57 protein-coding genes and 1 tRNA gene (2 of these 58 only partly in view) are annotated in these 55,908 nt (G+C 56.5%); 22 read left to right on the plus strand and 36 right to left on the minus strand.

What is annotated here, in order from left to right:
• The 10 genes from phoB to AC2FIO_RS02840 all read right to left on the minus strand — a co-directional run.
• Window positions 1-503: the 5' portion of a phosphate regulon transcriptional regulator PhoB gene (phoB, locus tag AC2FIO_RS02795; protein ID WP_109311502.1), read on the minus strand. Its footprint begins 187 nt before the window's first position; 503 of the gene's 690 nt are visible here — the first part of the coding sequence; it begins with the start codon at window positions 501-503; its stop codon lies beyond the left edge, outside the window.
• 12 nt (window positions 504-515) lie between these two features.
• The gene (gene phoU, locus AC2FIO_RS02800; protein WP_058271623.1) at window positions 516-1,217 is read right to left on the minus strand and encodes a phosphate signaling complex protein PhoU; all 702 of its coding nucleotides are present in this window, start codon (window positions 1,215-1,217) and stop codon (window positions 516-518) included.
• A 16-nt stretch (window positions 1,218-1,233) separates the two neighbouring features.
• A complete protein-coding gene (pstB, locus tag AC2FIO_RS02805; RefSeq protein WP_108859073.1) occupies window positions 1,234-2,031 on the minus strand; it encodes a phosphate ABC transporter ATP-binding protein PstB in 798 nt (265 codons plus the stop codon).
• A gap of 12 nt (window positions 2,032-2,043) precedes the next feature.
• A complete protein-coding gene (gene pstA / locus AC2FIO_RS02810) occupies window positions 2,044-3,405 on the minus strand; it encodes a phosphate ABC transporter permease PstA (protein WP_496695492.1) in 1,362 nt (453 codons plus the stop codon).
• Window positions 3,402-4,874, minus strand: coding sequence for a phosphate ABC transporter permease subunit PstC (gene pstC, locus AC2FIO_RS02815; RefSeq protein WP_496695494.1), 1,473 nt, complete (start codon window positions 4,872-4,874; stop codon window positions 3,402-3,404). The genes pstA and pstC overlap by 4 nt, the downstream gene beginning before the upstream one ends.
• 82 nt (window positions 4,875-4,956) lie before the next feature.
• A complete protein-coding gene (locus AC2FIO_RS02820; RefSeq protein ID WP_496695496.1) occupies window positions 4,957-5,997 on the minus strand; it encodes a substrate-binding domain-containing protein in 1,041 nt (346 codons plus the stop codon).
• Between the two features lie 196 nt (window positions 5,998-6,193).
• Window positions 6,194-7,240, minus strand: coding sequence for an ATP-binding protein (locus AC2FIO_RS02825; RefSeq protein WP_496695498.1), 1,047 nt, complete (start codon window positions 7,238-7,240; stop codon window positions 6,194-6,196).
• A gap of 31 nt (window positions 7,241-7,271) precedes the next feature.
• Window positions 7,272-7,796: a gamma carbonic anhydrase family protein gene (locus AC2FIO_RS02830; RefSeq protein ID WP_496695500.1), complete on the minus strand. Its 525-nt coding sequence runs from the start codon at window positions 7,794-7,796 to the stop codon at window positions 7,272-7,274.
• Window positions 7,793-8,434: a guanylate kinase gene (gene gmk / locus AC2FIO_RS02835; protein WP_496695501.1), complete on the minus strand. Its 642-nt coding sequence runs from the start codon at window positions 8,432-8,434 to the stop codon at window positions 7,793-7,795. Before gmk ends, AC2FIO_RS02830 begins: the two co-directional genes overlap by 4 nt.
• 16 nt (window positions 8,435-8,450) lie before the next feature.
• On the minus strand, window positions 8,451-9,329 hold the full coding sequence (locus tag AC2FIO_RS02840; protein ID WP_496695503.1) for a YicC/YloC family endoribonuclease: 879 nt from the start codon (window positions 9,327-9,329) through the stop codon (window positions 8,451-8,453).
• Between the two features lie 257 nt (window positions 9,330-9,586).
• Here AC2FIO_RS02840 and AC2FIO_RS02845 point away from each other — a divergent pair, with 257 nt between their 5' ends.
• Window positions 9,587-10,258, plus strand: coding sequence for a PAS domain-containing protein (locus AC2FIO_RS02845; RefSeq protein ID WP_496695505.1), 672 nt, complete (start codon window positions 9,587-9,589; stop codon window positions 10,256-10,258).
• A 57-nt stretch (window positions 10,259-10,315) separates the two neighbouring features.
• On the opposite strand, the gene AC2FIO_RS02850 is transcribed toward AC2FIO_RS02845, so the two are convergent.
• Complete coding sequence (locus AC2FIO_RS02850) at window positions 10,316-11,686, minus strand: class II 3-deoxy-7-phosphoheptulonate synthase (RefSeq protein ID WP_496695507.1); 1,371 nt, start codon at window positions 11,684-11,686, stop codon at window positions 10,316-10,318.
• A 169-nt stretch (window positions 11,687-11,855) separates the two neighbouring features.
• On the opposite strand from AC2FIO_RS02850, the gene AC2FIO_RS02855 reads away from it, so the two are divergent.
• Entirely contained in the window at window positions 11,856-12,860 is a 1,005-nt protein-coding gene (locus AC2FIO_RS02855; RefSeq protein WP_282168302.1) for a GlxA family transcriptional regulator, read from the plus strand.
• 7 nt (window positions 12,861-12,867) lie between these two features.
• On the opposite strand, the gene AC2FIO_RS02860 is transcribed toward AC2FIO_RS02855, so the two are convergent.
• Window positions 12,868-13,962, minus strand: a complete 1,095-nt coding sequence (locus AC2FIO_RS02860; protein WP_496695509.1) for a PQQ-dependent sugar dehydrogenase — start codon at window positions 13,960-13,962, stop codon at window positions 12,868-12,870.
• Window positions 13,963-14,115: 153 nt separating this feature from the next.
• Here AC2FIO_RS02860 and AC2FIO_RS02865 point away from each other — a divergent pair, with 153 nt between their 5' ends.
• The 9 genes from AC2FIO_RS02865 to AC2FIO_RS02905 all read left to right on the plus strand — a co-directional run bounded on the left by AC2FIO_RS02865 (window position 14,116) and on the right by AC2FIO_RS02905 (window position 21,515).
• Window positions 14,116-15,297 carry an ABC transporter substrate-binding protein gene (locus AC2FIO_RS02865; RefSeq protein ID WP_282168299.1) on the plus strand — a complete coding sequence of 394 codons (1,182 nt, stop codon included), beginning with the start codon at window positions 14,116-14,118 and terminating at the stop codon, window positions 15,295-15,297.
• 130 nt (window positions 15,298-15,427) lie between these two features.
• Window positions 15,428-16,216: an ABC transporter ATP-binding protein gene (locus AC2FIO_RS02870; protein ID WP_282118423.1), complete on the plus strand. Its 789-nt coding sequence runs from the start codon at window positions 15,428-15,430 to the stop codon at window positions 16,214-16,216.
• Window positions 16,213-17,055, plus strand: coding sequence for an ABC transporter ATP-binding protein (locus tag AC2FIO_RS02875; RefSeq protein WP_082637092.1), 843 nt, complete (start codon window positions 16,213-16,215; stop codon window positions 17,053-17,055). Before AC2FIO_RS02870 ends, AC2FIO_RS02875 begins: the two co-directional genes overlap by 4 nt.
• Window positions 17,048-17,491: a hypothetical protein gene (locus AC2FIO_RS02880; RefSeq protein ID WP_282151230.1), complete on the plus strand. Its 444-nt coding sequence runs from the start codon at window positions 17,048-17,050 to the stop codon at window positions 17,489-17,491. Before AC2FIO_RS02875 ends, AC2FIO_RS02880 begins: the two co-directional genes overlap by 8 nt.
• A 248-nt stretch (window positions 17,492-17,739) precedes the next feature.
• Entirely contained in the window at window positions 17,740-18,063 is a 324-nt protein-coding gene (locus tag AC2FIO_RS02885) for a hypothetical protein (RefSeq protein WP_496695513.1), read from the plus strand.
• A 222-nt stretch (window positions 18,064-18,285) separates the two neighbouring features.
• On the plus strand, window positions 18,286-18,639 hold the full coding sequence (locus AC2FIO_RS02890) for a hypothetical protein (RefSeq protein WP_496695514.1): 354 nt from the start codon (window positions 18,286-18,288) through the stop codon (window positions 18,637-18,639).
• A 116-nt stretch (window positions 18,640-18,755) separates the two neighbouring features.
• Window positions 18,756-19,766 carry a branched-chain amino acid ABC transporter permease gene (locus tag AC2FIO_RS02895; RefSeq protein WP_058271609.1) on the plus strand — a complete coding sequence of 337 codons (1,011 nt, stop codon included), beginning with the start codon at window positions 18,756-18,758 and terminating at the stop codon, window positions 19,764-19,766.
• Complete coding sequence (locus AC2FIO_RS02900) at window positions 19,763-21,076, plus strand: branched-chain amino acid ABC transporter permease (protein WP_496695516.1); 1,314 nt, start codon at window positions 19,763-19,765, stop codon at window positions 21,074-21,076. The genes AC2FIO_RS02895 and AC2FIO_RS02900 overlap by 4 nt, the downstream gene beginning before the upstream one ends.
• A 187-nt stretch (window positions 21,077-21,263) precedes the next feature.
• Window positions 21,264-21,515, plus strand: coding sequence for a hypothetical protein (locus AC2FIO_RS02905; protein WP_282118418.1), 252 nt, complete (start codon window positions 21,264-21,266; stop codon window positions 21,513-21,515).
• Window positions 21,516-21,557: 42 nt separating this feature from the next.
• On the opposite strand, the gene AC2FIO_RS02910 is transcribed toward AC2FIO_RS02905, so the two are convergent.
• Window positions 21,558-23,099, minus strand: coding sequence for a helicase HerA-like domain-containing protein (locus AC2FIO_RS02910; protein WP_496695519.1), 1,542 nt, complete (start codon window positions 23,097-23,099; stop codon window positions 21,558-21,560).
• A gap of 432 nt (window positions 23,100-23,531) precedes the next feature.
• Here AC2FIO_RS02910 and AC2FIO_RS02915 point away from each other — a divergent pair, with 432 nt between their 5' ends.
• Window positions 23,532-24,140 (plus strand): invasion associated locus B family protein, encoded by a 609-nt coding sequence (locus tag AC2FIO_RS02915; protein WP_109311523.1) that lies wholly within the window; start codon window positions 23,532-23,534, stop codon window positions 24,138-24,140.
• A gap of 63 nt (window positions 24,141-24,203) precedes the next feature.
• On the opposite strand, the gene AC2FIO_RS02920 is transcribed toward AC2FIO_RS02915, so the two are convergent.
• The 5 genes from AC2FIO_RS02920 to AC2FIO_RS02940 are packed head-to-tail and all read right to left on the minus strand — an operon-like array spanning window position 24,204 to window position 28,714.
• Window positions 24,204-25,412 (minus strand): beta-ketoacyl-[acyl-carrier-protein] synthase family protein, encoded by a 1,209-nt coding sequence (locus AC2FIO_RS02920; RefSeq protein WP_282168295.1) that lies wholly within the window; start codon window positions 25,410-25,412, stop codon window positions 24,204-24,206.
• 9 nt (window positions 25,413-25,421) lie between these two features.
• Entirely contained in the window at window positions 25,422-25,679 is a 258-nt protein-coding gene (locus AC2FIO_RS02925) for an acyl carrier protein (RefSeq protein WP_058271604.1), read from the minus strand.
• 32 nt (window positions 25,680-25,711) lie between these two features.
• Window positions 25,712-26,803, minus strand: coding sequence for a UDP-3-O-(3-hydroxymyristoyl)glucosamine N-acyltransferase (lpxD, locus tag AC2FIO_RS02930; protein ID WP_282118415.1), 1,092 nt, complete (start codon window positions 26,801-26,803; stop codon window positions 25,712-25,714).
• Window positions 26,804-26,838: 35 nt separating this feature from the next.
• Window positions 26,839-28,443, minus strand: coding sequence for a L,D-transpeptidase family protein (locus AC2FIO_RS02935; protein WP_496695522.1), 1,605 nt, complete (start codon window positions 28,441-28,443; stop codon window positions 26,839-26,841).
• A 13-nt stretch (window positions 28,444-28,456) separates the two neighbouring features.
• Window positions 28,457-28,714, minus strand: coding sequence for a hypothetical protein (locus tag AC2FIO_RS02940; protein ID WP_496695523.1), 258 nt, complete (start codon window positions 28,712-28,714; stop codon window positions 28,457-28,459).
• A gap of 83 nt (window positions 28,715-28,797) precedes the next feature.
• Here AC2FIO_RS02940 and mepK point away from each other — a divergent pair, with 83 nt between their 5' ends.
• Window positions 28,798-29,367 carry a peptidoglycan L,D-endopeptidase MepK gene (gene mepK / locus AC2FIO_RS02945; RefSeq protein ID WP_113790634.1) on the plus strand — a complete coding sequence of 190 codons (570 nt, stop codon included), beginning with the start codon at window positions 28,798-28,800 and terminating at the stop codon, window positions 29,365-29,367.
• 285 nt (window positions 29,368-29,652) lie between these two features.
• Window positions 29,653-29,829: a hypothetical protein gene (locus tag AC2FIO_RS02950; protein ID WP_496695525.1), complete on the plus strand. Its 177-nt coding sequence runs from the start codon at window positions 29,653-29,655 to the stop codon at window positions 29,827-29,829.
• 83 nt (window positions 29,830-29,912) lie between these two features.
• Here the strand turns inward: AC2FIO_RS02950 and AC2FIO_RS02955 are convergent, their stop codons facing one another.
• Window positions 29,913-30,248, minus strand: a complete 336-nt coding sequence (locus tag AC2FIO_RS02955; RefSeq protein ID WP_282118412.1) for a winged helix-turn-helix transcriptional regulator — start codon at window positions 30,246-30,248, stop codon at window positions 29,913-29,915.
• Window positions 30,249-30,322: 74 nt separating this feature from the next.
• Between AC2FIO_RS02955 and AC2FIO_RS02960 the strand changes: the two genes are divergently transcribed.
• Complete coding sequence (locus tag AC2FIO_RS02960) at window positions 30,323-31,417, plus strand: NAD(P)/FAD-dependent oxidoreductase (RefSeq protein ID WP_496695527.1); 1,095 nt, start codon at window positions 30,323-30,325, stop codon at window positions 31,415-31,417.
• 110 nt (window positions 31,418-31,527) lie between these two features.
• Here AC2FIO_RS02960 and AC2FIO_RS02965 read toward each other — a convergent pair.
• From AC2FIO_RS02965 to iscR, 9 genes are all read right to left on the minus strand, one after another.
• Window positions 31,528-31,604: transfer RNA gene (locus tag AC2FIO_RS02965), tRNA-Arg, on the minus strand.
• Between the two features lie 66 nt (window positions 31,605-31,670).
• Window positions 31,671-32,891, minus strand: coding sequence for a cysteine desulfurase (locus tag AC2FIO_RS02970; RefSeq protein ID WP_496695529.1), 1,221 nt, complete (start codon window positions 32,889-32,891; stop codon window positions 31,671-31,673).
• 13 nt (window positions 32,892-32,904) lie between these two features.
• Window positions 32,905-33,471, minus strand: coding sequence for a Yip1 family protein (locus tag AC2FIO_RS02975; protein WP_496695531.1), 567 nt, complete (start codon window positions 33,469-33,471; stop codon window positions 32,905-32,907).
• The gene (locus AC2FIO_RS02980) at window positions 33,468-33,953 is read right to left on the minus strand and encodes a YIP1 family protein (RefSeq protein ID WP_058277968.1); all 486 of its coding nucleotides are present in this window, start codon (window positions 33,951-33,953) and stop codon (window positions 33,468-33,470) included. Before AC2FIO_RS02980 ends, AC2FIO_RS02975 begins: the two co-directional genes overlap by 4 nt.
• Entirely contained in the window at window positions 33,953-35,233 is a 1,281-nt protein-coding gene (locus AC2FIO_RS02985; protein ID WP_496695532.1) for a SufB/SufD family protein, read from the minus strand. The genes AC2FIO_RS02980 and AC2FIO_RS02985 overlap by 1 nt, the downstream gene beginning before the upstream one ends.
• Window positions 35,233-35,988: a Fe-S cluster assembly ATPase SufC gene (sufC, locus tag AC2FIO_RS02990; RefSeq protein ID WP_170557265.1), complete on the minus strand. Its 756-nt coding sequence runs from the start codon at window positions 35,986-35,988 to the stop codon at window positions 35,233-35,235. Before sufC ends, AC2FIO_RS02985 begins: the two co-directional genes overlap by 1 nt.
• Window positions 35,989-36,059: 71 nt before the next feature.
• On the minus strand, window positions 36,060-37,580 hold the full coding sequence (gene sufB / locus AC2FIO_RS02995; protein WP_058271676.1) for a Fe-S cluster assembly protein SufB: 1,521 nt from the start codon (window positions 37,578-37,580) through the stop codon (window positions 36,060-36,062).
• Between the two features lie 17 nt (window positions 37,581-37,597).
• Window positions 37,598-38,641, minus strand: a complete 1,044-nt coding sequence (locus AC2FIO_RS03000) for a cysteine desulfurase family protein (RefSeq protein WP_496695535.1) — start codon at window positions 38,639-38,641, stop codon at window positions 37,598-37,600.
• Between the two features lie 60 nt (window positions 38,642-38,701).
• Complete coding sequence (gene iscR, locus AC2FIO_RS03005) at window positions 38,702-39,160, minus strand: Fe-S cluster assembly transcriptional regulator IscR (protein WP_058271678.1); 459 nt, start codon at window positions 39,158-39,160, stop codon at window positions 38,702-38,704.
• Window positions 39,161-39,337: 177 nt separating this feature from the next.
• Between iscR and AC2FIO_RS03010 the strand changes: the two genes are divergently transcribed.
• The 3 genes from AC2FIO_RS03010 to AC2FIO_RS03020 are packed head-to-tail and all read left to right on the plus strand — an operon-like array spanning window position 39,338 to window position 41,390.
• Entirely contained in the window at window positions 39,338-39,991 is a 654-nt protein-coding gene (locus AC2FIO_RS03010; protein WP_058271679.1) for an alpha/beta hydrolase, read from the plus strand.
• The gene (locus AC2FIO_RS03015) at window positions 39,991-40,236 is read left to right on the plus strand and encodes a hypothetical protein (RefSeq protein ID WP_058271680.1); all 246 of its coding nucleotides are present in this window, start codon (window positions 39,991-39,993) and stop codon (window positions 40,234-40,236) included. Before AC2FIO_RS03010 ends, AC2FIO_RS03015 begins: the two co-directional genes overlap by 1 nt.
• Window positions 40,233-41,390 (plus strand): HD domain-containing protein, encoded by a 1,158-nt coding sequence (locus AC2FIO_RS03020; RefSeq protein ID WP_496695538.1) that lies wholly within the window; start codon window positions 40,233-40,235, stop codon window positions 41,388-41,390. The genes AC2FIO_RS03015 and AC2FIO_RS03020 overlap by 4 nt, the downstream gene beginning before the upstream one ends.
• Before the next feature lie 53 nt (window positions 41,391-41,443).
• Here the strand turns inward: AC2FIO_RS03020 and AC2FIO_RS03025 are convergent, their stop codons facing one another.
• Window positions 41,444-41,575 carry a hypothetical protein gene (locus tag AC2FIO_RS03025; RefSeq protein ID WP_472723796.1) on the minus strand — a complete coding sequence of 44 codons (132 nt, stop codon included), beginning with the start codon at window positions 41,573-41,575 and terminating at the stop codon, window positions 41,444-41,446.
• Between the two features lie 205 nt (window positions 41,576-41,780).
• Here AC2FIO_RS03025 and AC2FIO_RS03030 point away from each other — a divergent pair, with 205 nt between their 5' ends.
• From AC2FIO_RS03030 to AC2FIO_RS03040, 3 genes are all read left to right on the plus strand, one after another.
• Window positions 41,781-42,116, plus strand: a complete 336-nt coding sequence (locus tag AC2FIO_RS03030; protein ID WP_282151243.1) for a DMT family transporter — start codon at window positions 41,781-41,783, stop codon at window positions 42,114-42,116.
• Between the two features lie 76 nt (window positions 42,117-42,192).
• A complete protein-coding gene (typA, locus tag AC2FIO_RS03035; RefSeq protein WP_282168284.1) occupies window positions 42,193-44,010 on the plus strand; it encodes a translational GTPase TypA in 1,818 nt (605 codons plus the stop codon).
• A gap of 330 nt (window positions 44,011-44,340) precedes the next feature.
• Window positions 44,341-45,189, plus strand: coding sequence for a hypothetical protein (locus AC2FIO_RS03040; protein ID WP_496695541.1), 849 nt, complete (start codon window positions 44,341-44,343; stop codon window positions 45,187-45,189).
• A gap of 145 nt (window positions 45,190-45,334) precedes the next feature.
• Here the strand turns inward: AC2FIO_RS03040 and AC2FIO_RS03045 are convergent, their stop codons facing one another.
• From AC2FIO_RS03045 to recA, 4 genes are all read right to left on the minus strand, one after another.
• A complete protein-coding gene (locus AC2FIO_RS03045) occupies window positions 45,335-45,958 on the minus strand; it encodes a transglutaminase-like cysteine peptidase (protein WP_282168282.1) in 624 nt (207 codons plus the stop codon).
• Between the two features lie 366 nt (window positions 45,959-46,324).
• Window positions 46,325-46,612 carry a DUF1330 domain-containing protein gene (locus AC2FIO_RS03050; RefSeq protein WP_113790250.1) on the minus strand — a complete coding sequence of 96 codons (288 nt, stop codon included), beginning with the start codon at window positions 46,610-46,612 and terminating at the stop codon, window positions 46,325-46,327.
• Window position 46,613: 1 nt separating this feature from the next.
• Entirely contained in the window at window positions 46,614-49,283 is a 2,670-nt protein-coding gene (gene alaS / locus AC2FIO_RS03055) for an alanine--tRNA ligase (protein ID WP_496695544.1), read from the minus strand.
• Window positions 49,284-49,528: 245 nt separating this feature from the next.
• Window positions 49,529-50,596 (minus strand): recombinase RecA, encoded by a 1,068-nt coding sequence (gene recA / locus AC2FIO_RS03060; protein WP_108858591.1) that lies wholly within the window; start codon window positions 50,594-50,596, stop codon window positions 49,529-49,531.
• A 192-nt stretch (window positions 50,597-50,788) separates the two neighbouring features.
• Here recA and AC2FIO_RS03065 point away from each other — a divergent pair, with 192 nt between their 5' ends.
• On the plus strand, window positions 50,789-51,382 hold the full coding sequence (locus AC2FIO_RS03065; protein WP_496695546.1) for a sulfotransferase family 2 domain-containing protein: 594 nt from the start codon (window positions 50,789-50,791) through the stop codon (window positions 51,380-51,382).
• Here the strand turns inward: AC2FIO_RS03065 and AC2FIO_RS03070 are convergent, their stop codons facing one another.
• The 3 genes from AC2FIO_RS03070 to guaB form a co-directional block, all read right to left on the minus strand.
• Window positions 51,383-53,677 carry an ATP-binding protein gene (locus tag AC2FIO_RS03070; protein ID WP_496695548.1) on the minus strand — a complete coding sequence of 765 codons (2,295 nt, stop codon included), beginning with the start codon at window positions 53,675-53,677 and terminating at the stop codon, window positions 51,383-51,385.
• Between the two features lie 104 nt (window positions 53,678-53,781).
• Window positions 53,782-54,939, minus strand: a complete 1,158-nt coding sequence (locus AC2FIO_RS03075; RefSeq protein ID WP_282168277.1) for an RsmB/NOP family class I SAM-dependent RNA methyltransferase — start codon at window positions 54,937-54,939, stop codon at window positions 53,782-53,784.
• 83 nt (window positions 54,940-55,022) lie between these two features.
• On the minus strand, window positions 55,023-55,908 hold the 3' portion of the coding sequence (gene guaB / locus AC2FIO_RS03080; protein WP_058271691.1) for an IMP dehydrogenase. It continues 563 nt past the right edge of the window; only the last 886 of its 1,449 coding nucleotides appear in the window; the start codon falls outside the window, past its right edge — the gene reads right to left on this strand; it ends in the stop codon at window positions 55,023-55,025.

Consider the following 55,908-nt stretch of genomic DNA (forward strand, 5'->3'; position numbering starts at 1 on the left):
GTGCTCAACAGACGAAACTCGGTCGGGCCCAGTTTCAGCGGCTTGCTGTTGCGGCTGACCTTATGTGTCTCGGAATCCAGAATGATATCCGCAAATTCAAGCTTGATACCGACCGTCGCCGGGCGAACACGGCGCAACTGTGTGCGCACGCGCGCCATAAGCTCGACAACCGAATACGGCTTGACCACATAGTCATCCGCCCCGGTTTCCAGCCCGCGCACCTTGTCGACCTCTTCCGACCGGGCTGAAAGCATGATGATGGGGATCGATCGTGTATCCGGGCGCGTTTTAAGGCGGCGGCACACTTCGATCCCGCTGAGGTTGGGCATCATCCAGTCCAGAACGATGATGTCCGGGCTGTCTTCATCAACTAGCAGCAATGCCTCATCGCCATTGGCTGCCTTGGATACACGAAACCCTTCTGCTTCGAGGTTGTAAGCCAGCACTTCACGCTGGGCCAGTTCATCCTCAACAACCAGTACCGTAGGCTGATCAGCGGACATAATCGTTGCCTCCTAGGCGGTTTGCGAGGTGGTATCGGCTTTGGGACGTGCTTCCGACGGCCGTTCCCCAGTCACCAGATAAACCACCTGTTCAGCGATGGCTGTAACGTGATCGCCCATCCGTTCAATGTTCTTTGCGATGAAATGCAGGTGCATGCACGACGAGATGTTGCGGGGATCTTCAGCCATGAAGGTCAGAAACTCGCGGAATAGGCCGTTATACATCTGGTCTACTTCTTCATCCCGCTGGATCACGTCAGCGGCCAATTCGGCGTCACGTTGAATATAAGCGTCCAACGCGTCGCGCAGCATCCGCTCAACCTCGCGCGCCATACGGCGCAGGGCCGCGGCACTGCCGTTGATCTCGCCGGCGTCGACAAGAACCGTGGTGCGTTTGGCAATGTTTTTGGAATAGTCGCCGATACGTTCCAGGTTTGCCGAGACCTTCAGAACCGACAGAACCAGACGCAGGTCGCTCGCTGTGGGTGCCCGCAGCGCGATCACCCGCGCGGTTTCTTCGTTGATCAGATCCTCAAGCGCATCAATGGCTTTGTCGCCCTGACGCACCTCTTGGGCCAATTCGACATCCCGGGTTTCAAGCGAGCGCGCAGCGTTCATGATCGCGGCCTCGACCAGACCACCCATCTTCATGATATGGGCCTGAACCGCTTCAAGGTCGCGGTCGAATGCGGATGCAATATGTTGTTCGGTCATGTTCAAATACCTGTCCTCAGCCGATACGGCCGGTGATGTAGCTTTCCGTGCGGGGGTCTTCGGGGTTGGTAAAGATCTGACCGGTCTCGCCGAATTCAACCAGATTACCCAAATGAAAGAACGCCGTTTTCTGGCTGACCCGCGCAGCCTGTTGCATCGAGTGGGTCACGATCACCACCGAATAGCGCGAGCGCAGTTCGTCGATCAGTTCCTCGACTTGCGCAGTGGCAATCGGGTCCAGCGCCGAGCAAGGCTCATCCATCAGCAAAACCTCAGGTTCCGTTGCTACGGCGCGGGCAATACACAGGCGCTGCTGCTGACCACCGGACAGGCCGGTTCCGGGGGCGTCCAAGCGGTCCTTGACTTCATCCCAGATCGCAGCACGACGCAGAGATTTCTCAACAATATCATCGAGTTCTGATTTGTTCTTGGCAAGACCATGGATGCGCGGGCCATAGGCCACGTTGTCATAGATCGATTTGGGGAACGGGTTGGGTTTTTGAAACACCATTCCGACCTTGGCACGAAGCTGCACTGGGTCGACGCGCTTGTCGTAAATGTCTTCGCCGTCCAGCAGGATATCGCCCTCAACCCGGCAGATGTCGATGGTGTCGTTCATCCGGTTGAGGCAGCGCAGAAAAGTGGACTTGCCGCAGCCCGATGGGCCGATAAAGGCCGTCACGGTCTTGTCCTCGATCTGGACATCCACGTCTTTGATGGCGTGCGTGTCGCCGTAAAAAACTTGAACATTGTTGGCGGCAATCTTGATGGCTTTGGAGTCCACGGTTCTCTCCACTCGTGTCATATCATTCATAATAGCCCCCATTTACCAGCGGCGTTCAAAGCGGCGGCGCAGAAGTACCGCAATGGTGTTCATTGTAACGAGGAAGATCAACAGGATGATGATGCCCCCCCATGCGCGTTCATAAAAGGCCGGGTCGGCGCGTTTGGACCATTCATAGATCTGCGCCGGCATGGCCGAGTTGGGCGACAGGAAACCCGCAACAATTCCGTCGGGCGGGTTCGAGGCGATAAAGCCCACCATACCGATCAGCAGCAGCGGTGCGGTTTCCCCCAACGCCTGTGCCAGGCCAATGATCGTGCCGGTCAGAATACCGGGCGCGGCCAACGGCAGAACGTGATGGAACACGGCCTGCATTTTCGAGGCCCCTACCCCAAGCGCCGCATCACGGATCGACGGCGGAACCGCCTTCAACGATGCGCGGGTCGAGATGATGATCGTCGGCAAGGTCATCAGTGTCAGCACCAGACCACCCACCAGCGGGGCCGAAGTTGGCAGATGCATGTAGTTGATGAACACAGCCAGACCCAGAATACCGAACACGATCGACGGCACAGCGGCCAGATTCGAGATGTTGACCTCGATGATGTCAGTCAGCCGGTTCTGTGGCGCGAATTCTTCAAGATAAATCGAAGCCGCCACACCGATAGGCAAGGCCAACGCTAGAACCACCAACATCATGAACAATGAACCTAGCATGGAGACACCGATCCCAGCCGCTTCGGGCCGCTGGTCAGAGGCATCTGCACCGAAAATGAAATCCAGGTTGAAGGCTTTGTACAGCACACCCGCATCGCGCAGTTGATCCACGAAATCCAACTGTTCGACCGAAATGCTTTTGTCGTTGGCAATCGACTCGCGGGTTACGCGGCCTTTCATGTAGCCATCGACACGGCTGTTGACCAAAAAGCGGAAGCTGACGGTCTTGCCGATCTCATCGGGGTTGGCGATGACATAGTTTCGCAACTCAGCCTGCGCCGCCTTGGATAGGATCTTGCCCATCTCCTTGGGTTTCAAGTCTGTCTGGATGCCCAGCTTTTCAACTTCGCTTTCCAGCGCAGACGCGATCAGAGGGGCATAGCCAAAGGTCGAAACCTTCTTGATATCCTCGATGTTTCGGTTGCCCTTCTTGTCCAGCTTGTCGGCTTTCAGCTCAACATTCAATTCAAGAAAGCTTTGCTGAAAGGCACCAGTTCCGGCTGTGACAATATTGGTCACCAGCACAATTAGCATCAGCAAGCCGATCCCGATGGCGGCGATGCCGTACATTTTGAACCGGCTTTCAGCCGCATTGCGCCGCTTGGTGCGTGCATCCTTTTCGAACAGCGAACCTCCTTGGGGCTTCGCGGTCGGAGCAGCGTCAGGCGTTTGGGAAATATCGGTCATTCGTACTGCTCCCGGTATTTGCGTACGATGTAGAGGGCGAAGATGTTCAGCCCCAGTGTGATGATGAACAGGGTCAGACCCAGCGCAAAGGCCACCAGCGTCTCGGGGCTGGCAAAATCGGTATCACCTGTTAGCTGGCTGACAATCCGCGTGGTGATGGTTGTCATCGCCTCGAACGGGTTGCCCGAGAATTTGGCAATCGCTCCGGCGGCCATTACAACGATCATCGTTTCACCAATGGCGCGGCTTGCGGCAAGAAGGATCGCGCCGACGATACCCGGCAGCGCAGCTGGCAGGATCACGTTGCGTACGGTTTCCGAATGCGTCGCGCCCAGACCCAGCGAGCCGTCGCGCATGGTTTGTGGCACCGCGTTGATAATGTCGTCCGACAGTGACGAGACAAACGGGATCAGCATGATCCCCATAACCAACCCAGCAGTCAGAACCGCGTTTGAGCTGGCCATCCAACCCACACCCAGCATGCCACCGTCGCCGAACATCGACACCAGCGCCGGGCCCACAGTCAGCAGAGCAAACAGACCGTAAACGATGGTCGGAATACCGGCGAGGATTTCCAACAGTGGCTTGGCGATGGACCGCGTCACGCCCGACGCATACTCGGACAGATAGATCGCGGCAAACAGGCCAATCGGGACCGCCACAAGCAGCGCGATCACAGAGATGTACAGCGTGCCCCACAACAGCGGTAGGATCGACAGTTCACTGCCACCGCGAAAGTTCGGTGCCCATGTGCTGCCGAAGAAGAAATCCTTCCACGAATGCAGCTGAAAGAAGTTCATCGTCTCAAACAGCATCGAAAGAACAATGCCGATGGTTGTCAGGATCGCGATCGACGCGGCCAGCAATAGAAGGGCCAGAACCCCCTGCTCTACCACGTTGCGGGCCCGAAACTCCTTGTGCGTACGCACATAAGCAAAGGCGGCCCCAAGCAGGGCCAAGGCCAAAACCACGACCTGCATCGCAACTGTCCCTGAGGACGTCATGCTGCGGAACTTCTGTGCCGCGACTAATATCGGCTGCGTGACGTCCTGCGTCAGAACCTGGCCCGCGTCTTTCAGCGTTTTAGTCAGCGCTTCAATATCCGCATTGCCGTTTCGGGCTTGAGTTTCGGTCATTGCACCGCTGGCGACAGCGCCGTCCAGGCCGTAGGCGACACGGCGCACTTCGCTCATGATCAGGCCGCGATCCGACCCTTCGGGCACTGCCTGATCGGGAATAAGGCCGGATACCGTGCTGTTTACGATCATCGGCTGGGCAAGAAGCCAGACGATCAGCACCCCAACTGCGGGAACCAGAGCCGTCAACGCAACGTTGTAACCGTAGTAAGACGGTAAAGAATGCAAATCGCGGACGTTACCACCCGCACTTGCCAAAGCGCGGGACCGACCCGCAAAAAATCCGATCACTGCCAGCGCAAGCAGGATAAGCAACAGCCAGGATAACGCCATGAGAACTCCGTGGGGATGGCAGAGATGGAGTCAAAAAGAACCGGGGCGCGAAAAGCCGCCCCGGTTCCGTTCGTAAGAGTGATTAGGAACCGCTGCCCAGCGTGGTTTCGTTGGCAACCGCTTCCTGTACATTGACCAGCTCAGGGTCAGATACCAGGCCGTATTCTGCCAGCGGACCGTCGGGGCCTGCGATCTCGTCAGCGACGAAGAACTCAGCATATTCTTTCAGGCCGGGGATCACGCCGATATGTGCTTTCTTCACGTAGAAGAACAGCGGGCGCGAAACCGGGTATTCGCCGGTTGCGATCGACTCGGTCGAAGGAACAACGTCAGACATGGTTGCGACTTGCAGCTTGTCGGTGTTGTTCTCGTAGAACGCCAGACCAAAGACGCCGATGCCGTCTTTGTTGCTGTCGATACGGGCCAGAGTTTCGGTGTAGTCACCGTCGATGTCGACCGAAACGCCGTCGGTGCGGATGGCGATGCACTGCTTTTCAGCCGCTTTCTTGTCGTCGCCGGCGGCTGCCTTGAACACTTCGAAATCGCCCAGGTGCTCACAACCTGCCAGGATCACCTTGTCTTCAAACACTTCACGTGTGCCGTGCTTGGTGCCCGGAATGAAGGTTGCGATCGGTTGCGCCGGGAAATCCGGGTTCACGTCGGCCCAGGTTTTGTTCGGGTTGTCGACTACTTCACCGTCTACAACGATTTTCGCGGCCAGCGCTTTGTACCAGTCTTCCGGCGTGAACTCGAACGAGTTGCCGTTGATGTCAGATGCGAAAACGATGCCGTCATAACCGATCTGAACTTCGATGATGTCGGTCACGCCGTTTTCGGCACAGGCTTTGATTTCTTTTTCACGGATCTGGCGCGATGCGTTTGCAACGTCGATGGTGTTTTCGCCAACACCTTCACAGAAACGCTTCAGACCTGCCGAGGAACCACCCGATTCAACAACCGGTGTCGGGAAGTCAAAGTTTTCACCGAAGGCTTCAGCCACGATCGAGGCATAAGGCAGAACGGTCGACGACCCTGCAACCTGAACCTGATCACGAGCGGCGGCCGTGGTGGCCGATACAGCAGCGATGGTGAGAGCCGAAGCCGACAGTTTAACAAAGGACATTACAGTCTCCTTGAGAAAGGTAAATTCTGATCACCCCCATGATGATCTTGGGGCGAACCCCTAAGAGGCGTCGGTAAGCCTTTTGTGACAAGTTCGTAACGGTTTTATGACACGTAACGATTTTCTTACGTTTTCTTAACTTGACCCCACGGAACACCGTTCGCGTTCGAAATGGACCCGCGCTGGAAGTCCGAGATCAGCGTGGCAAAATCACTGTAAATACAGAACCTTTGCCCAGGGTGCTTTCGACACGCAACCGGCCCCTATGGCGGTTGACGATGTGCTTTACAATCGCCAGGCCCAATCCTGTACCGCCCAATTCGCGGGACCTGTGACTGTCGGCGCGATAGAATCGCTCAGTAAGGCGCGGCAGATGTACGGCATCAATGCCTGGGCCTTTGTCTGCGATCTGGACCCGAACCGCAGGACCGCGCATGGCGGTGTCGCGCTCCGAGGCCTGAATACGCACATCAACACTACCGCCGCTCCCACCATATTTGATGGCGTTCTCAACGAGGTTCGTGAACACTTGGCGCAGTTGGTCGCTGTCTCCGGTCACCGAGATTGGTCCCGAAGACGTATCCAGTGTCAGGTCCACATTTGCAGCCTCGGCCAGAGGACGCAGCGTTGTCAGCGTTGATTGCAACAGGCCTGTCAGATCAAACTGCTCTTTGGGGCGAACTCGCTCTTCGCTCTCGACCCGGTTCAGGGATAGCAGATCGCCGACCAGCCGGTTCATCCGATTGGCTTCGTCGGTCATGATCTGCAGAAACCGTTCACGGGCGGCTGCATCGTCTCGCGCTGGACCGCGCAATGTTTCTATAAAGCCCATCAGAGCGGTCAGAGGCGTACGCAGTTCGTGGCTGACATTCGCCACGAAGTCGCGTCTCATTTGTCCGGCCTGTTCCAGATGCGTGACATCCTGGAAAACAACCATCACGGCACCGCCCTCCACCGCGCCCACACCGTTCATGTAACGGCATTGCACTTCGAAAGTGGTGTCCTGGGCACCATCATTGGACAAATGGCGCGTTTTGGTCGAGCCCTTGTTACGCAGGCTCTGCTCTATCGCGTCGATAACTTGTGGCTGCCGAAGGATCGTCGCGAAATGACGGCCTTCGATGTTCTGACCCAGCATGGTTTTGGCTTCGGTGTTGGCCGCTATGATGCGCTCGGTCTGATCAACCATAAGCGTGGGCATCGGAATGGCCGACACAATTTCAGCAAGCAGGTCGTTTGGCATTTCCGTCACTCTTGATGCGTTTGGAATCAACCTAGGACACAGGTTTCAAAGTTTTGCGAAACGCGCGCATATTCTGCTGATAGTGAAGCGCGCTGAAGGTGATTTTTTGCGCTGCAGCCTCATCCAGTTCGCGCACAATTTTGCCCGGCGACCCCATGACCAGAGAGTTATCGGGTATATCTTTGCCTTCCGTAATCAGGGCGCCGGCACCGATCAGGCAGTTTTTCCCGATCTTCGCCCCATTCAGAACAATCGCGCCCATTCCGATCAGCGTGTTTTCCCCGATCGTGCAGCCATGCAGCATGACCTTGTGTCCGATGGTGCAGTTCTTACCAATGGTCAGCGGATACCCGGCGTCGATATGCATGACGCAGTTTTCCTGGACGTTGCTGCCCTCGCCCACGCGGATTTCTTCGTGGTCGGCGCGGATGGTGCAGCCGAACCAGACCGAGGCTCCCTGTTCCAGAACGACTTTCCCAATCAGGTTGGCGTCCGGCGCAACCCAGGTGTCTTCGTGGATTTGCGGAACGATTTCACCCAAAGCGTAAATGGTCATGCCAAGCCCTCAAATTCGTTTTGCAACGTGCGGACATGGTTTTGCAGGCTGGGCTGCTGGATGCGGCGCATGCGTTCGGCGCTGACGATGGTTTTCAGCTTTTCTTCGGTGGCATTCAGATCGTCATTGATCAGAACATAGTCATAATAGCCCCAGTGGCTAATCTCATCCCAACTTTTCAGCATACGTTTTGCGATCACGTCTTCACTGTCCTGACCGCGGCTTTCCAGCCTGCGGCGCAGCTCAGGGATCGACGGCGGCAGGATAAAGATCGACAATGCGTGCTTGCCCAGGTCCGAATTTCGGATTTGCACCTCACCTTGCCAGTCCACGTCAAACAGAACGTCTTTGCCGCTGTTAATGGACTCGCGTACCGGACCCGCAGGTGAGCCGTAGAAATTGCCGAACACGTGCGCGTGTTCCAGCATTTGCCCCTCAGACACCTGCTGCCGGAACGCATCTTCACTAAGGAAGTAATACTCGCGTCCGTCTTCCTCACCTGGACGTGGTGCGCGGGTGGTGGCCGAGACCGAAAACTCCAGCTCAGAATCCCACTGCATCAGCCGTTTCGCCAGGGTCGATTTACCGGCCCCCGAAGGCGAGGACAGAATGATTAATAGGCCGCGTCGATCCGCCATTTGGGCGCTCCTGTGGTTATTCTACGTTCTGCACTTGCTCGCGCATCTGATCTATTACGGCCTTCAACTCAAGGCCTACCGCTGTCAATTCCGCGCTTTGCGCCTTTGAGCACAAGGTATTGGCCTCGCGGTTAAACTCCTGCATCAGGAAATCCAGCTTGCGCCCGACCGCCGCGTCCTGCGCCAGCAGATCGCGGGCTGCCACGACATGCGCTTTCAGGCGATCAATCTCTTCGGTGATGTCCGCCTTGACGGCAATCAACGCCATTTCCTGAGCAACGCGGTCCGGATCAGCCCCCTGCGCGTTGTCCATTACCCGCGCCAGATTATCCCGCAGCGCCTCGGCCATTTTGTCCTTGCGCTGCTCTGCCAGCTCTGCCGCCTGGACCGTTAATGAAGCCACCTGCCCTAGTTGATCTTCGAGAACAGTCGCCAGCACCCGCCCTTCAGACTGGCGCATTTCTATGAATTCGCCCAATAGGCCAGTGAACTCTGTCGTCAGTTGGCCAACCAATGGGCCCGGGTCATCCCCATCACTGCCCGCATCCAACATACCCTTGAGCGAGATCAGATCCGCGGCTGTCGAGGGCCTAAGGGTTACGTCCCGCGCAATGGCCATTTCCTGCGTTCGCGCCACAGCCTCAAGAACGGCACCCATGGCAGTCTCGTTCAGGACTAGGTCCGCCTGCGTCTCATCTCGGCTGAGGCGCAAAGACAATGTCACATTGCCCCGACTGAGTTGTTTCGACATGGCGGCGCGCAATGCGGCCTCAAGCCCGGTCAACCAGTCCGGCACGCGCAGACGCATGTCCAGCCCCTTGCCGTTCACGCTGCGCAACTCCCACGTCCAGCTATGCGGCCCAAACGCCCCTTTGCCCGAGGCGAAACCCGTCATGGATTTAATCATGCCTGCCCTTTCCATAGCTGCCAGTTTTCAGTTTGCTGGGCGCACCTAATGCGAACTGCCCGCACAGGGCAAGAGTTTGCTGACTCTGCCTTTGTCGGCCAGTCGTTAACCATTCGTTAAAGATTTACTCCAAAATTGATTCAACCTGCGTCAGTCTTACACCTGCGAACACCGGTCTCGGATCGAGGTCCCCAGTATTTCGCATTTTAGGAAAATGACGGTCGATAGGCGCCAGGGTGATAATGATGAAAACCTTTTTCGGGAACGGTTTCGGGTCAAGTTTTGGAAAGATCGTCGCTATGGATCGTTTTGACAGCGGGCGCAGCCTTTCGCCTATCCGGCAGGCCGAGGCGTATTGGACGGCACTTTTGACAGGTGACGGTGTTCCCATGCGGTCGCAAATCGACCCCCGCGGGCTTGAGAACATTTTGGAATACACTTTCGTTCTGGAACGCATCGCCCCCGGACTTACCCGGTTCCGTCTGGCCGGGAGGCATTTGAACCAGCTGGCCGGGATGGAAGTGCGTGGTATGCCGCTGACCTCTTTCTTTGAGCCCGGCGCACGGGACCAGATCAAAACCGTGTCGGAACAAGTATTCGCACAGCCAGCTATCGCGAATCTGACCCTGGACTCATCGGGCCGGCTTGGGCGTGTGCAATTGCAGGCCCGCATGCTTCTGTTGCCGTTGAAAAGTGATCTGGGTGATGTCAGCCGCATTCTCGGCGTATTGGTCAGCGACGGCGCAATCGGTGCAACACCCCGTCGGTTCACAATCTCAGCAAACAACTTGCGCCCGGTGTCGCATGTGCAGGTTCCCAAACCGTCGCAAACAGTCGAGACAGGCTTCGCCGAAGATCAGCAAAAATTTGACCGTCCCGGTTCACATCTGAGGCTGGTTGTGTCGCGCGATGACTAATCACAAACAAAAAAGGCGGGCCTGTGCAGCCCGCCTTTTCGTTGATTTTTGATAACCTTAACCGGCGGCGCGCTTTTTGCGGTCGCGGCGCAAGTTGGTCAGTTCTTCTGCAACCAGGAATGCCAGTTCCAAGGACTGCGACGCGTTCAAGCGTGGGTCGCACGCTGTGTGGTAGCGGTCCGACAGGTCCTCTTCGGTCACCGCGCGCACACCCCCGGTGCATTCGGTGACGTCCAAACCGGTCATCTCGAAATGCACACCGCCGGGAACCGTACCCTCGGCCTGATGAACGCCAAAGAAGTCGCGCACTTCGCGCAGGACTGAGTCGAACGGACGGGTTTTGTACCCGGTTGCCGATTTGATCGTGTTGCCATGCATCGGGTCGCAGACCCAGGTCACCTTGGCGCCCTCTTCCTTAACCGCCTTGACCAGACGCGGCAGGTGTTCACCTGCCTTGCCTGCGCCAAACCGTGCGATCAGGGTCAGGCGACCCTCTTCGTTTTCCGGATTCAGCTTGGCCATCAGAACCTTGAGGTCCTCGGCTGTCGTGGTCGGGCCACATTTCAGACCAATCGGGTTCAATACACCGCAGCAGAATTCGACATGCGCACCGTCTGGCTGACGCGTGCGATCGCCGATCCAGATCATGTGACCGGACCCTGCCAACCAGTTGCCAGACGTCGAATCGAGACGGGTCAGCGCCTCTTCGTATTCCAGCAGCAAGCCTTCATGGCTGGTGTAAAACTCCACGGTTGAGAACTCATGCGTAGTGTCCGCTGTGATCCCGGCGGCATCCATGAAGTCGATCGTGTCTTGAATACGGTCCGCAATTTCCGAGTATTTCTGAACATCCTGTTCATCCGTGAAGCCCAATGTCCACGAATGCACCATGCTCATATCGGCGAAACCGCCTGTCGAGAATGCACGCAACAGGTTCAAGGTTGCGGCAGCCTGCGTGTAGGCCTGCAGCATCTTGCTGGGATTCGGGATGCGGGCTTCGGGCGTGAAAGCCAGCTCGTTGATGATGTCACCGCGGTAGCTAGGCAACTCAACACCGTCCAAAACCTCGGTCGGCGCACTGCGCGGCTTGGCAAACTGGCCCGCCATGCGGCCCACTTTGACCACCGGCACCTTGGCACCATAGGTCAGCACCATCGCCATCTGCAGCATCACCTTAAAGGTGTCACGAATTGCATCCGCGCTGAATTGTTCAAAGCTTTCAGCACAATCCCCGCCCTGTAACAGGAAAGCCTCGCCGCGACCGGCGGCACCCAGATGTTGCTTGAGACGCCGTGCTTCGCCAGCAAAGACCAGCGGGGGATACTGAGAAAGCTGAGCCTCGACTTTGGCCAGCGCGGCCGCATCGATATAGTCTGGCATCTGAACCCGGGGCTTGTTGCGCCAGTTCGTTTTTTGCCATTCGGTCATAGCTTTGATCTCCGCTGAAGTAGTCAGGTCGTCTCTATACAAAATGCATTGAAGAGTGACCATATACGATTTGCGCCTCTTGACGGGGGAAACAAGCTTTGATCATGGTGGCTGGCAACAACGACGCCGGACGCGACGTAACAACGCGCCGAATCAAGGACACCAAGCCATGCAAGAGCAACGCCAAGTTGTCACAGTGGAAGGCGCTGAGGCCAATCCTCGGCATTTCGTATTTGTCCTTTTGGACAAGTTTTCCCTGCTGTCTTTTGCCTCGGCGTTGGACAGCCTGCGGATTGCCAACCGTATGGCAGACAAAGAACTCTACACGTGGACCCTTGCTGGTGAAGGTGGTGATACGGTCAGCTGTTCTGCCGGGACTACCTTTAACGTTGAAGCCGACTTGGTCGAACTGCAACGCGACGACGTGATTCTGATCTGCGGTGGCGTAGACGTTCAATTGGCGACAACAAAGAAAGTGCTGAATTGGGTCCGGCGCGAGGCCCGGCGCGGTTTGCGCATCGGCGGATTGTGTACGGCAGCTTATACGTTGGCCAAAGCCGGGTTGCTGGACGGCAAACGCGCCACGATCCACTGGGAGAATTCTGACAGCTTTATCGAAGAATTCGACGAGGTCGAGCTTACCAAATCGGTTTTTCAGATCGACGGTAACCGGATGACGACCGCGGGCGGCACATCCTCAATCGACCTGATGCTCAAGATCATTGCCGATGATTATGGTGAGGATCTGGCGAATGCCGTAGCGGATCAGATGATCTATTCCTCGATCCGTACCGATCAGGATACACAGCGCCTGTCGACCCCGACCCGGATTGGTGTACGCCACCCCAAGCTAAGCCAGGTCATCCTGATGATGGAAAAGAACATCGAAGAGCCGATCTCACCCTCGATACTGGCCAAGGATGTCGGCATGTCCACGCGCCAGCTGGAACGCCTGTTCCGGCGCTACCTCAGCCGCTCGCCCAAGCGATACTATATGGAACTGCGCCTGCACAAAGCGCGCAACCTGCTGATGCAGACAGATATGAGCGTGATCAATGTGGCTCTTGCTTGCGGCTTTGCCTCACCCAGCCATTTCTCAAAATGCTACCGGGCCCATTACAACACCACGCCTTACCGTGAGCGTGGTGCTCAAAGCGGGCGGCTTTCGGTTTGATCCGCGCCTATTTGGGGTTCATGCGATAGATGGCTCCCTGTCCCACCGAAATGAACCAGATCGCCCCATCCGGGGCTTCGACGATGTCCCGAACACGCTCGGTTTCCGGTCCCTTGATCTGTTCGACCTCGCGCAGCAGTGTTCCTTCAAGGCGCGAGATGTAGTCAAACTTGAGCGACCCGACAAAGATATCGCCCCGCCACTCTGGCCAAAGCTTGCCGGAATAGACCAGCAAACCGGACGGTGCGATGGACGGGTCCCAATAATGTTCAGGCTGTTCCATACCCGGTTTCGAGGTCCCCTCTCCGATTTTTTGGCCCGAGTAGTGAACGCCATAGGATATCACCGGCCAGCCGAAATTCCGCCCCGGTTGGATCAGGTTCACTTCATCCCCGCCCTGCGCACCATGCTCTGAAATCCACAAGCGACCCTGCCGGTCCAACCCAGCGCCCTGCGGGTTGCGATGGCCAATTGACCAAATCTCAGGTCGAATACCGGCTTGCCCGACAAAAGGATTGTCAGCAGGCACCGTGCCGTCGCGATTTATGCGAATGACGGTGCCCATGTGGTTTGACCTGTCCTGCGCTGACGGACGGTCTCCGCGATCTCCAATCGTTACAAACAGCGTTCCGTCCTGTGCCTCGACCACACGCGAACCAAAGTGTCGGCCGGTCGAACCTCCAGGAACCGCTTCGAAAATGATCTGCACGTTGTCCAAACGGCCCCCGTTTTCCGACAGGCGCGCCACGGCCACCGCCGTTCCCGCCCCGCCGCTTTGAGGTTTGGAGAAGGTGAGAAACACCTCGCGAGACTGTGAAAAATCCCGTGCCACGGTGATATCGAGCAACCCGCCCTGCCCGTTCGCAGCCACCTTGGGCACCCCGGCAATGCGTTTGACCCCGCCTTGCGAGACAAACAAAAGCTCGCCGTCCCGTTCGGTCACCAATGTGCCGCCCCCGGGCAATAACCCGATGGCCCAAGGTGCATCCAGCCCGGTAACCATCGCCGTGACCTGAACCGTCCCGGCAGAGGTTTGAAGGGTATCGGCGCTGATGGGGCCAGCAAAAACCGACAGGACCAGAATCGCGGCAGCCCTAAACATGAGAATCTCCAACTCTGGTAAAATGTGACAAGCTCATCAAAACAAATAGGTTTATTATTGGCAAAAACACATTTGCGTTAGGACTTTTCTTTTCCAGACAGCTTGCCTAGGGTCTTGCCCAGAACGAATACGTTCCAATAAGGGAGTAACCATATGAAAAAGCTGCTTACTGCAACTGCAGCATCCGCTCTGCTGGCTGGTCCGGCACTGGCCGAAGACGTCACTTTGGGCGTCCTCTTTGGCTTTACCGGCCCGATTGAATCGCTTGCACCTGCAATGGGTTCCGGCGCTGAAATGGCGATGGCCGAAGTCACCGAATCCGGCAAACTGCTGGACGGCTCAAAGGTCACCGCGTCGCGCGCTGACACCGGCTGTATCGACAACGGTCTGGCGACATCAAACGGCGAACGCATGATCGCGGACGGCGTTGCCGGTATTGTCGGCGGCGACTGCTCGGGTGTGACCGGCGCGATCCTGCAAAACGTTGCGATCCCGAACGGCATGGTCATGATCTCGCCGTCGGCGACATCGCCGGGTCTGTCGACCATGGAAGACAACGGCCTGTTCTTCCGCACCGCCCCGTCGGATGCACGTGAAGGCGAAGTGATGGCTGACATCCTGAAGGATCGCGGCATCAACTCGATCGCCCTGACCTACACCAACAACGACTACGGCAAGGGTCTGGCAGACGCGATCCAATCCTCGTTCGAAGCAGCCGGTGGTGAAGTGACCATCGTTGCCGCGCACGAAGACGGCAAGGCTGACTACTCGGCTGAAGTTGGTGCGCTGGCGTCGGCCGGTGGCGACATTTTGGTTGTTGCAGGCTATCTGGACCAGGGCGGTCTGGGCATCATCCAGTCCTCGCTGGACAGTGGTGCGTTCGAAACATTCGGTCTGCCGGGCGGCATGATCGGTGACTCGCTGCCTTCCAACGTCGGTCCCGACCTGAACGGCTCGTTTGGTCAGATCGCCGGTTCGGGCGGTGAAGGTGCTGAAAAGTACTTTGCCATGGCCGAGGCCGCAGGCTTTGACGGTTCGTCGCCCTATTCGCCTGAATCCTATGACGCCGCCGCGCTGTTCATGCTGGCCATGCAGGCCGCAGGTTCTACTAACCCGGCTGAATACGGCGCCAAGATATTGGATGTCGCCAACGCCCCGGGCGAGAAGATCTATCCGGGTGAACTGGCCAAAGGTCTGGAGCTTCTCGCCGCTGGCCAGGACATCGACTATGTCGGCGCATCGGGCGTTGAGCTGATCGGCCCCGGTGAAAGCGCGGGTTCCTACCGCGAGATCGAAGTAACCGACGGCGAAAACAAGACCGTCAACTTCCGTTGATCCGGTCTTAAACGTCATAAAATCAAGCAGCCCGGGCCTTGTGTCCGGGCTGTTTCAATGAAAAAAGGCCGCACCTCACCTTTTGGGGTCGAAGAAGCAGAAACACCGACAAGGGTGGCAAGGGGAAAAGATGATCGTCGTCGAGGACGTGCACAAGCATTTCGGCGGGTTTCACGCGGTGGATGGGGCGTCGCTGGAAATCCAAAAAGGTTCGATCACAGGCCTGATCGGGCCGAACGGGGCGGGAAAGACCACCCTTTTCAACGTGATCGCGGGCGTTCTGCCTCCGACAAGCGGCAGAGTGTTCATGGACGGCGAAGAGATCACCGGCCTGCCTCCTCATGATTTGTTTCACAAAGGTCTGCTGCGCACCTTCCAGATCGCGCACGAATTCTCTTCGATGTCCTGCCGCGAGAATCTGATGATGGTGCCCGGCACGCAATCAGGTGAATCCCTGTGGAACACCTGGTTTGGTCGCAAGCGCATCGCCGACGAAGAACGAGCCCTGAAGGCCAAGGCCGATGAGGTGCTTGAGTTTCTAACTATCGAACATCTGGCCGACCACAAGGCGGGTCAGGTCTCGGGCGGTCAGAAGAAGCTGCTGGAACTCGGCCGCACCATGATGGTCGACGCCAAAATCGTGTTTCTGGACGAGGTCGGCGCAGGCGTGAACCGCACCCTGTTGATGACCATCGCCGACACGATCCTGCGTCTAAACAAGGAACGCGGCTATACTTTCGTCGTCATCGAGCACGACATGGATTTTATTGGCAAGATCTGCGACCCGGTCATCTGTATGGCCGAGGGCAAGGTTCTGGCTGAGGGTACACTGGACGAGATCAAGGCCAATGAGCACGTGATCGAAGCCTATCTGGGGACCGGCCTCAAGAACAAAGACAAGCTGGAGGCCCAAACATGACCGCGGGTGCAGGCGATAATCCCTATCAGGACGATCACGGCAACAAAGACGCCTCGATCACCAATACCCGCGGCGTTGGCACCATGACCCCCGCGCATGCGAAAAGCGGTCCCGTTTCCAAGGTTGAAGGCGGTCCCTTTCTGATCGGCGACACCATGACCGGCGGTTACGGCAAAGGGCCGGACATCCTGCACGACTGTACTATCGCGGTCGACAAGGGTGAGATCGCAGTCATCGTTGGCCCTAACGGTGCCGGAAAGTCGACCGCCATGAAGGCCGTGTTCGGGATGCTGGACGTGCGGGCGGGCTCTGTCCGCCTGGATGGCGAAGATATCACCAATCTCACCCCGCAGGACCGTGTGATCCGCGGTATGGGATTTGTTCCACAGACCTCGAATATCTTCACGTCGATGACGGTCGAAGAAAACCTTGAGATGGGCGCTTTCATCCGTCGCGACGACATCAGTCAGACGATGGAGCAGGTCTATGACCTCTTCCCCATCCTGCGTGACAAACGCAACCAGCCGGCTGGAGAGCTTTCGGGCGGTCAGCGTCAGCAGGTCGCCGTCGGCCGCGCGCTGATGACGCAGCCTAAGGTGCTGATGCTGGACGAACCAACCGCAGGTGTATCGCCCATCGTGATGGACGAGCTGTTCGACCGGATCATCGAGGTTTCCCGCACTGGTTTGCCAATCCTGATGGTGGAGCAGAATGCTCGTCAGGCCCTGGAGATTGCCGACAAGGGTTACGTTCTGGTTCAAGGTCGAAATGCTTATACCGGTACAGGCAAGGAACTGTTGGCCGATCCTGAGGTGCGAAAGAGTTTCTTGGGTGGGTGAGTTGAAGGCCGTGGCGACGCTCGCGTTTACCGCAATTGGCAGTACAGCGCTTTCAACTCCCTGCGCCTTGCAAGAAACCTGCGCGTATGTGGAGGACTGCGAGGGCGCTGAACTCACGCTCGAACTTTTGGGTACTCCACCAGAGCTTGTTCAAAGCAATTTTGGTGACTTTTCTGTGGATCAGATAGCAAGGGCAGGCGAAATCACTTCGAAAATCCGTTTATCAAATGGACAAGAGTGGACCGCCACCGCGAAAAACGACTTGCTGACCGCATCTCGGACACAGGACGACAAACACATAAACATGTATGTGACGAAGACCTCAGACACCGAAGTGGCAGTGACACTTCTTACCCTGCCAATGCGCTATGTCGATTATGCGCAAGCAGGCCAAGCAAGACGCGCATTCTCCGGAAAATGCGGACTGGAGTTTTAATGGAGTTCCTCAATGCCATTATGGCGCTCTCCAACGTCATCCTTGTTCCCGAAATTGTCTGAAATCAATACCCGAAGTTTCCCGAAATTCTCCTACCATCCCAAGATTTCCACGCCTCGGCTGCAATCCGGTCACATTGTGCGTTTAGCGCCGGGCTTTGTGAAGGAAACGGTTTCCCGGTCAACCAAAGTTAGCTCCGTGAAATCAAGCGAACCTTCTGAATGAAAAACTCTATTCAGGACCCATAAATGAAAAAATGGATGTGTGTGGCCTTCGCCACCTTGTGCGCAACTGCCGCAACGGCGGAAGAGCGCCACTTTGTCTGCGTCTCAGACCGCGACGGTAGCGAAGTGCGCCTCAACAGGGCACCGGAAGGAGACAAGGGCAACATCGAAACTGCGAACATTTCCGGCGATGCCATGGTGCTTAAAGGCGTTGGCAACATGACGTTTGTCTATATCGAAGGCGCGGATGTCATGACCTTTGTCGTCCATTATGACGACATGTCTTATGATCTTTCAGTCAAAGGCCCGCATGCCGGTACCGATCACGGGACATGTAAAGAAGTCTAAGTGCTCTCTCAGAGAGCCCCGAAACAAATCGGGGCTATCGAGGTTAATATCTCAAGAAATATCAAGAGGATGTGAGCACATGCTCACTCCTCTTTTTTTCCGAATGATATTGTCTAGGTCAGATGAGGGCGTCGCGGATCTCCGTTCGCTCTTCATTCTCAACCACCCGCATTCCAGCAGAAACCCCAATCTGGAAGGCGGAGCAAACCACCAAGGGACACCATGAAAAATCTGACTGCACTGACACTCGCCCTTCTCGCCCCCTCATATGGTTTGGCTGCTGGTTCCGGACCGCTAGACGGCGCTGATTTTGTCGTGACCTGCGTCTCGTACACCGATGGTAGTAGCGTTACTCTGGCCCGTTCGGGTTCGACTGATACCGGCTTCATCGTAACGGACACAATTCGGGGTGAAGCCAAGATTCTACCGGGTGTTAACTCGCTGACGTTTCTCCACATCATGGACAAAGACGTGGTCACTTTTGTCGTCGATTTCGACGACCTAAACTATGACATGTCCATCAAGGGGCAGCACACTGCAAACGACCGTGGCATTTGCGATGACCCCGTAAGCTGACAAAGCGATAACTCTCTCACATTCCGGCCCTTTCAGCCCAAAAAAGGGAGCGCAAATTGTTGTGTCTGACATAAGCGTCGTGCCATAAAGCCGCACCCGGACAGTGAGAAGAATTGATGGACTTACTAAACGCGCTTGTTGCGCTTTCGAACTTTGTGATCGTGCCTGCGGTTGCTTACGGCAGCCAGTTGGCTCTGGGGGCGCTGGGGGTCACGCTTATCTACGGCATCCTGCGGTTTTCGAATTTTGCCCATGGCGACACGATGGCCTTTGGCGCGATGATTGCCGTGCTGGTCACCTGGGGCCTGCAAGCCGCCGGAGTGAGTTTTGGCCCACTACCCACCGCGCTGCTGGCCCTGCCCTTTGCGATCCTGGGCTGTATCGTACTTGTTCTGATAACCGATCGGTTGGTCTATCGGTTCTACCGGGAACAAAAGGCCAAGCCGGTGATCCTTGTGATCGTTTCTATGGGCGTCATGTTCATCATGAACGGGCTTGTTCGCTTTATCATCGGACCGGATGACCAAAGGTTTTCGGACGGTGCGCGTTTCATTATATCCGCCCGTGATTTTAAGGCGATGACCGGATTGCGTGAAGGGCTTGCGATCAAGACCTCTCAGGGCATCACTCTGGTAGTTGCCGTTATTGCGGTGGCGCTGCTGTTCTGGTTCCTCAACAAGACCCGCACGGGCAAATCGATGCGAGCCTATTCCGACAACGAGGATCTGGCACTGCTCTCGGGTATCAACCCCGAGCGCGTTGTGATGATCACCTGGATCATCGTAGCAGCATTGGCGACCACCGCTGGTGTTCTCTATGGGTTGGACAAAAGCTTTAAGCCGTTTGTCTATTTCCAACTTCTGCTGCCGATTTTCGCCTCGGCCATTGTCGGCGGTCTTGGCAACCCGCTGGGCGCCATCGCTGGCGGGTTCATTATCGCGTTTTCCGAGGTCACCGTAACTTATGCGTGGAAAAAGGTGCTGACTTACGTCGCGCCAGAAAGTCTGGCGCCTTCGGGACTAGTGCAATTCCTATCCACCGATTACAAATTCGCCGTCAGCTTTGCCATCTTGCTGATCGTGCTTCTGTTCAAGCCTACCGGCCTGTTTAAAGGGAAAGCGGTATGACCGAGTCTGTCAAAAACACGCTGCTTTTTGTTGTCGTTGGCGGCTTGATCCTGCTGACCGGTTTCACACAAAGCTGGAACTCCGCGATCCTGATCCTGAACATGGGGCTGATCTCTGCCATCATGGCGATTGGGGTGAACCTGCAGTGGGGATTTGCTGGCCTCTTTAATGTCGGTGTCATGGGTTTTGTGGCGCTGGGTGGTCTGGCTGTTGTGTTGGTATCGACCGCTCCAACACCCGGTGCGTGGTCTTCGGGCGGGTACGGCATCGTTCTTTCCTTGCTTTTGGGGGCTGCGACCGTTGTGGCGGCGGTGCTGGTGGCGACCCGGATGCCAAAGGGCCGCGCCCAAACCTTGACGATTGTCGCCATTCTTATTGTAGGCTTCTTTGTTTACCGCGCGGTATTCGATCCCAGCGTGGCTGGTGTTGAAGCAATCGATCCGGCAGTTGCCGGCAACCTCGGCGGTTTGAACCTGCCGGTCCTTGTGGCCTGGCCTGCGGGTGGTCTGTTGGCTGCTGGTGCGGCGTGGCTGATCGGAAAAACGGCGCTGGGTCTCCGCTCGGACTACCTGGCAATTGCAACGCTTGGCATTGCCGAGATCATCATTGCGATCATGAAGAACGAAGACTGGCTGGCCCGGGGCGTCAAGAATGTCTACGGAATCCCGCGCCCTGCCCCCGTGGTAGGCTACGAGGTCGAACTGCAGAACGATCCCGGCTTTGTCGCGCGCGCCGATTGGTTCGGGTTGGACCCCGTCATCGCATCGACGCTTTCGGTCAAACTGGGCTATTCGCTGCTGTTCATGATCGTTCTGCTTGCTTTGCTGTGGATGGCGCAAATGGCGTTGAAAAGCCCGTGGGGCCGAATGATGCGCGCCATCCGCGACAATGAGGTCGCGGCAGAGGCTATGGGCAAAGATGTCACCCGCCGCCACCTGCAGATATTCGTGCTCGGCTCGGCCATCTGTGGCATCGCCGGTGCGATGATGACAACTCTGGACGGGCAACTTACGCCGGGCACATACAACCCGCTGCGCTTTACGTTCCTTGTCTGGGTGATGGTCATTGTGGGCGGTTCAGGCAACAATTTCGGTGCTGTTCTGGGCGCATTCCTGATCTGGTTCCTGTGGGTTCAGGTCGAACCAATGGGGTTGTGGTTCATGAGCCTGATCACATCGAGTATGCCAGATGGCAGCGCGCTCAAATCTCATTTGATCGACAGCGCCGCGCATATGCGGTTGTTCACCATGGGCCTAGTCCTGCTGATTGTTCTCAGGTTCAGTCCAAGGGGTCTGATTCCGGAAAAGTAAGATCACAATCCATCAATTCATGAAACCGCGCCAACTGACTGGTGCGGTTTCTTGATTTTGTGGAGTATACGGATTAGACGAATCCCAGTACCGCCTTGATGCAGCCGTCTTTTTGGCCACTATTTACGCTAAATTGCCCCTTGGCCCGCGATCATTCGGGAAACATACGAGTATAAGAAGAGTGCACATGAATACTTCCTTCACTAAAATAGCCCTTATCGTCCCGCTGTTCGTAACGCTGGCCGGTTGTATTCCCTCACCCGAAGATCTGGAATCCACCCCGGTCAAGGTGCAGACGCCCAAGGGCGAAGTCACCTGCCAGCTGTATCGTCAGGACCGTGTGACCTGGGATCGGGCGATCAACTTCCCGGCAACCAAGATGTCGGTTCCCGAGGCGGATGCCTACTGCCGCCAAGAAGGTCAGCGCCGTCTGAAGTAACAGAATGCGCGCCGGGTAGAAGATTTCTGCCCGGCACAACCCTTATCTGGCTTTGAACAAACCGCCCAGAATGCCGCGAACAATGCGGCGTCCGGTTGTTCCTTTCAGTTCCTTGATCACGGCCTCGCTCATCGCAGTTGCGAACGTGTCTTTCTTACGCATCACGCGAGAGGATGACCGCCCGACCCGGCTGCCGGAATAGCGTCTTGCTGTCGCAAATTCACGCTCGGCCGTGGATTGTGTTTCCAACTGTTCTTCGGCTTCGGCCGCGGCTTGCGCTGCTGCATCTGCGCGGGACTGAAGGATTTCAAAGGCAGATTTCCGGTCCTTCAACTGCCCGTATTTCACTTTCATCGCTGACGCATCCATAAGCGCTTTCCGCTCGGCCTTGGTGATTGGACCCAGTTGCGTTCCGGGCGGGCGGATCAAAGTGCGTTCTACGATCCCTGGCACGCCTTTTTTCTGCAACATCGAGGTCACGGCCTCACCGACACCAACTTCACGGATCGCCTCTTCGGTGTCGAAGGCTGGGTTTTCACGATAGGTTTCTGCTGCAAGCCGCAGATTCTTGCGATCCCGCGCCGTGAATGCGCGTAAGGCATGCTGCACCCGGTTGCCTAGCTGACCCAGAATGTCTTCCGGAACGTCCGCCGGGTTCTGAGAGATGAAATAGACGCCCACACCTTTGGAGCGAATGAGGCGGGCGACCTGTTCGACCTTGTCCACCAGAACCTTGGGCGCATCATCGAAAAGCAAATGCGCCTCGTCGAAGAAGAACACCAGTTTGGGTTTGTCCGGGTCGCCAACTTCGGGCAGTTCTTCGAACAGCTCGCTTAGCAGCCACAGCAGGAATGTTGCGTACAGACGCGGTGACCCCATCAGCTTGTCGGCAGCAAGGATGTTCACGACGCCCTGCCCGTTTTCATCCACGCGCATCAGATCGGCCAATTCCAGCGCGGGTTCACCAAACAGTTTGGTGCCGCCCTGGTTTTCCAGCACAAGCAGGCGGCGTTGAATGGCCCCGATCGAAGCGGTTGAGACATTGCCATAGCGTAAAGACAACTGAGCCCTATTTTCCCCAATCCAGACCAGCAAGGACTGAAGGTCTTTGAGGTCTAGTAGCGGTAAGCCCTCTTCGTCTGCCACCCGGAACGCGATGTTCAGAATGCCCTCTTGTGCTTCGCTCAGATCCATCAGGCGCGACAGCAGCAGAGGTCCCATCTCGGTTACTGTTGTACGAACGGGATGTCCCTGTTGCCCTAACAGATCCCAGAACGTAACCGGGCACGCGCCATACGTATAATCGGCAAATCCGATCCGCTGGGCGCGATCGTGAAACGCCTGGTGAAGCTTGTGGCCTTCGCTCCCCGCCTTGGCCAGACCGGACAGGTCCCCTTTGACGTCAGACAGGAATACCGGAACACCAGCTTGGGAAAACCCCTCGGCCAGAATTTGCAGTGTCACTGTTTTACCTGTTCCCGTCGCCCCCGCGATCATGCCGTGACGGTTGGCATACTTCAGCGTCAGCGACTGCGGCTGGCTGTAGTCGTTGCCACCGCCGCCCAAGAATATGTTTTGGTCCATGAATGTAAGGCCTTATTTCCACCGATCTGCGGCCAGCATACAAAGTTAACCTTTAACTGCGAAAGTCTAATTGCTGCCCACGTCGCTAAGGTTACGGGGCGGCATATTTCCTCCCTGTCGACTGACCGCGCCTTCGGGCGCGGTTTTTTTCACAAATCATGGCCGTTACATTAAAATTTCAGGTTTTCAGTTGACCGATGCCCCTGCCTTTCGTAACGTCTGCGCATAAATAAGTCGGCCAGTCCGACGGGGAGAAAATTTTTAGAAGGGAGCCGCTCCACCGGCTCCCTTTGTTCTTTTTGCCGTCGCGCTAGATTTCCGATAACCCGGCGAAAAACCGTTCACATGTTGAAATGACCCACCTTAGCCCCTGACAGTGTTGGACAAGGGTGATAGACGAGTGAAAAAGTCCAACATAAGACCGAGGCAATCATGATCAAGAACACCCTTTCAGTCAGCCTGGTGACCGCTTCTTTGTGGTGCGGAGTCGCATACGCTCAGGAAACGACGCAGGAAACCGAACAACAACCCCAGACCTCGCAAACTCAGATCGGCAACGATCTGGACCTGGGTGAAACCGGTCCGCGTAACGGCGAACAATACGTCAAGGAAGAAAAAGGCGACTGGGCGATCCTGTGCATCAAGACCGATGCCGACGAAGATCCCTGCGCGATGCGTCAGATCCTGACTGGCGAGCAAGGCCAGCCGATCGCGGAAATCACTCTGGAAAAACTGCCCGAAGGCGTGGCCGCGGTTGCCGGAGCAACTGTGGTTGTCCCGCTAGAAACGATGCTACAGGCGCAGCTGGCGCTTTCGATCGATGGTGCTCCGGGCAAGCGCTATGACTACCATCACTGTAACCCCGTTGGCTGTGTCGCGCAGATGGGCTTTACCGAGGGCGACGTGGAGGCAATGAAGGTCGGAACCAAAGCGACCTTGTCGCTTGTGTCAGTTCTCGCACCAAACCAACTGCTGCAACTTGAAGTATCGCTGTCAGGCTTTACAGCAGGTTTTGAAGGCTTGAAAGTTCTGCAGAACTGAGGTTTCGCTAAGCTAAGACCGCCGCCGGGTTTTACCGGCGGCGTCTTTGTTTGAAATCAGCATTTATATGCGTTTTAAGGCAATTACCGCATTCAGCCCGCCAAATGCAAAGGCGTTACTCAGTGCTACGTCCACTTTCGCCTCGCGGGCTTCGTTTGGCACGACATCCAGCGCGCATTCGGGGTCCGGCTCTTCATAGCCGATGGTCGGAGCGATCACGCCATCCCGCAGTGCCATGATACAGGCCAGCAGTTCGACCGCGCCGGTGCCGCCGATAAGGTGGCCGTGCATCGACTTGGTCGAAGATATCATCAGTTCGTCCGCATGAGGACCAAAGACACCGGCCACGGCAGCGCATTCCGTCTTATCATTGGCCGCGGTGCCGGTTCCATGCGCGTTGATATATCCAACACTGTCCGCGCTTAACCCTGCATCCGCAAGCGCGCCCGACATGGCACGCGCAGCGCCCTGTTTGCTGGGCATGACAATGTCCGACGCATCTGACGACATCGCAAAACCCACGACCTCACACAGGATATCAGCCCCACGGGCGCGGGCGTGCTCGAATTCTTCGAACACGAAGACACCTGCGCCTTCGCCTTGCACCATGCCATTACGATTCGCGCTGAACGGGCGGCAGGCGTCCTTGGACATGACACGCAGCCCTTCCCAGGCTTTGACACCACCAAAACACAACATCGACTCTGACCCACCGGTCAGCATCGCCGGAGCAGCACCGCTGCGTACCATCTGGAACGCCAGCGCCATTGCGTGGTTGGACGAGGCACAGGCCGTCGACACCGTAAAGCTGGGGCCCTTAAGGTTATGCTCCATCGAGACGTGACTGGCCGCCGCATTGTTCATCAGCTTGGGAACGACAAACGGGTGCACCCGGTTTTTGCCATCCTCGTAAACGGAACGGTAGTTGTCATCCCAGGTCGAAACGCCTCCACCAGCGGTTCCCAACACAACGCCCGAGCGGGCCGCGAGGTCACCATGGAATTCGATCCCGGATTGATCAATTGCTTCTTTGGCCGCTGTCAGAGTGAATTGTGTGAACCGGTCATACAGGGTCATTTGCTGGCGGTTAAACCGCCCCTCGGCCTCGAACCCGCGGACCTGACCACCAATCTGAATGGCCAGTCTTTCAACATCGCGAAATTCAAGCGCAGAGATACCGCAGCGCCCTTCGCGCATAGCCTCTAACGTATCAGGCACCGAATGGCCCAGTGAATTGATTGTACCGGCCCCGGTGATAACGACGCGTTTCATAGGATTATGTCAGACCTTTTCCGACACCAGCTTTTGGATACCGGTGATGATGGCCGCGACATTCGAGATGTCGAAGTCGCTGGCGCTCGGCTCGTTTGCGTTGAACGGAATCGAGATATCGAACTCTTCCTCGATGGCAAAAATGCTCTCGACCAGTCCAAGGCTGTCGATACCCAGATCTTCGAGCGTGCTTTCGGGTGTCACATCCGACGGCTCCAGCACGGCCTGCTCTGCAATGATTGCGATGACGCGGTCGCTGATGCTCATGTCGATCCTCTAATTATCATGTTGAGGTTGATTTAATCGCTCGGAGGCTGTTTGGAAACAGCCTTTTTCAGCGCCTCAACGTCACGTGCCAATCTCGGCAGCCGGCGCTGCGCTTTGTAAATGTCTGTATGCGTTTCCATTTTGATGGCGGGATAGCCCATAACCACGCGCCCTTTGGGAACGTTGGATAGGATTTTTGTGCCCCCGCCCGCAATCACACCATCGCCGATAAAGATATTGTCCGACACTCCGGTCTGTCCGCCCAAAACAACGTTGTTTCCAATTTCAACTGATCCGGACACACCGGATTGCCCGCATAATAGGCAATCCTGCCCAACACGGGTGTTGTGCCCGATATGAACCTGGTTATCGAGCTTTGAACCATCGCCGATGCGGGTGTTCCTGATGGTTCCATTGTCAATGGTACAATTCGCACCGACTTCGACATCATCGCCAATCTCGACAGCACCCAAAGAATGAATGCGGAGCCAGCTCTGCGCCCGGGCTTCACCCTGATCGCCCATGGATTTGCGGGCGTTTTCCACGCCTGATACCTCGGGCGTCACAAAGCTGAAACCGTCACTGCCGATCCTAGCGCCGGGTTGCGCAATGAAACGATCACCGATCTGAGCCCTTGCTCCGATACTCACCATCTCGCGCAGAAACGCGTCGTCGCCCAGAACGGCATCCAGACCGATCACGCAATGTGGACCGATGACCGCATTCTTGCCGATACACGCACCGGCACCAACAACCGCCAATGGGCCGATCGAGGCACCCTCGCCTATCTCCGCCGTTGGGTCGATTACGGCAGAGGGGTGAATGCCCGGCTGCACTCCTTGCCCGCGATCCAGCATTGCCGTGATACCCGCCATCGCCATGCGTGGACGCGGCACAAAAATCGCGGCCTCCAGCCCCAGAGCCTGCCAATCCGCACCTTCCCACAAAACGGCGGCGCGGGCGGCACCCGTGCTAAGCGCGTCCGCGTATTTCGGCGACATCGCCATTGCCAGGTCAGACGGCCGGGCATCGACCGGTTCTGCGGCGCGCTCTATAATAAGGCCAAGTTCACCCTGACAGTCCGCGCCCAAGGCTTCGGCGATTTGCTGAATAGTGTACTGCATGACGGGCTTCCCGAATTAAGGACCTGCCCCGGTGATTACCCCTGAACGTCCGGCAGGGCTACCCCTGCTTTCTGCAGAGCGTCCCAGATTTTCCGGTCCCGGTCATAGACATCGCGGCGGTACTGAACCTCACCTTTCGGACCGACATAGGCGGTGCGATAGATCAGATGTACTGGAACATGCTGTTCCAGCGGGACAGTCGTTTCCTTGCCGGACGCCAATATACGGTGGAAAAACGCCTTTGGGTCCTCTTCCTGTTTGGCCAAAAGTGCATAGGCAAACTCGAAGGGTTGCGCCAACCGGATACACCCGTGCGAGAACGCTCGCGTCTCACGTGCAAACAGAGATTTCTGAGGCGTATCATGCAGATAGATGTTGTGCTTATTGGGGAACATGAACTTTACCAACCCCAGCGCGTTGCTTTTGCTGGGGGGCTGACGCATGGCAAACGGGAAGTTTCTTGTGTTGAACTGGGTGAAGTCAACCGCGCCCCGATTAACCAGACGACCGCTGCGATCCGTGATCTGGATGTGGCCAACGGCGTTCGGATTTGACTGCAGTTTTGGCAGATATTCCTTGGTGATGATCGAGCGCGGCACATACCAACTGGGGTTGATGACCATATGCTCCATCTCGTCCGAAAACTCCGGGCTGCGACGGTCATGCACGTTCTTACCAATCACGGCGCGGGTCTCAAAGGTAATCCGGCCATCGTCCACGATCTTGGCCGAAAAGTCGGCCTGGTTGACCAGAATGTGCCGCTCACCCCGTTCACGCGGCAACCAGCGTTCGCGTTCCAGTGCAACATAAACGGCCTTCAAACGCTCGGACGCCGTGCGGTTAAGCTCGGTGATCGTGCCCTCACCGGCGACACCATCGGTGGCCAGACCGTGCGCCTGCTGGAAGTCTTTGATAGCAGCCAGCATTGCCTCATCGAATTCGGGACTTGCGGTCGGGCTTAGATACCCCATCGTAATCAGACGGTTACGAAGCTTAATTACATTAGATCCGGTATCGCCATATTCCAACTTACCCACAGGCACACCTGCACCCCAACCGCCTTGGTTGACCAATGCCTCAAGCGCGATCTTCTGTTTCATCAACGCGCGGTACTGGGTGGATTGCGGTGCAAGCAGATCGAAATACGCGTCACCCTCCGCAGTAAGCAGGCCCTGCAAATGGTCATTGGCCGACCGACGCGACACTGTGCGGACCAGCCCATCGTCAATCTGCGCAGGACGCAATGCGCCTGAATACAGATCACTTGCATAGCTGACAAACGCCTTGCTTAATTCGATTTCAACCGCACCCAAATCCCGCAGCGATCTGGCGTCCTGCATTTTTGATACGATCGACTGAACGTCATAGCCCCCTTCGGGCAAGCCATGCAGGTTTGTGGAAGATAACGCCTTTATCAACCGCGCTCTGCGCGCTTCATGCTCAGGCGTGTCGCCCACCCATATTGGGGCAAAGGCGTTGGTACGATAGAACTCTGCCAGACCTGAACCTGCAGGCGCAAACTCGGCCACAGCCATTTGAAATGCCGTTCCGGGTGCAGACTGGGCACTTGCCACAGAGGCAGACGCCGTAATGCAAGCGGCGAAGATAAGACTTTTAGGCAACCGGTAAAGTGCTCGCATGGGATGACCTTGATTATTCGATACTTTGCGCGTTCTGAGGCGCGTTCCGAACGAATATGGTTTTCAGCTGGACCTTTTGTCCATTCACAAATACATCAATCCAAAGCATCCATCCGAGCCTGATGCGCGTTTGCATCGGCTGCGTTGCGCCAACGCCTAATTGCCTCAATACTATACCGATTTGCATCACCTGCGCAAAAAATCGCCGAAAATTCCCCCTTGAAAAGATGAATGTGAAAGATTTCTTGGCTGGCATTTCGTACTGTGTCATAAATCCCGCATCTGGGATGGGAAAAAATTAAGATCGCGCGCGTAACATCGTGTGCAGGCAGGAACAGTACGGGACGAAACGAAATGACCACGAGCAGTACATCGGGCTTGACCCGGCGTGCCCTATTGGGCGCATTCGCTGCAACAGCAGTTGTAGCAGCACCGACTTATTCCAATGCAGCAGGTTTTTTGCGCGGTGGCGGCGATATTCGTCGTATCCGTATGTATTCGGGCCGCACGGGCGAACGGCTTGATATGATATATTGGGTTGACGGAAAATACATCAAGGACGCTGTCAAAGAAGTGAACCACTTCATGCGCGACTGGCGTACTGATCAGGCCAAATCCATGGATCTGCGCACCATCGACATCATGGCAGCCTCTCATAATCTTCTGGACGTGAATGAGCCCTACACTCTTTTGTCCGGCTACCGTTCCCCCCAAACCAATGCAATGCTGCGGTCTCGTTCGCGTCGTGTGGCCAAGAACTCGCTGCACATGAAAGGCCAGGCTGCAGACTTGCGCCTGTCCTCCCGTTCCGTATCTCAGATGGCCAAAGCAGCCATGTCCTGCCGTGCTGGCGGTGTCGGCAAGTATCACCGCTCGAACTTTGTCCATATGGATTGCGGCGAGGTTCGCAGCTGGGGTGGCTGAAAGACTCCCAAACTGTTTCTCAACGACGAGCGCCTTTGGGCGCTCTTTGTTTTTTGGACTACCAGCGTACAGGTTTTGCCCGGATACGGGATCGCTGATTGCCGCACTTACAAGACCGGAATTGGCTGCCTGAAAGGTATTCTCACGGGCTTGAAAACGTCATTCTTAGGTGGGCCAGCGCGCACTTCTCGCGAATTTTCATATAACATGATGAAAAATATCGCGATTTTATGAAGAGATTTTTTATGAGAAAGGAGTCATATTGCGGCGTTAGAGGAAAGATTAATGATTTCGATTGTCGCCAAAGTAATAGCATTGTTCCTGCTGATTGCCGCGCTTTATCTGGCGTATTATGCCGGTTCGTTTCAGCAAGAACTCAAGGATACTGATAGACCGCCGCCGGTGGTTCTGTTTTCCATTGTAGTGGCCCTTGCCGCCTATCTGCTCTTAGTGCTGGTATAATTGCTTCTGTCCGGCATCCGGGCTTCATTCCGAGCAATGGCGCCAGCACGCCTGCTATCGCGGTTTAGCTTACTACAGTGCCATCATCTCGGATCGTGCAGCAGATCTGCGTTGCTCGCCGCCCAGTCATGCATGGCCTGCAGCAGAGGTATCAAGCTTTGCCCTAAAGGCGTCAGGCTGTATTCCACATGGGGCGGGATGGTTTTGAAGTCTTTGCGTGAAACAAAGCCCGCTTCTTGCAACTCACTTAGCTGGCGGGTCAGTGTCCGGTGCGTTATGCTGCCAAGGTTTCGCTGAAGCTGATTAAACCGCGAGGTTTCCTGGGCCAGCCAATAGACAATCAAAAGTTTCCACTTACCCGAAATCGCTTCGATCAACGGCTCAATAAGGCAATTCTCTTTCGATTCGAGAGTTGTCATGACAGTATCCTAAATGACCGTACTTGTCGTTTTGATCATGTAATTCTAACTACTGCCCGGAACACCCAAATGCAATGAGGATTGGGATGAGCAAGAAGAAGGTAGTGATTGTTGGTGGCGGATATGTCGGCTTTGAAGTTGCCAAAGAATTGGATGCACATGCAGATGTCACACTGATCGAGCAACGCGAAGCTTTTGTGCAGCCGCCGGCGACAATCCGGGCGCTCTTGGATCCTGCTTTGCTGGATCAGATCGTTCTGCCGTATGATCGCTTGCTAAAGAACGGGCGGGTCGTGCGTGGCCGCGCTGTATCGGTGTCTCAAACCGAAGTGACCCTGGAAGATGGCAGTGTCTATCCGGCTGATTTTATCGTCGTGGCCACAGGTTCGTCCTATGCAGCACCGTTCAAACCATCGGGCGACAGCATTGATGATTTTCGCCAGACCAGCGCAGACGTCAGCGCGCAATTGGCAGCCGCGAAATCGGTGGCAATCGTCGGGGCTGGTGCTGTTGGCACAGAACTGGCGGGTGAAATTGCTGCGGCACGACCGGACAAGGACATCACTTTGATTTCGTCGGACTATACCCTTTTCCCGATGTACCCTGCTAGGTTTGGCAGCCAGATCAAACGCAAACTTGAACGCGCCGGTGTATCTGTCGTGCTTGATCAAAGAGTCGAGGATTTACAGCGCATGGACATGCCTTACGCGGGTTCGGTGAAACTAACCGATGGTCGGGTTGTCTCCGTTGATCTGGTGTTTCCGGTCGTCGGATCAAAACCAAATACGACCTTGATCCAGACTATGCCTGGGGTGAACGCTGTACCATCCGGCCGGATCAAAACCGACAAGTGGATGCGCCCGTCAAATTTTCCGAATGTCTTCATTGCGGGCGACATCGCCGACATAGGAGACGGTATGACGATTGTCGCGATCACTAGGCAAAACCCATGGTTGATCAAGACATTGAAGCAGGTGTTGAAGGGACAAGCGGTCGAAGATCAAAAACCCTATGCGCCTTGGAAGAAGGCACCGATCCTCGTTCCGCTGGGACCTCATGTCGGCAATAGTTGGCTCTTTGCGACTGTTGGCGATTGGATCACCCGCAAGATGAAAGGAAAAGAGCTCTTTATCCCAAAGTATCGCAAGGCATTTGGTCTTTCACGATAGCAGAAGGTCTGAGCGGTGCATTTCCCGGCCTAATCTATTGAAAGCCGAAGCGAAAGCGGGCTTAAGAGGGCAAAATCATAACCCAACTAGCCGTCAGCCATTAAAAGTAATGGCGCACCTGAGAGGATTCGAACCTCTGGCCTCTGCCTTCGGAGGGCAGCGCTCTATCCAGCTGAGCTACAGGTGCCTTGGCCGTTAGCTAACCTTGATCCGATCCGGGTGCAACTGCAAATCTTTCCGGATCGGCCAGGTTTCACGCAAACAAATCGTGTGCCAATTCCAGCGCGTCGATCAGTATGTCGACCTCGTCCGTGGTGTTGTACAGACCAAAGCTTGCGCGGCAAGTCGCGGTGACACCGTAGAAATCCATAAGAGGACCAGCGCAGTGATGACCGGCACGGACAGCCACGCCTTTCTTGTCCAAAATGGTCGAGACATCATGCGCGTGCCCTGCCCCGTCCATCGTAAAGCTGAAGATTGCGGCCTTGTCCGGGCGTGTGCCCTGAACCTGCAACCAGTTCAGACCAGTCAGTCTCTGCATAGCATAATCGCGCAACCCGGCCTCATGAGCGGCGATATTTTCCATCCCCAGATCCATCATGTAATCCAGCGCAACACCCAGACCGATGGTTTGGACAATACCGGGCGTTCCGGCCTCGAACTTCATTGGCGGGTCGTTGTAGATCACCTGGTCCTTGCTGACCTCTTTGATCATGTCGCCGCCACCGATAAAGGGGCGCATCTCGGCCATGCGTTCGGATTTGATGTAAATCGCACCCGACCCCGAAGGGCCATAAAGCTTGTGGCCAGTAATTGCATAGAAATCGCAGCCGATATCGGCGACATTGACGGGCATGTGCACAGCGCCCTGGCTGCCATCGACCAGCACCGGAACGCCTTTCGCATGTGCGCCTTCTGTGATCGCTTTGACGTCAACCACTGTGCCCAACACGTTCGAACACTGCGTTACTGCAACCAGCTTGGTCTTGGGACCGATCGCGTCGATCACGGCCTGCGGGTCAAGCCCACCATCTGCGTCCACATCGACCCAATTCAGGACGACGCCCTGACGTTCGCGCAGAAAATGCCAGGGGACAATATTGGCGTGGTGTTCCATCACGCTCAGCACGATCTCATCTCCGGCCTCCATGCGCGGCATGGCCCAGCCATAGGCGACCAGGTTGATCCCCTCGGTCGTGCCCGAGTTCAAGACAATCTCATCTTCGTCCGCCGCGCCCAGAAAACGGGCGATGGTTCCGCGAACGGATTCGTATTTTTCGGTCGCCAGATTGGACAGGTAATGCAGGCCGCGGTGAACATTCGCGTATTCTTCGGAATATGCCCGTGTCACCGCATCAATCACGACCTGCGGTTTCTGCGCCGATGCGCCATTGTCCAGATAGGTCAACGGCTTGCCGTTCACTTCCCGAGACAGGATTGGAAAGTCTGAGCGGATTTTCTGCACGTCATACATGGTCTTCTATTCCCTATACGGGGCCGCCGGGCGTTAATGCGAGGACAAAGGGCACTGCAATCAAAGCAGATAACACGATGACCCCGAAGGATTTAGCAAGCGAACCGAATTGGTGCGCTTCATTCAGAAAATGGAGCGTGACGTAAAGGCTGATAATCGCCGTGGCCAGCAAAAACATCAGCATCAAAAACGGCAGCACGATCGTAATGACCAGCGTGATCACTATCGCAGCGATCTGAAGGTACTGCAGCCAGATGGTCAGCGTCAGGATGTCATCGAATGTTGCGCGGCCACCCAGAAACCTCCCTACGAACAGGAATGCCCCGACGCTTAGCAGCATGGCGCCGGCAGATCGGACCAGACCCAGGAATACAGGCGTAGGTGGGGGTACGGATTCATCACCGGGGACTGGAAGCAAATGATCAATACCCAGTTGCACAAGGCCGTTGAGCACCACGGCCAGAAAGAAAGAAAGCCATAAGATTTCTCGCCCCGGGCGCATGTCCAAAAGGCGCCGGGCCGCTTGGGCGGGGTGTGTCAGGGTCAAAATCGCAAGATCAACAAAGCCAGTGGGATTCATTCTTGCCGCCTTTGCGCTTGACTGAGACCTGCCAGCCAGAACCACAGGAACACTGCGAACCAGACGATCCCGACGAGTGTCAGGGCCGGGCCAGATCCTATGAAACCGCCGACCAAACCATTCAACAAAACCAGAGGTGTTGAGGACAATAGCGCCCAGAACAGAGCCAATCTAGCGCCATAAGACGTCCCCTGACCGCCAACCAATCGGGCCGCACCGTATGAGACAAAGGCCAGCAGGTAGAAAAACAGAGGCAGAATAATGACAGTGCCCATCAAGGCACCTCCCATCAGCATATCCAGCTCTAGCCCTTCGATATGCGCGCGTCGCGCAAGGCTGGGCAATTGCGCGATGAATGCAACGATGCAAAACGCCATGACAAACATCAGCGCCCTGTCCTCGCGCGGGCCAAGATCCAGAAGCCGCCGCACGACACGACCCGGCCCCCGATAGGTAGCCACGATATCCGAGGTCAAAGGCATCAGATGTGTCGCGACAGCCAGCCTTCAAGGCGGTTCACAATGGCATCAGCCAATACCTCATCCTCGATCTCATCGACGGCTTCGGCCAAAAATGCCAGCGTCAGCATATTGGTGGCGTCCTTAACCGAAATCCCGCGCGAACGCAGGTAAAACAGCGCCGTCTCATCAATCGCACCCGAGGTCGAGCCGTGCGAACACGCAACATCGTCGGCATAGATCTCAAGCTCGGGCTTAGCGAGGAACTGGCTGTCGTCATCCAGCAGCAAGGACTGGCTGATCTGATATCCATCAGTCTTCTGTGCGCCTTCCTTGACCAGGATCTTACCCTGGAACACGCCGGTCGCGCCGTTGCGCAGAACTTTCTTAAAGACCTGACGGCTTTCGCAGTTCACCGCGTCGTGGGTAACGAAAACCGTGTCGTCATGGTGGAAATCACCATCACCTACGCAGGCGCCTGCCACATGAGCAATTGCGTCGTCGCCGGTCAGTTCGATCACCTGTTCGTTGCGGGTCAAAACTCCATTTACCGTCAGCGTGAAGGACTTAAAGACAGATTCCCGTCCCAACCGCGTGAACATGTGAGTCGCAGCGCGACGTTCATGGTCCCTGCCCTGTGCGCGCACGTGATGCAACGTACCGCCATCGGCGATGTCGATCTCGATACATTTGTTGAACCGCGATGCCGCAGGACCGTTTTCCAGAACCGTCACCTCAGCGCCGCTTTCAACACGGATGATGTGGTGCAGCATGGCGTCCGAGGTCTCGGACTCATGGCGATAGATCAGGCTGATCGGCTTGGTCGGCTTACCGGTGACGTGGATCGCAACGCCATCTGCGGCAAAGGCGGTATTCAAAGCAGCCAACGGCCGCTGAACCGGGGATTGCCCGCGCGATTCCAGAACGCCGTACAACTCTTTGGCCCAGTGAATATCCTTACAGCAGATGTCCTCAATCCGGTCGATGTTGACACCTTCCAGCTCTAAATCATCCGAGTCTTCAGCGCTGAACACACCGTCGATGAAAACGATCTTCAACCGGTCGAGATTGCCAAACAGCAGCGGCTCGTCTGAGTGGAACAATGCTGCATGCGGCTGCTCGGCCGAGATCAGGGTGTCAGGGCGCGTGTACTTCCAATACTCGTCGCGCCGCCCCGGCAGACCCATTTCCAGCACTCGCGCCAGCGCGTCTTCGCGCGCGGCTCGGGTGCAGCCGGCTTCGGGCATGGTCAGCGTGGCCAGCCGCGCCTCGGTCGCGGTTTGTTTTACTTCGGGCAAAGCCATCAGTTCACCTCGGCCAGGATGTCGGCATAACCGTTGTTTTCAACTTCCAACGCCAGTTCGGGACCACCGGTTTTAACGATGCGACCGTCCGCCATGATATGCACAACATCAGGTTTGATGTGGTCCAACAGGCGTTGATAGTGGGTGATGACCAGGAAACCACGGCCTTCATCACGCAGCGCGTTCACCCCCTCGGCCACCAGTTTCATCGCATCGACGTCCAGACCCGAATCCGTTTCGTCCAGGATGCACATCTTGGGTTCCAGCATCGCCATCTGCAGGATTTCGTTCCGCTTCTTCTCACCGCCTGAGAAGCCAACGTTTACCGGACGCTTAAGCATGTCCGCGTCGATTTTCAGCGATTTTGCCTTGGCGCGCACTTCTTTCAGGAAGTCGGCAGCAGACAATTCGTCTTCGCCGCGAGCCTTGCGCTGAGCGTTCACGGCCGTGCGCAGGAAGGTCATGTTGCCAACACCCGGGATCTCAACAGGGTATTGGAACGCTAGGAAGACACCCGCAGCAGCGCGTTCTTCCGGCTCCATCTCCAAAAGGTCCTCACCATCCAGCGTGGCAGAGCCTTCGGTCACTTCGTACCCATCGCGGCCCGACAGCACATAGCTGAGCGTTGACTTGCCCGAGCCGTTCGGCCCCATGATCGCATGTACTTTTCCGGCCTCAACCGTCAGATCGACACCTTTGAGGATTTGCTTTTCTTCTTCCTCAAGCTTCACGTGCAGGTTTTTGATTTCCAGCATTTTTTGTCCTTTTGCGTACCGCAAGGGGCCATCCGGCCCCCAATATGTTCTAAATTCAGAGGAATGCGGGGTTAACCCACTGATCCTTCAAGGCTGATGGCCACCAACTGCTGCGCTTCCATGGCAAACTCCATCGGCAGCGCCTGCAGGACGTCCTTGCAGAACCCGTTAACGACCAGCGCCACGGCTTCTTCCTCGTCCATGCCGCGCTGACGGCAGTAGAACAGCTGATCGTCATCTACCTTGGATGTCGTCGCCTCATGTTCCACGCGCGATGAATTGTTGCGGACCTCGATATACGGCACCGTATGGGCCCCGCATTTATCACCGATCAGCAAGCTGTCACACTGGGTGTAGTTGCGGCTGTCCTTTGCCTTGGGATGCATTGAGACCAAACCACGATAGGTGTTCTGCGCTTTACCCGCGCTGATCCCTTTGGACACGATGCGCGACTTGGTGTTCTTGCCCAGATGCACCATTTTGGTGCCGGTATCGGCTTGCTGCATGTTGTTGGTGATGGCGATCGAGTAGAACTCACCCTGGCTTTCGTCACCGCGCAGGATGCAGGACGGGTACTTCCAGGTCACGGCGGATCCGGTTTCCACTTGGGTCCACATCACCTTGGACCGGTCACCCCGGCAATCGGCGCGCTTGGTCACAAAGTTATAGATACCGCCCTTGCCGTTTTCATCCCCGGGGAACCAGTTCTGAACGGTCGAGTATTTCACCTCAGCATCTTCTTCGATGATGATCTCAACAACGGCCGCGTGCAGCTGGGCCGTGTCGCGCTGCGGCGCGGTGCAGCCTTCCAAATACGAAACGTAAGAACCCTTGTCCGCGATAATCAGTGTGCGTTCGAACTGACCCGTGTTTTCCGCGTTAATGCGGAAGTAGGTGCTCAGTTCCATCGGGCAGCGGACGCCCGGTGGGATGTAGACAAACGAGCCATCCGAGAACACGGCCGAGTTCAGCGTGGCGTAAAAGTTGTCAGAAACAGGCACAACAGTGCCAAGATATTTTTTGACCAGTTCAGGGTGCTCCCTGATCGCCTCGGAAATCGAACAGAAGATCACGCCGTGTTTGGCCAGCTCGTCCTGGAACGTTGTGCCAACTGAAACCGAGTCGAACACCGCATCCACGGCCACCTTGCGACCTTCGGCAGGCATATCCTCGGCGCCTTCGACACCGGCCAGAATCATCTGCTCTTTCAGCGGGATACCAAGCTTTTCGTATGTGGCCAGAAGCTTGGGATCGACCTCATCCAACGATTTGGGCTTTTCCTCCATCGACTTGGGACGGGCATAGTAATACTGGTCCTGAAAGTCGATCTTGGGATAGTGGACCATAGCCCAGTTCGGCTCATCCATCTTGGTCCAGCGTTCGAAGGCCGCCAGACGCCATTCCGTCATCCATTCGGGCTCTTCGTTCTTTTCCGAGATCAGCCGGACGATATCCGGGTTTACGCCCTTGGGAGCATATTCCATCTCGATATCGGTATCCCAACCGTATTTGTAGGTACTGACCTCGCGTACCGCGTCCACGGTTTCCTGATCGACACCTTCTTTTACCTGGGTCTGGTCCAAAGCGGCCATATGACACCTCCGTCAGATCACGCGGCGCGCGCGCGATGCTTCTTTTCTTTTTCAAGCCACGTTTCGGCGAAACGCAGCACATCTTCTTCAGTGGTCAAAGGTCCCAGAGACACGCGGATCGCGCTTGCTGCTGTGACCTCATCAAAACCCATCGCGGTTAACACCGCGCTTGCCCGGACCTTGCCGCTGGAACAGGCAGAACCTGCACTGATAGCGAAACCTGCCAGATCCATCTGCATGACCTGCGTTTCGCCCTTCCAGCCGGGGGTTGCGAAACACGAGGTATTCGGAAGGCGGTCCTGACCTTTCCCGACAAAAATAGTAGATTTAGAACCAGCCTCAAGGGCATTTTCTAGAATATTTCTAAATTCACGAACCTGTTCCCAGATACCATTTGAAAGATCCCGCGCCGCAGCTTCAGCTGCCGCCCCGAACCCCGCGATTCCAATGACATTTTCGGTGCCTGACCGTCGGCCCATCTCTTGCCCACCGCCTTTGATCATTGCAGGCAGTTCAGTGCCACGTTTCATCACCACCGCGCCAATACCTTTCGGGCCGCCCAGCTTATGGGCCGAAATCAACGCCATCTGGACGCCCAGCCAATTAAAAGCCACCGGCAATTTGCCAAAGGCCTGTGTCGCGTCTGTCACCGCCAATCCGTTTGGCAACGATTGGACAATCCCCGTCTCGGAATTCGCCAATTGCAGGGTCGACTGCTGGGGGTTTGACACGTCCACCTGACCAGATTGCGACGCGGGCAAGTCTTCGGTGATCCATGATCTGATCGCGTCATGCTCAATCGCGGACCCGTGCAAATCACGATTGATCAATGTCAGCGCTGCCCCTTCGGTCGAACCTGATGTGAACACAACGTCTGCCCCATCCGCACCAAATGCGGCTGCAACCTGCGCCCTTGCCCGCTCGATCAGAGCCTTGGCCGCACGGCCCTCGGCGTGAACGGACGAAGGGTTCCCGCACAATTCCATCGCCGCCACCATGGCCTGGCCGGCCTCGGGGCGCAGCGGTGTTGTTGCGTTATGATCCAGATAAACACGATTCATGGATACATCTTTTCCTGGTCGCAAAGCGGGGAAGAAACCCAAAAGGCAAACAGCATTAGATTACTCATCAACGATGGAAAACAGACTGGGAACTGCCGGGCACGGGGCCAAGTCGTTCTTGATCACGTCAGACAGGCGCGTTTGGTGCAAAAAAACGTAGACATGCGCACTGAGACCTTCCCATAGACGGTTGGTCAAAGACTGCGCCCGGCTGCCCGAGGATGCCCCGGATGCCCCGGCACCTTTTTGCAGCGCGTCCACGGTTTCATCCACCGCCGCCAGAACTTCGACCACCCGAATCTCGGAAGCAGGCCGCGCCAGACGATACCCGCCGCCCGGTCCACGTACGGACGAAACCAGTTCGGCCCGGCGCAATTTGACGAAAAGCTGTTCAAGATAAGGAAGCGAGACATCCTGACGTTCGGAAATTTCGCTAAGCGTCACCAAGCGGTCCGAGGGCTGTAGAGCAATATCAGCCAGTGCAACCATCGCGTAACGACCCTTTGTCGAAAGCTTCATTGTCTTTCCCTCATGGCAGGTTATAAGCGAAAACATTGACGCCGCCGCCGCCAGTGCGTATCTCCGACAGGCAGCGCCTAGCGCAAAGCATCATAATTAGAACCGTTCTAAAGTGCCTTACGATTACCGTCAAGTATATCATGGCATCAGGAAGAAAAAGACAGGACCAAAGCACACATGCCCGAGGTGATTTTTCCCGGACCCGAAGGCCGCCTGGAAGGCCGCTACCACCCGCAAAAGGAAAAAGACGCACCGATTGCCATCGTGCTGCACCCGCATCCACAATTCGGCGGGACCATGAACAACAAGGTGGTCTACAATCTGCACTATGCGTTTTACAACATGGGCTTCACCGTGTTGCGCTTTAACTTCCGCGGCGTGGGCCGCAGCCAGGGCGAATACGATCAGGGCATCGGTGAGCTGAGCGATGCCGCGTCAGCGCTGGATTATCTGCAATCGATGAACAACAACTCCAAGCACTGCTGGGTTGCCGGCTTCTCGTTCGGTGCCTGGATCGGAATGCAGCTGCTGATGCGCCGCCCCGAAATTACGGGCTTTATCAGCGTGTCGCCACCAGCCAACATGTATGACTTCTCATTCCTGGCCCCCTGCCCTTCGTCCGGCCTGATCATCAACGGCTCGTCCGACCGTGTGGCCCCGCCCGCCGACACCACGTCGCTGGTCAACAAACTGCACGAACAAAAAGGCATCACCATCACCCATAACGAGGTTGAGGGTGCTGATCACTTCTTCCAGGACCGTCACATGGACACGCTGATCACCGATGTCAGTGACTATGTGAAGCGTCGCCTGACCGAGAACACGCGCTAATGTCGAATACCATCACAACGCTTGCGGCCAAACTGGCCGAGGACACAATGAAGGTGATGGACGAAACCGGCAATGATCGTTTCTTTGTCGAGGTGGGAGAGCTTTTGGGCGCCTCCTCCCAGACCTTGGAAGAAGCCTTTTTGACCGAAATGCGTGTACGCATCGCTGAACGCAAAGCGCGCAAGTTTGTCATCGACGCACTGACCAAACATCGATCCCAGGTGAAAGCGATTGAAAAGAAATGACTGAAAGACTGTCCGCGCAACTTGAATTCCTGAAACGCGCGGACAGGCTGAAGTCGGTCGATCGCGCCAATGCGCTCCTGGATCGGTCCCGCCCTGAAAACTCTGCAGAACACAGCTGGCACCTGGCCTTATGGGCATTGACGATGGAGCCGTTGGCGGGTGACGACGTTAACATTAACCGCGTCATACGCATGCTGCTGTTGCACGATCTGGTCGAGATCATCGTCGGCGATCACCCCATTCACCTGGAAACCGATTGGAACGCCGTGGAACGCGCCGAGCGCGCGGCGGCGGACGAGTTGTTTAGTCTCTTGCCGGACGATCAGACGTCTGCGTTTCAAGCCCTGTGGGAAGAGTTCGAGGCCGATACGACGCCGGACGCGAAATTCGCCAAGTATCTGGACCGATGCCAACCGCTGTTTCAAGTCTTGTGTTCGCCAACCCCCAACCCGGATCATGTTGAAGTAGCGCGGGAAAACCTCTGCAGTGGTCGCGCCGCGTATTTGGCACGGGAATTCCCCCAAGCACACGCTCTGGCCAGCGCCATGCTGCACGCGCAGTCAACGCCCGAAACTGCGTTTTCTGAACGGCTGGCTTTTCTGACTGAAGCAGACCGCCTGAAGTCCGTTTACCGCGCCTCGCGCCTGTTGTCTGATGATCGGTTTGAAAACTCGGCCGAACATTCCTGGCACATCATGCTGTTTGCTTGGGTTTTGGCGGAATACGCGCAGCCCGGTGTATCGCTGGACCAAGTCCTGAAAATGCTTCTGCTGCATGACATCGTCGAAATTGATGCCGGAGATCACCCCATCCACGGTCAAGTCGACCACGCCGCACAAGAAGCCGAGGAAAAGGCAGCAGCCGACAGGTTGTTCGGGTTGTTGCCCGAGGCACCGCAGCACGCCTTCCGAATGCTTTGGGAGGAGTTCGAAGCCGCCGAGTCACCAGACGCGCGATTTGCCAAGGCGATCGATCGGTTTCAAACCCCAGTCGGGAACCTTGAAACAGGTGGCGGATCCTGGGTCGATTACAACGTGACGTTTGCCCAGATCGAACGCCGTGTTGGAACGCCGATCAATCGCGGCGCACCGGCGCTGTGGTCATGGTTGCGACCGCAACTGAGTACGTATTTTTCAGAAAACACTGTAGGTTGAGCCAATAGAAAAAGGGGCGCAAAGGCCCCTTTTCCAATCGTTCCGGCAGGCACTTAAACCTGAAAACTTTCAAACCGCTCAACACCACTGGCTGCGTTTATGTCGACGGACCCCCCGCCCGCAAGCCACCCAAGCGCCACTATGAATGCCGAAGCAACGATCACGGATATCGCAAATTTCGTCATTGAAAACTCATAAAAGAAAACTAAAAACCACCCATTTCATATCAGAATTTTTCTCTTTGAAACAGTATGGTTATCCTGACCTCTTCGGTAGGCAACGCCGGTGCTTCCGGCACCGAACTTTTCCCGATATCCGTTCAAATTCCCCTTGTCGGGAATCGGGAATTTGTGGTCAACCTCCCCAACTGCAACTGAATCGAGACCTGCCGTGCCCAAAGCCTATCTCATCCTATTGCTGGCGGTTTTCGCCGAAACAATTGGCACAACGGCGCTGCAGGCCAGCCAGCAGTTCAGCCGGTTTTGGCCCTCTGTTTTGGTTGTCGTGGGTTACGGAGTTGCTTTTTACTTACTGGGCCTCACCCTGAAATTTATGCCGGTCGGCATCGTCTATGCCATTTGGTCAGGCTTGGGGATCGTTCTGATCGCCATAATAGGCTTCATTGTTTTTGGTCAGCGCCTGGACTGGCCTGCGGTGCTCGGTTTGGCGATGATATTGGCCGGAATCCTGATCATTCACCTGTTTTCCAGCACAGCGGGCCACTGACGACCGGTTAGGGCTGGCCTATTCAGTCAATCCGCGTTATGCGCGCGGCAACTTCCCGTTCAAAGGCTGACCTCTCATGGACCTGCGCAATATCGCAATCATCGCTCACGTGGACCACGGTAAAACGACCCTGGTGGATGAGCTGCTCAAACAATCCGGTGCGTTCCGGGAAAACCAGGCGGTGGCCGAACGCGCCATGGATAGCAATGATCTGGAGCGCGAACGCGGCATCACCATCCTTGCCAAAGCGACCTCGGTCGAATGGAAAGGCACCCGGGTCAACATCGTTGACACCCCCGGCCACGCCGATTTCGGTGGCGAGGTTGAGCGGATCCTCAGCATGGTCGACGGTGTTGTCCTGTTGGTGGACGCCGCCGAAGGCCCGATGCCGCAGACCAAATTCGTGACGTCCAAGGCGTTGGCGCTGGGCCTGCGTCCCATCGTAGTGCTGAACAAGGTCGACAAACCCGACGCTGAACCCGACCGTGCACTTGATGAATGCTTTGACTTGTTCGCCAACCTCGGCGCTGACGACGATCAGCTGGATTTTCCTGCCATGTATGCCTCAGGCCGTTCCGGCTGGGCAGATATGGAGCTGGACGGGCCGCGCAAGGACCTGACCGCCTTGTTCGATCTGATCGTCGATCACGTCCCTGCCCCAAAACAGGTCGAAAACAAAGAAGAACCCTTCCGCATGCTGGCCACGACGCTGGGCAGCGATCCGTTCATCGGTCGCATCCTGACCGGTCGTGTGGAAAGCGGCACTTTGAAAGCGGGCGACAACCTCAAGGCGCTGAGCCGCGATGGCACGCTGATCGAAAACTTCCGCGCTTCGAAAATCCTCGCGTTCCGCGGACTGGCCCAACAGCCCATCGACGTGGCCGAAGCCGGTGACATCGTCACCATTGCAGGCATGAGCAAGGCAACTGTGGCCGACTCGTTGGTTTCGCCGCAGGTTGACGAAGCCCTGCCCGCACAACCCATCGACCCGCCAACCATCACTGTGACCTTCGGCATCAACGACTCGCCGCTGGCCGGTCGGGACGGCAAGAAAGTTCAGTCGCGTGTTATCCGCGACCGCCTGATGAAAGAGGCCGAGTCGAACGTTGCCATCCGCATCAGCGACACACCTGGCGGCGATGCCTTTGAGGTTGCTGGCCGTGGCGAATTGCAGATGGGCGTTCTGATCGAGAACATGCGCCGTGAAGGGTTCGAGCTCAGCATCTCACGTCCGCAGGTTCTGTTCCGCGAGGAAGACGGCCAGCGCATGGAGCCCATCGAAGAGGTCACTATTGACGTCGACGATGAATATTCAGGCTCGGTGATCGAAAAGATCACTGGCGCGCGTAAAGGCGAACTGGCCGAAATGCGTCCGGCCGGCGCTGGCAAGACCCGTATCATCGCGCATGTACCGTCGCGCGGGTTGATCGGATATCACGGCGAGTTCCTGACCGACACGCGCGGCACCGGTGTTCTGAACCGTGTGTTCCACGGCTGGGCGGCCCACAAAGGCCCGATCCCGGGTCGTCGTGCGGGGGTTTTGATCTCGATGGAAAACGGACAGGCCGTGGCTTATGCGTTGTGGAACCTGGAAGAGCGCGGCCGGATGTTTGTTGCCCCGCAAACCGACGTGTATCAGGGCATGGTCATCGGCGAGCACTCACGCGATAACGACCTTGAGGTGAACCCGCTCAAAGGCAAGAAACTGACCAACGTACGCGCCAGCGGTTCCGATGACGCCGTCCGCCTGACACCTCATATCCAGTATTCTCTGGAAGAGGCGATTGCCTATATCGATGATGACGAACTGGTTGAGGTCACTCCAAACGCCATTCGGTTGCGCAAGCGTTACCTTGACCCGCACGAACGGAAACGGATGGCAAGATCGGCCTGATCCGACCCAGAGCATTGTTTCTTTGCGGGCTACAATGCCTCAATTGTGACATTTTTGCTTCCTAGATGGCTAAATCTACCAAAAAAAGTCCGTCCCTGCGACGGGCTTTTTTGTTGTTTTTCATATAGTTTCACCAATAGGTTGCATACTTCCCCGCTTTTTTTGCAGACACCCGTCAAAAAAATGAGGCAAGATACAGCTGTATTTTTGTCAAATCTGTGGCACAATTACTTAATTCAAAGGTGTTGGTAATGAGTTTAAAGGAGTAGCGCTATGCGCGTAAGGTCCCGTTTATATTCGTTTGTATTTTTATCCGCGGCATTCCCATTAATGGCAACAAGCACGGCTTATGCGGCTGAGGTTTGTAATGTCAAAACAGCCCGGCAATCTGTATCCACCGAAACGCTTTGTAGTTGCAAGGTCGTCGACAAGCGGATGCTGCGTTACATTCAGCGTCGTGCCGACTTTGAGGACATCTTAGCCCGCACGTCCCAGACGTGCCCCCTGTTCGCGGCCATTTTGTCCGACATCCCAACGGCGACAGTTCGAACCGATCGAAATGATGACAATGACAACAACTCGGTGAGCCGCAGCGGCGCATCCGCAGGTAACACCGGTGGCAGTGGCGGCTCGGGCGGTTCAGGTTCGTCGACAAATGGTGGCGAAGGCGACAATGGCGGCGACGGCCGCAGTGGCGGCGGCGGTGGTTCCGACGATGGCGGCGGCGGCGGTGGTTCCGACGATGGCGGCGGCGGCAGCAACGGCGGCGGCAGCAATGGCAGCGGCGGCAGCAATGGCGGCGCGGACTCCGGTAGCGGTAGCGGCGGCGGCGGCAGCAACGGTGGCGGTAACTCCGGCAGCGGTGACGGCAACGGCGGCAGCAACGGCGGCGGAAACTCCAGCAGCGGTGACGGCAACGGCGGCAGCAATGGTGGTGGAAACTCCGACAGCGGCGACGGCAACGGCGGCAGCAATGGCGGTGGAAACTCCAATGATGGCGACGGCAATGGTGGCAGCAATGGCGACGGCAATGACGGCGGTGGCAGTGATGGCAGCGGCGGCGGTGACGGCGGCGGCGGCAACGATGGCAGCGGCGGTGGTGACGGCGGCGGTGGCAGCGATGGCAGCGGCGGCGGTGCCGGTGGCGGCGGCGCCGATGGCAGCGGCGGTACCCTCTGACGCGACCAAATGCAAAGCAGCCTGAATACTTAGGCTATGCCATGAAAAATGCCGAATACGTCTCGACGTTCGGTCTGAAAAACAAAGGGGCGACTATCGTGTCGCCCCTTTTGCGATGCATAATCTGATAGATGAGTTGAAAGCCTTAGCTTCTTCCGTAAACACCGACCCAATTGCTTGGCTTAGTCGGATCCTGCATCCGAAGGAACAAATACCGCGTGGCCGACCATGGTTTTATCCGATTGGTCAAATTGTCCAGCACCAGATCCCCCCGAGCGGAGCGATAGACAAGAACTGCATGTGCGTTCCGGCGCGTATCCAACACCGTCGCGATCAGCAATTTGTTAGGATCAACACCTGCCCTGATCAGATCTCTTTTCTTCAAAAGAGCAAAATCTTCGCAATCCCCGCCGCGCGTTGTCGGCAAAGCCCACCGCTCGGTGGTACGGTATTGCGTCTGATCCGTAACCGCGCGCGTCGTTGCGTTGACCTGACGGTTGATCCGCTCAATGATCTGCATTTCCTGCTGTGACGTCATGCGCACCGACGCCTTACTGGCACATGCCCAAGCATACTGACGGCACAATTGCTGCGCGCCCGAAGGCGGAGGGGACGCCGCGAGGGTTCGGATGAAGCTGCCCTCGCTCGCATCCACTTGGGACCCGGCAAGCGTCGCCCCGCATACCAATACGGCAATCCCCACTGCCCGACCTGAATATGTTTTTAACCGCCCGAGAGCAGCTTGGAGTCCGATATCTTCCGATTTCATGCCTGTACCTCGATCCCTGTTCACTCGACGATTGTCGACAAACGGGACCGCGTGCGATTAGAACCAACTAACGGTATACGGTAGCGCTTGTACAATCTGGGGCGAACGTGAAGGGGAAAAAAGGCGGAAATTCGTCACTCATTAAGACCATTTCGCGCTGGAATTGAGGGCAACGCGCCACAATCTAGGCGGGAAGATACCCGGCAACTCGTGTCAAAATAAAGTAAGATGCTGGAATCACATAGATTTCGTGTGCGTCCAAAATTGCCACAATACCGTTCACTTCACTTGTGAACAGTTCGGCTGAATTCCGCCCATGAATGTATCTGATCGGCGGAAAATCCACCGACCAGACCGGGCTCATTTTCAGTCGGTAACTTCTACAACCACCAGTTCACGCTCACTTGCGCCGCGCGCGTGGTCCAGGGCCTGCTGGTATTCCGGTGAATTATAGCACTCGACCGCGGCCTCGACGGACGGAAACTTGGCGACCACATTGCGCGGACGCTCCTTCCCTTCCAGTTGGACGTAACGTGCAGCGCGGGCAATAAACGCCCCGCCGTGCTTGGCAATCGCAGGCCCTGCGAGCTCCGCGTATTTCGCATATGCGTCCGCATCCGTCACGGTGACGTGGGCAATCCAGAGTGCAGCCATCTTATCCTCCCAAAACCTGTTCTGCGGCTTTGATCGCCGCATCTGCGTTCGACGCGTCCTTGCCACCGCCCTGTGCCATGTCGGGGCGTCCACCGCCGCCTTTACCGCCCAGTTCTGCGACAGCCGCACGAACTAGATCAACGGCCGAGACTTTGTCGATCAGATCGGCCGTCACACCGGCGGCCACAGCAGCCTTACCGCCCGCATCCGCGATCAGCAGAACGGCACCAGACCCCAGACGGCTTTTGTGCTCATCAATCAACGCCGGCAAGTCCTTGCCCGATACGCCGTTCAGCGCTTGCGCAAGGAAGGCGACCCCGTTCACATTACGCGCTTCGCTGCCACCCTGCCCGGCCCCTCCGGCCATGGCCAGATCGCGGCGCAGCTGCGCCACTTCGTTTTGCAGCGATTTGCGTTCGTCCAACAGCAAAGACAATCGTGTTGGAACCTCGGTAGGTTGCGCCTTAAGAAGTGATGCAGATTCGGCAAGTTTAGAATAGTAGTCTCGCAGCAATAACGTTGCAGATTCACCCGTAATCGCCTCAATTCGTCTTACCCCCGCAGAGGATGCCGCGTCCCCCAAGATGACAAACGACCCAATATCACCAGTCTGGCGAACATGCGTACCGCCACACAGCTCAATCGACCATGTCTCGCCATCCTGACCCTTGCCGGTCGGAGCTTTGCCCATGGACACAACCCGGACTTCGTCGCCGTATTTCTCGCCAAACAGCGCCTGTGCGCCCAATTCGCGCGCATCATCGGGGGTCATGATCCGCGTTTCGACAGTCGAGTTCTGACGGATGAAGTCATTCACATCGCGTTCGACCTTTTGAATCTCATCCCCGCTCAGCGCCTTGGAATGGCTAAAGTCAAAGCGCAACCGGTCGGCCGCGTTCAGCGAGCCGCGCTGTGCAACATGATCGCCCAGCGTTTCACGCAACGCCTCGTGCAGCAGATGCGTGGCCGAGTGGTTTGCGCGAATTGCCGTGCGCCGCGCGTGGTCGACCTCAAGCTCGACCGCGTCACCTTTGGACAAAGCGCCCTGATCAACGGTCACTTTGTGGGCATAGATTTTGCCATCGGCGAATTTTCTGGTGTCTTCGACCCGCGCCATGTCATCGCGTTCTTCAAGACGACGGATTTCGCCAGTATCACCGATCTGACCGCCAGCTTCGCCATAAAACGGCGTCTGGTTGACAATCACCCAACCGGATCCGCCCTTTTCAATTGTGTCGACCAATGCACCATCGACCACCAAAGCGGCAATCTGCCCTTCGGCCTTTTCCGTGTCATAGCCCAGAAAATCCGAAGCTCCGGCAGTATCCAGCACATCAAACCACACTGCCTGATCTGCAGCCTCACCCGAACCGGCCCATGCCGCACGGGCCTTGGCTTTTTGTTCGGCCATGGCCGCGTCGAATCCGTCCGTGTCCACGGAGCGACCCTTTTCGCGCAGGGCATCCTGCGTCAGGTCCAGTGGGAATCCATACGTGTCGTACAATTTGAATGCCGCATCACCCGGAAGCGCCGCGCCCTCGGGCAAGCCTGCAACTTCATCATCCAGGAGTTTCAGACCACGATCGAGGGTTTGCTTAAACCGCGTTTCCTCCAACAGCAGCGTCTCTTCGATCAACGGCTGCGCCTGTCCCAACTCGGTGTATTGCGCTCCCATCAGCTGCACCAGACTTGGCACCAGCTGATACATAACCGGATCTTTCGCCCCCAGAAGATGCGCATGACGCATAGCACGACGCATGATCCGGCGCAGCACATAGCCACGCCCGTCATTGGACGGCATCACGCCATCAGCGATCAGGAAGGATGTCGCGCGCAGGTGGTCCGCAATTACCCGGTGGTGCACATTCTGGTCGCCATAGGGGTCAACCCCGGTGGCATGAGCAGACGCTTCGATCAATGTCTTGAACAGGTCGGTGTCATAGTTGTCATGGCTGCCCTGCAGCAGCGCGCCAATCCGTTCCAGCCCCATGCCGGTGTCGATCGACTGCATGTCGAGTTCGACCATCGAGCCGTCCTCGAATTGCTCGTTCTGCATGAAAACGATGTTCCAGATTTCAATGAACCGGTCGCCGTCTTCGTCGGGCGATCCCGGAGGACCACCCCAGATGTGATCGCCATGGTCGTAGAAAATCTCGGTACACGGTCCACACGGACCAGTCGGACCCATCTGCCAGAAATTGTCGCTAGTGGCGATGCGGATAATCCGGTCTTCGGGAACGCCGACCTTTTTCCAGATCTCGAACGCCTCGTCATCCGTGTGATACACCGTTGCCAACAGGCGGTTCTTGTCGATGCCGAATTCCTTGGTGATCAACTCCCACGCAAACGGAATCGCCTCGTGTTTGAAGTAATTGCCGAAGGAAAAGTTGCCCAGCATTTCAAAGAAGGTGTGGTGCCGCGCGGTATAACCAACGTTATCGAGGTCATTGTGCTTACCGCCGGCGCGCACGCATTTCTGTGCCGTCGTGGCGCGCTGATAATCACGGGTTTCAACACCGGTAAACAGGTTCTTGAACTGCACCATGCCCGAGTTCACGAACATCAATGTCGGGTCATTGCGCGGAACCAGCGGGCTGGACGCGACAATTTCATGCCCCTGTTTGGCAAAATAATTCAGAAAGGTTGAGCGGATATCATTCAGCGTAGGCATATGGCTCTCTCGGCGCGCAATCTCAGTGTTCTGAAATGGTTTATCCCCGTCCCAATGGATAGTCCACAAAGATAAACCGGCCTTATATTTGAAGGGCTAGAAAACCCGTCAACAAGATCCGTACACACCAATAGTACAAGATCACCGTATGCAGAACGAGTTAAGGCGGCCACGCGGACCGCCTAGTTTCGAGTATTCTCAATTCTTGCAAAACCGGGGGATTTTTGCGGCCCCCAATTGGGCTGTTACGCCTCGAGGATGTCATCTTCCTCGGCAGAACCGGGTGGCATGTCGAACTCCAGGCCGTGCGCGGCCCGAATCTTGTCTTCGATATCCAGCGCAATGCGGCTGTTGTCGCGCAGGTATTGCTTGGCATTCTCACGCCCCTGCCCGATCCGTTCGTCGCCATAGCTGAACCACGAGCCCGATTTCTCGACCACTCCAGCCTTGACGCCGAGATCTAGCAACTCACCCATCTTGCTGATGCCTTCGCCATACATGATGTCGAATTCCACTTGCTTGAAGGGCGGCGCCACCTTGTTCTTGACCACCTTGACGCGCGTCTGGTTGCCGACAACCTCATCACGATCTTTGATCGCGCCGATGCGGCGAATATCCAAACGAACCGAGCTGTAGAATTTAAGCGCGTTACCACCAGTCGTGGTTTCGGGGCTGCCGAACATAACGCCGATTTTCATGCGGATCTGGTTGATAAAGATCACCATGCAATTCGAGCGGCTGATTGAGCCTGTCAGTTTACGCATCGCCTGGCTCATCAATCGGGCCTGCACGCCAACACTGCTGTCGCCCATGTCGCCTTCGAGTTCCGATTTCGGCGTCAAAGCCGCAACTGAGTCGACGACAACCATATTCACAGCGCCCGAACGCACCAGCGTATCGGTGATCTCAAGCGCTTGTTCACCGGTGTCAGGCTGCGAGATCAACAGTTCATCAAGATCGACGCCCAGCTTACGGGCATATTGTGGGTCCAGCGCGTGTTCGGCATCCACGAATGCGCACACACCGCCACGTTTTTGCTGTTCTGCAATGCAATGCAGCGTCAGCGTGGTCTTGCCCGAGCTTTCCGGTCCATAAATCTCAACAATCCGACCCATCGGCAGACCACCAATACCCAGCGCGATATCCAGGCCCAAAGACCCGGTCGAGCTTGCATCGATGTCCTGCTTGGCATCCTCGCCCAGCTTCATGATCGAGCCTTTGCCGAACTGCCGTTCGATTTGCGCCAACGCGCTATCAAGCGCCTTTTGCTTGTCTGCGTTTTTCTTGTCGCTCATTGTCAGAAGATCCGCCATTGTCCTGTCGCCTTCTCTTTTGTCACACCCATGATCGGGCGGCAATCACTGCTTTGTTCGCCTCTTGTTCCTTATGGGACCAAAAAGAGAACATTTCAACTAAAACTTACAATACTTACTGTTCGGCAATTGTGTTAAAGAGTCGTTTACGCCAATCTGCGACTACTAAATTAGGCGGCGAAGGGCGAATAAATGCTTGTTTTCTATAAGGAACGCCTTGCGTTTCTGGCAGTTCCAAAAACAGGCAGCACAGCCTATCACACTGCCCTGAGCGCGCGGGCCGACTTTGTCGTCACCGGCCCGCCCGAATTGAAACATGCGCCTGTTCGCCGTTATGACAGGTTTTTTCAAAACATTTTTCGCAAAATGTATGACACCGAAATGGAAATCATGGCCGTCGTGCGCGAACCTATCGACTGGCTCGGCAGTTGGTACAAATACCGCAGCCGGGACGACCGCATTGGGCACTCGCATTCAACCCGCGACCTGAGCTTTGATGATTTTGTTCAGGGTTACATGCAAAACCCCCGCCCGGAATTCGCAGATGTCGGCAGTCAGAGCCAGTTTTTCCGCACCCGAAACAACGGTTTCGGTGCGACGCATGTTTTTAAATACGAAAATCAAGATAAGATACTGAACTTTCTTCAGGACCGGTTGAACATGGGAATCACCCTGCAGCGCGAGAATGTCTCACCAAAGCGCGACCTATTCTTGTCGACGGAAACGGAAAAGAAGTTCCGCAAGCACCACGCCGAGGAGTTTTCCTGCCACGACGCGGCGCGTTAGTCAGTTCAGTTGGTTAAACACAGCCTCGGTCAACTGCGTCAAAGAGAATGGCTTGGGCAAAAAGGTGGAATTCGCAATCTCAGGGCCTGAATCGCCAAAGGCGCCTTCGGTATAGCCAGACATAAAGATCACCCGCACATCCGGACGGGTCTCCATCGCTTTGCGCACCCAGGTTGGCCCATCCATGCCGGGCATGACTACGTCTGTCACGAAAGCATCCACATGCACCGACCCATCCTCCAGCAGGTGCAGCGCCTCTTCGGCGGACCCGGATTCGAGCACGGTGTAGCCCTTCAATCGCAATGCACGCGTGGCAAAGGCCCGGACCGGGGCCTCATCCTCGACCAGAAGAACCACGCCTTCACCCTGCCGGGACGTCGGGTTTTCCGGAAGGCTGGCGATATCCTGCTTGATTTTCTGCGGTGTGGTTGAAACCGGCAGATACACGGTAAATTCGGTTCCCTTGCCCTGAATGCTATCGACAAAGATGAACCCTCCGGTCTGCTTGACGATGCCGTAGACCGTCGACAATCCAAGTCCAGTCCCCTCACCGGTGCGCTTGGTGGTATAGAATGGCTCGAAAATTTTTTGCAGCTTGTCTGTTGGGATGCCCGTGCCACTGTCGATCACTTTAACGGTGACGTATTCGCCGGGTTGTACCGTTGCCCGGTCCCGCTGGAGCGGTTCGGTCAGAGACACAACTTCGGTCTCGATACGTACCTCGCCACCTTCAGGCATCGCGTCCCGTGCGTTCACTACCAGGTTCATAAAGACCTGTTCGAGCTGCCTTTTGTCTGCGCGCACAGGCTTAAGCACGGGATCATGGCTTAACGTCAAGCGAACCTTTTCGCCGACCAAGCGGTTCAAAAGATGGATCAGATCAGAGATCGTATCCCGGAGGTCCAAAACCTCGGGCTGCAGGGTCTGCTTTCGCGAGAATGCGAGAAGTTGACTGACCAACGCCGCGGCCCGGTTTGCGTTCTGGTTGATCTGAACCAGGTCACCATAGTTCGGATCATTCTGATCATGCCGCAGCAGCAATAGATCGCAATGCCCAGAAATCGCAGTCAGAAGATTGTTAAAATCATGCGCCACGCCGCCCGCCAATTGCCCGACGGCCTGCATCTTTTGCCCCTGCACGAACTGAGCTTCCAGTGTCTTCAACTCGGTCGCATCATTCACGACAGCGATCAGACAAATCTGTCCCTTGCACGTCACTCGGTTCAGCGTGACCTGCACGAAAACCTCTTTATCCTGTCGTGACAGGCGCAGAAATTCCGATCGGGGAGTGGCATTCTCTTCGGTCGCGATGCGGGCCAACCAATCCAGAATGGGATAGCCCAGCCCGTGCATGATTTCGGCCACGTTCGACTCTCCCGGCTGGATCTCTCCGATCAGCTTAATCGCCATCCGGTTCGCATCCAGAATTTCCCCTTCGGGCGACAGACACATCACCGGCACTGGCAGCTCAGCGAACGGGGCATCGCCCCCGGATGGACCCGCAGATTTCATCGGCAACAAAAGCAGATCGCGCACAGTGCCCGAGCGGGACAGCTCGGACACGGTCACAGGCACCCGCCCGTCCGAAGTTTCAACCAGCGAGATTTCACCCGGTTGCGGGATGTCATTGGGAAATATCTTACCCATAACGTCGGGCCTGTGACCGATCATGGCCTCTGCCATTCCGTTCACACGCAGAATTGCCCCGTTGCGACCCTCTGTCAGCACTGGGACAGGGGCGTCATCCCATTGCCCGTCTTCATCCAGATGGAACCGCCAGCAGAATACATCCTGCCCCACGCTGAACACCGAGATCGGGATTGTCGAACCAACGGTCACGATATCTTCGCGGGCGCGTTCGTGGATTTCCGCGATAGATTGCAGGCGCAGCAGGATCGCTGCGGGATTAGCGAATCTGGATTTCAGGCAATGCTGTAATCGCGCACCCGGAAAAGCACTTATCTGCGCCCTTGCTCGTGTGTTCGCGCTCAGAATATCGCCATTTGCGTTGGCGATCACTGTCGGACACAAGTCCTGTTCAGTGAATACGGCCATCACTTCTGCCGAACTACGCGCCGTCCGGTCGGCCGTAAACCCCCGAAAAACAACCAGAAGACCTGCGGACAACAATGACACACCAGCAACAACAAGACCCGTATTCCAAGCGGTAGGCAAAACGTCTGTCACCGGTGTTAAACTCAGCAATGCGCCCAAAACAACGAGTGGCACAAGGCGCGAGAAGGCCGGTGTTTTTCGCGAGGTCGGCTCAGAAAAGATCTCTGCAATGTCGGACATTAACAACTCAGGTCAAAAGGCTTTGTCACACTCAGCCCGAATTTGGTTAACGCCCCCTTAAGGACAGCGGAAACTTCTACCTAAGGTTGTTATTCAATGACGCGCTATCGCGTCAAGTGCGACGTAAAGAACCCGTCTGCACCGTGTGTCACAAGCCACGACTTTCGCAGCGTTTCGGTCCAATCAGGATTCAGTTTCAGAAATCCGTCGACAATTTCGCCGTTTTCATCATCCAACATGGAACAGGTCGCATAGGCCAGAATTCCACCCGGTCCAACCAGTTGAGCGGCGGAATTCAGGATGTCGGACTGAAGTACATTCAGCGCGTTCAACCCCTCTTCGGACAGCGCCCACTTGCCTGCCGGGGCACGCCGCCACGAACCGCTGCCCGAGCATGGCGCATCCGTCAGGACAATATCGAACGGAGCCTGACGGGCCACATCTTCCGGCTGCAGGCAGGTTACACCCACACCAGCCCGTTTTGCCCGCGTCGGCAGATCGCGCATGCGCCCTGCGTTCACATCATGCGCAAAGACCTCGACACCCGAATGGGCCGCCAGAGCCAGCGACTTGCCGCCACCGCCTGCGCAATAATCCAGAACACGCAGACCTGGCTGGAGATCGAGCGCTGCAACGACGGCTTGGCTGGCTGCGTCCTGCAATTCAACCAGACCTTCGGAATAGGCGCGGCTTTGGGCAACTTTTCGGGCCCCTTCAGTGACCTCTAGGGCGGTTTCACACGCCGGATGGTGCTGCGCGCTGATTCCGTCAGCACTCAAAGCAGCAGCCGCACCAGCCCGATCGGTTTTGGCAAGGTTAGCCCGCAAATGAACAGGTGCACGGGTTTGCAATACCTGTGCCGCCGCCTCTGCTTGATCCCCTAGCGAGGTTTGAAAACGCGGCCAGAGCCATTCGGGGATGTCGCACCGCTCGGCATCCGAGCTGAACGCGCGCGGTGCATCGGCGGCGGTTAACGGCTCTGGCGTATATCGTTCGCCTGTAAACAGCGTCTCTGGATCACCGCCGGTTGACCGGATCGAACCGATCATCAGCCCGCGCCCGGTTTCTGCCCCGCCCAAGGCCGAGAAGGACCGTTTGCAACGCAGCGCTTCGAACACGAGATCGCGCACGGCGGCCCGGTCTTTCGAGCCCGCAAACCGGCTGCGGCGCGCCCATCCTGTCAAAGCCTTTTCAACCGGTGCCCCTGCGAGGATATCATCAAGGATTTCAATCGAAGCCTGAACGCGCGCTGCTGGGGTCATAAGATATTTCCGATTTCTCTGCTAAGCCCAAAAAACGCAAAACGGCGCCCGCGTCGGGGCGCCGTGCTGCAAACTCTGTTGCGTCACATTACCCGGTAGTTCGGGCTTTCACGCGTGATCTGAACGTCATGCACATGGCTTTCTTTCAGGCCAGCGCCGGTGATTTTGACGAAGTTACAGTTCTTGCGCATTTCTTCGACCGTGGCACAGCCGGTATAGCCCATCGCTGCGCGCAGGCCGCCAACCAGCTGGTGAACCACCGCACTGGCCGATCCCTTGTAGGGCACCTGCCCTTCGATCCCTTCGGGAACCAGCTTGTCGCTGGCTGCGTCTTTCTGGAAATAGCGATCCGCCGACCCGCGTGCCATGGCGCCAAGGCTGCCCATTCCGCGATAAGATTTGAACGAACGGCCCTGGTACAGGATCACCTCACCCGGGCTTTCATCCGTTCCCGCGATCATCGAGCCAACCATTGCACAGGACGCGCCTGCCGCAATGGCCTTGGCGAAATCGCCCGAGAATTTGATGCCACCATCAGCGATTACGGGAACATCCCCGGCAGCCGTCGCGCAGTCCATGATCGCCGTCAGTTGGGGTACGCCGACGCCTGCCACCATCCGGGTTGTGCAGATGGAGCCCGGCCCGATGCCAACCTTGATTGCATCCGCTCCGGCATCGATCAGCGCCTTGGTGGCCTCGCTCGTCGCTACATTGCCCGCAATGATCTGGACCTCGTTCGAAAGCGTCTTGACCCGCCGCACCGCGTCCAGAACGCCTTGCGAATGCCCATGAGCGGTGTCGACCACGATGATATCAACGCCCGAATCCACCAACTGCTCGGACCGTTCGAAACCAGAATCACCAACAGAAGTCGCCGCAGCGACCCGCAGGCGTCCCAGCCGGTCCTTACAGGCGGTCGGGTTCAGCACGGCTTGCTCGGTATCTTTCAGGGTCAGCAGGCCTGTCAGC

The sequence above is a fragment of the Ruegeria sp. CDSB086 genome, assembly GCF_059611065.1.

Bases quoted from the DNA above. Each gene is read 5' to 3' on its own strand.
- phoU (WP_058271623.1), bottom strand. From the start codon at position 1,217: ATGACCGAACAACATATTGCATCCGCATTCGACCGCGACCTTGAAGCG.
- pstB (WP_108859073.1), bottom strand. From the start codon at position 2,031: ATGAATGATATGACACGAGTGGAGAGAACCGTGGACTCCAAAGCCATC.
- pstA (WP_496695492.1), bottom strand. From the start codon at position 3,405: ATGACCGATATTTCCCAAACGCCTGACGCTGCTCCGACCGCGAAGCCC.
- pstC (WP_496695494.1), bottom strand. From the start codon at position 4,874: ATGGCGTTATCCTGGCTGTTGCTTATCCTGCTTGCGCTGGCAGTGATC.
- AC2FIO_RS02820 (WP_496695496.1), bottom strand. From the start codon at position 5,997: ATGTCCTTTGTTAAACTGTCGGCTTCGGCTCTCACCATCGCTGCTGTA.
- AC2FIO_RS02825 (WP_496695498.1), bottom strand. From the start codon at position 7,240: ATGCCAAACGACCTGCTTGCTGAAATTGTGTCGGCCATTCCGATGCCC.
- AC2FIO_RS02830 (WP_496695500.1), bottom strand. From the start codon at position 7,796: ATGACCATTTACGCTTTGGGTGAAATCGTTCCGCAAATCCACGAAGAC.
- gmk (WP_496695501.1), bottom strand. From the start codon at position 8,434: ATGGCGGATCGACGCGGCCTATTAATCATTCTGTCCTCGCCTTCGGGG.
- AC2FIO_RS02840 (WP_496695503.1), bottom strand. From the start codon at position 9,329: ATGACGGGTTTCGCCTCGGGCAAAGGGGCGTTTGGGCCGCATAGCTGG.
- AC2FIO_RS02845 (WP_496695505.1), top strand. From the start codon at position 9,587: ATGAAAACCTTTTTCGGGAACGGTTTCGGGTCAAGTTTTGGAAAGATC.
- AC2FIO_RS02850 (WP_496695507.1), bottom strand. From the start codon at position 11,686: ATGACCGAATGGCAAAAAACGAACTGGCGCAACAAGCCCCGGGTTCAG.
- AC2FIO_RS02855 (WP_282168302.1), top strand. From the start codon at position 11,856: ATGCAAGAGCAACGCCAAGTTGTCACAGTGGAAGGCGCTGAGGCCAAT.
- AC2FIO_RS02860 (WP_496695509.1), bottom strand. From the start codon at position 13,962: ATGTTTAGGGCTGCCGCGATTCTGGTCCTGTCGGTTTTTGCTGGCCCC.
- AC2FIO_RS02865 (WP_282168299.1), top strand. From the start codon at position 14,116: ATGAAAAAGCTGCTTACTGCAACTGCAGCATCCGCTCTGCTGGCTGGT.
- AC2FIO_RS02870 (WP_282118423.1), top strand. From the start codon at position 15,428: ATGATCGTCGTCGAGGACGTGCACAAGCATTTCGGCGGGTTTCACGCG.
- AC2FIO_RS02875 (WP_082637092.1), top strand. From the start codon at position 16,213: ATGACCGCGGGTGCAGGCGATAATCCCTATCAGGACGATCACGGCAAC.
- AC2FIO_RS02885 (WP_496695513.1), top strand. From the start codon at position 17,740: ATGAAAAAATGGATGTGTGTGGCCTTCGCCACCTTGTGCGCAACTGCC.
- AC2FIO_RS02890 (WP_496695514.1), top strand. From the start codon at position 18,286: ATGAAAAATCTGACTGCACTGACACTCGCCCTTCTCGCCCCCTCATAT.
- AC2FIO_RS02895 (WP_058271609.1), top strand. From the start codon at position 18,756: ATGGACTTACTAAACGCGCTTGTTGCGCTTTCGAACTTTGTGATCGTG.
- AC2FIO_RS02900 (WP_496695516.1), top strand. From the start codon at position 19,763: ATGACCGAGTCTGTCAAAAACACGCTGCTTTTTGTTGTCGTTGGCGGC.
- AC2FIO_RS02905 (WP_282118418.1), top strand. From the start codon at position 21,264: ATGAATACTTCCTTCACTAAAATAGCCCTTATCGTCCCGCTGTTCGTA.
- AC2FIO_RS02910 (WP_496695519.1), bottom strand. From the start codon at position 23,099: ATGGACCAAAACATATTCTTGGGCGGCGGTGGCAACGACTACAGCCAG.
- AC2FIO_RS02915 (WP_109311523.1), top strand. From the start codon at position 23,532: ATGATCAAGAACACCCTTTCAGTCAGCCTGGTGACCGCTTCTTTGTGG.
- AC2FIO_RS02920 (WP_282168295.1), bottom strand. From the start codon at position 25,412: ATGAAACGCGTCGTTATCACCGGGGCCGGTACAATCAATTCACTGGGC.
- AC2FIO_RS02925 (WP_058271604.1), bottom strand. From the start codon at position 25,679: ATGAGCATCAGCGACCGCGTCATCGCAATCATTGCAGAGCAGGCCGTG.
- lpxD (WP_282118415.1), bottom strand. From the start codon at position 26,803: ATGCAGTACACTATTCAGCAAATCGCCGAAGCCTTGGGCGCGGACTGT.
- AC2FIO_RS02935 (WP_496695522.1), bottom strand. From the start codon at position 28,443: ATGCGAGCACTTTACCGGTTGCCTAAAAGTCTTATCTTCGCCGCTTGC.
- AC2FIO_RS02940 (WP_496695523.1), bottom strand. From the start codon at position 28,714: ATGACACAGTACGAAATGCCAGCCAAGAAATCTTTCACATTCATCTTT.
- mepK (WP_113790634.1), top strand. From the start codon at position 28,798: ATGACCACGAGCAGTACATCGGGCTTGACCCGGCGTGCCCTATTGGGC.
- AC2FIO_RS02950 (WP_496695525.1), top strand. From the start codon at position 29,653: ATGATTTCGATTGTCGCCAAAGTAATAGCATTGTTCCTGCTGATTGCC.
- AC2FIO_RS02955 (WP_282118412.1), bottom strand. From the start codon at position 30,248: ATGACAACTCTCGAATCGAAAGAGAATTGCCTTATTGAGCCGTTGATC.
- AC2FIO_RS02960 (WP_496695527.1), top strand. From the start codon at position 30,323: ATGAGGATTGGGATGAGCAAGAAGAAGGTAGTGATTGTTGGTGGCGGA.
- AC2FIO_RS02970 (WP_496695529.1), bottom strand. From the start codon at position 32,891: ATGTATGACGTGCAGAAAATCCGCTCAGACTTTCCAATCCTGTCTCGG.
- AC2FIO_RS02975 (WP_496695531.1), bottom strand. From the start codon at position 33,471: ATGAATCCCACTGGCTTTGTTGATCTTGCGATTTTGACCCTGACACAC.
- AC2FIO_RS02980 (WP_058277968.1), bottom strand. From the start codon at position 33,953: ATGCCTTTGACCTCGGATATCGTGGCTACCTATCGGGGGCCGGGTCGT.
- AC2FIO_RS02985 (WP_496695532.1), bottom strand. From the start codon at position 35,233: ATGGCTTTGCCCGAAGTAAAACAAACCGCGACCGAGGCGCGGCTGGCC.
- sufC (WP_170557265.1), bottom strand. From the start codon at position 35,988: ATGCTGGAAATCAAAAACCTGCACGTGAAGCTTGAGGAAGAAGAAAAG.
- sufB (WP_058271676.1), bottom strand. From the start codon at position 37,580: ATGGCCGCTTTGGACCAGACCCAGGTAAAAGAAGGTGTCGATCAGGAA.
- AC2FIO_RS03000 (WP_496695535.1), bottom strand. From the start codon at position 38,641: ATGAATCGTGTTTATCTGGATCATAACGCAACAACACCGCTGCGCCCC.
- iscR (WP_058271678.1), bottom strand. From the start codon at position 39,160: ATGAAGCTTTCGACAAAGGGTCGTTACGCGATGGTTGCACTGGCTGAT.
- AC2FIO_RS03010 (WP_058271679.1), top strand. From the start codon at position 39,338: ATGCCCGAGGTGATTTTTCCCGGACCCGAAGGCCGCCTGGAAGGCCGC.
- AC2FIO_RS03015 (WP_058271680.1), top strand. From the start codon at position 39,991: ATGTCGAATACCATCACAACGCTTGCGGCCAAACTGGCCGAGGACACA.
- AC2FIO_RS03020 (WP_496695538.1), top strand. From the start codon at position 40,233: ATGACTGAAAGACTGTCCGCGCAACTTGAATTCCTGAAACGCGCGGAC.
- AC2FIO_RS03025 (WP_472723796.1), bottom strand. From the start codon at position 41,575: ATGACGAAATTTGCGATATCCGTGATCGTTGCTTCGGCATTCATAGTG.
- typA (WP_282168284.1), top strand. From the start codon at position 42,193: ATGGACCTGCGCAATATCGCAATCATCGCTCACGTGGACCACGGTAAA.
- AC2FIO_RS03040 (WP_496695541.1), top strand. From the start codon at position 44,341: ATGGCAACAAGCACGGCTTATGCGGCTGAGGTTTGTAATGTCAAAACA.
- AC2FIO_RS03045 (WP_282168282.1), bottom strand. From the start codon at position 45,958: ATGAAATCGGAAGATATCGGACTCCAAGCTGCTCTCGGGCGGTTAAAA.
- AC2FIO_RS03050 (WP_113790250.1), bottom strand. From the start codon at position 46,612: ATGGCTGCACTCTGGATTGCCCACGTCACCGTGACGGATGCGGACGCA.
- alaS (WP_496695544.1), bottom strand. From the start codon at position 49,283: ATGCCTACGCTGAATGATATCCGCTCAACCTTTCTGAATTATTTTGCC.
- recA (WP_108858591.1), bottom strand. From the start codon at position 50,596: ATGGCGGATCTTCTGACAATGAGCGACAAGAAAAACGCAGACAAGCAA.
- AC2FIO_RS03065 (WP_496695546.1), top strand. From the start codon at position 50,789: ATGCTTGTTTTCTATAAGGAACGCCTTGCGTTTCTGGCAGTTCCAAAA.
- AC2FIO_RS03070 (WP_496695548.1), bottom strand. From the start codon at position 53,677: ATGTCCGACATTGCAGAGATCTTTTCTGAGCCGACCTCGCGAAAAACA.
- AC2FIO_RS03075 (WP_282168277.1), bottom strand. From the start codon at position 54,939: ATGACCCCAGCAGCGCGCGTTCAGGCTTCGATTGAAATCCTTGATGAT.